Origin of the sequence: Streptomyces sp. NPDC003077 (assembly GCF_040611095.1) — a bacterium.
Lineage (GTDB): Bacteria > Actinomycetota > Actinomycetes > Streptomycetales > Streptomycetaceae > Streptomyces.
In genome coordinates, this window is record NZ_JBEXNM010000036.1 from 1 (window position 1) to 55,998 (window position 55,998).

Here is a 55,998-nt window from a genome sequence, read left to right on the forward strand (position 1 = left end):
GGCCCCCGCGCGGGCCCGGCCCCCCCCCCCCGCGCGCCCCCCCCGCCCCTCGGGCCGGTCGGAACACCGGGCCGCCTTCAGGGCGGCCGGAACACCGGCGCCCCCTCGGGCCGGTCAGTCAGCCCCCAACATCCCCCTCGGGCCGGTCAGAACTCGTCGTCGAAGGAGACCGACCCCTCCACCGCGACCTGGTACGCCGACGCCCGGCGCTCGAAGAAGTTGGTCAGCTCCTGGACGTTCTGCAGCTCCATGAAGGAGAACGGGTTCTCCGAGCCGTACACGGGCGGGAAGCCCAGGCGCTGGAGCCGCTGGTCGGCGACGCACTGGAGGTACTCGCGCATCGACTCGGTGTTCATGCCGGGCAGGCCGTCGCCGCACAGGTCGCGGGCGAACTGGAGCTCCGCCTCCACGGCCTCCTTGAGCATGTCGGTGACCTCCTGCTGAAGCGCGTCGTCGAAGAGGTCGGGCTCCTCCTGGCGGACGGTGTCCACCACGTCGAAGGCGAAGCTCATGTGCATCGTCTCGTCGCGGAAGACCCAGTTGGTGCCGGTGGCCAGGCCGTGCAGCAGGCCGCGGGAGCGGAACCAGTACACGTACGCGAAGGCGCCGTAGAAGAACAGGCCCTCGATGCAGGCCGCGAAGCAGATCAGGTTCAGCAGGAAGCGGCGGCGGTCCGCCTTGGTCTCCAACTGGTCCAACTGCTCGACGTGATCCATCCACTTGAAGCAGAACTGGGCCTTCTCGCGGATGGAGGGGATGTTCTCCACGGCCGCGAACGCCGCCGCGCGGTCGTCCGGATCGGGCAGGTAGGTGTCCAGCAGCGTCAGGTAGAACTGGACGTGCACCGCCTCCTCGAAGAGCTGACGGCTCAAGTAGAGCCGCGCCTCGGGGGAGTTGATGTGCTTGTAGAGCGTCAGCACCAGGTTGTTGGCGACGATGGAGTCACCGGTCGCGAAGAAGGCGACCAGGCGGCCGATCAGGTGCTGCTCGCCGGGCGAGAGCTTGGCGAGGTCCGCGACGTCGGAGTGCAGGTCCACCTCCTCCACGGTCCAGGTGTTCTTGATCGCGTCCCGGTAGCGGTCGTAGAAGTCCGGGTACCGCATGGGGCGCAGCGTCAGTTCGAACCCCGGGTCGAGCAGGTTCTTGGTCTTGGTGGTCTTCTCGGGTGCGGTGGTCATTACTGGCACGCCTCGCAGGACTCGGGGTTTTCCAGGGAACAGGCGACCGCTTCGGGGCCGGCCGCCGGGGCGGGAGCGGGGACGGCGCTCCCGGACGCGCCGCGCGCCGACTGGGCGATCCGGGTCGCCGGGCGCGAGCGCAGGTAGTAGGTGGTCTTGATGCCGCGCTTCCAGGCGTACGCGTACATGGAGCTGAGCTTGCCGATGGTCGGGGACGCCATGAACAGGTTCAGCGACTGGCTCTGGTCCAGGTAGGGCGTCCGGTCGGCGGCCATGTCGATCAGGGCGCGCTGCGGGATCTCCCACGCGGTGCGGTACAGGGCCCGCACGTCCTCGGGAATCCAGGCCAGCTCCTGCACCGAGCCGTTGGACTCGCGCAGCGCCTCGCGGGTGCGCGCGTCCCACAGGCCGTGCCGCTTGAGATCCTCCACCAGGTACGTGTTGACCTGGAGGAACTCGCCGGACAGCGTCTCGCGCTTGAACAGGTTGGAGACCTGCGGCTCGATGCACTCGTACACGCCCGCGATGGACGCGATGGTGGCGGTCGGCGCGATGGCCAGCAGCAGCGAGTTGCGCATGCCGGTCTTGGCGATGCGGGCGCGCAGCGCGGCCCAGCGGTCCGCCCAGTGCGGCTCGGCGTTCGGGTAGTGGTCCGGGTGCAGCACGCCGCGCGCCGTACGGGTCGCGGACCACGCCGGGTGCGGGCCGTGCCGCTCGGCGAGGTCGGCGGACGCCTCGTACGCGGCGAGCATGATCCGCTCGGAGATGCGGGTGGACAGCTCCCGGGCCTCGGGCGAGTCGAACGGGAGCCGCAGCCGGAAGAAGACGTCCTGGAGGCCCATCAGACCCAGACCCACCGGGCGCCAGCGGGAGTTGGAGGCGCCGGCCTGCTCGGTCGGGTAGTAGTTGATGTCCACGACGCGGTCCAGGAAGGTCACGGCGGTGCGGACGGTGGCGTCCAGCCGCTCCCAGTTCATGGTGCCGTCCTCGCCCAGGTGGGCGGCGAGGTTGACCGAACCGAGGTTGCACACCGCGGTCTCGCCGTCGTCGGTGACCTCCAGGATCTCCGTGCACAGGTTCGAGGAGTGCACGACGCGGCCGGGCTCGGCGGTCTGGTTGGCGGTGCGGTTGGCGGCGTCCTTGAAGGTCATCCAGCCGTTGCCGGTCTGCGCGAGGGTGCGCATCATCCGTGCGTACAGCACCCGGGCCGGGACGCGCTTGACGGCCTTGCCCGCCGCCTCGGCCGCCCGGTACGCGGCGTCGAAGTCCTCGCCCCACAGGTCCACCAGCTCCGGCACGTCCACCGGGGAGAACAGCGACCACTCCTGGTCGGCGTCCACCCGGCGCATGAACTCGTCCGGGATCCAGTGCGCGATGTTCAGGTTGTGGGTGCGGCGGGCCTCCTCGCCGGTGTTGTCCCGCAGCTCCAGGAACTCTTCGAGGTCGGCGTGCCAGGTCTCCAGGTAGACGCAGGCGGCGCCCTTGCGCCGGCCGCCCTGGTTCACGGCGGCCACCGAGGCGTCCAGGGTGCGCAGGAACGGCACGATGCCGTTGGAGTGCCCGTTGGTGCCGCGGATCAGCGAACCGCGGGCGCGCACCCGGGAGTAGGACAGGCCGATGCCGCCGGCGTGCTTGGAGAGCCGGGCGACCTGGTGGTAGCGCTCGTAGATCGAGTCCAGCTCGTCCAGCGGGGAGTCCAGCAGGTAGCAGGAGGACATCTGCGGGTGCCGGGTGCCGGAGTTGAACAGCGTGGGGGAGGACGGCAGGTAGGAAAGCGTGCTGGTCAGCCGGTACAGCTCGGCCACGTCTGCCAGCGCGCGCGCCGAGTCGTCCTCGGCCAGGCCGCAGGCCACCCGCAGCAGGAAGTGCTGCGGGGTCTCGATGACCCGGCGGGTGGTGGGGTGCCGCAGCAGGTAGCGCGAGTGCAGGGTGCGCAGCCCGAAGTAGCCGAACCGGTCGTCGGCGCCGTCCGCGAGCGCCGCCTCGACCAGCGCGTCCAGCTCGTCCGCGTGGGTGCGGACGAACGCGGCGGTGGTGTCCGCGATCAGGCCCTCCCGGTGCCCGGCCGCCACCGACGCGGAGAACCGCACGGCGCCCTCGGCCGCGGCCTCCTCGGCGACGGCGATGCTCAGCAGCCGCGCGGCGAGCCGCGAATACTGGGGCTCGTCGCCGATCAGCCCGGCCGCCGCCTCGATGGCCAGCGACCGCAGCTCGGCCTCGTCCGACCCGGGGTGCCGGCCGCGCAGCGCGGCGGCGGCCACCTTGCCGGGGTCGGCGGCGGGGAGGTCGGCGGTGAGGTCGGTCAGGGTGCGCAGCAGGGCGGCGCCCGGCGCGTCCTGGTTCCGGGGGACCTGGGCGGCCCGCTCGGCTGACGCGGGCTCCGTCGGCGCGATGGTCACGGGGGTGCTCTCCCTCACTCGGCGGGGGCCTGGAGGGACGGGCGCGATGGGCGCGTACGGGCACACCTCACCCCGGGAAGCGGGATGCGGGCACGGCTCCGCACGGCGTCCACCGGCTCAACCCTCGAAGCCCGGACGTGGGACGTCCACACCCTTGCGGTGGGGACGTACTGCCGGCAGGTCTTCGGACTTGCGGTGCGTAAATACGCACACATACACACGTTGCGGGACAGTTCCGGATTCACACCGGATTCCCCTGCATCGGCAGCGAGCACGAGCATACATCTTGTGCCGAGAGATGACGGCACCCCCACATGTAGTGCCGAGTCGTGGCGGGATGCCCGTGGATGGTCAGGGATGCCCGCAGATGCCGGAGGGAGATCCGGTGCGGAAGACGTACGCGGTGACCATTCGAGGCACGCGGTGTTGACGGGGCTGTCGGGAACACGGAGGCTCCAGTGTGCTCCGTCGGCCAGCGGGGCCGGGGGAGGACGGTGAGGGGGAAGCATGCGCAGAACCATCACGGCCGTGGCGCTCGTCGCGGGGGCGTGCGTGACGGCGGGCCTGTTACCCGCGGGGACGGCGGCGGCGCGCTCGGGCGGTGGGGTTGGGGGGCACTCGGACGGTGGGGTGGTGGCGCGTTCGGACGGTGGGGCGGTGGCGCGCTCCGACGGCCTGGCTGTGGCGCGCTCGGGCGGCGCGGTTGCGGGGCATTCGGACGGTGGGGTGGTGGCGCGCTCCGACGGCCCGGCTGTGGCGCGCTCGGGGCGGCCGGCGACCGAGCGGGTCAGCGTCGCGGCGGACGGCACGCAGGGGAACGGCTTCTCGGCCTCGCCCAGCATCAGCGCGAACGGCCGGTACGTCGCCTTCAGTTCGCAGGCGGACAACCTGGTCCCCGGGGACACCAACGGCGCGGAGGACGTGTTCGTCAAGGACCTGGTCACCGGCGCGGTCGACCGGGTCAGCGTCACGACCGACGGCATCGAGGGAACCGGGCGCTCCAGCGCTCCGATGATCAGCGGCGACGGACGGTACGTCGCCTTCCGCTCGGACGCCGCGAACCTCGTCCCGGGCGACACCAACGACGAGGCGGACGTCTTCGTCCACGACCGCCGCACCGGCCGCACCGAGAGCCCCACAGCGGGCACCGGCACCTCGCCGTACGGCTACGGCGTGCAGAGCTTCGTCCTCAGCGCCAACGGCCGGACACTGGCCTTCGGCTCCGGCCGGTCCGACCTGGTGCCCGGGGACACCAACGGTGCCGACGACATCTTCGCCTGGGACCTGCGCACCCGGAAGCTGCGCCGGGCGAGCGTGGCCGGCGACGGCACCCAGGCCGACGCCATCTCCCGCTTCCCGACCCTCAGCGCCGACGGCCGCACGGTCGGTTTCACCTCGGAGGCGAGCAACCTGACGGACGGCCGGGCCGGTTTCCGGCCGCCGCCGCTGTACCCGATGTACGTGCACGACCTGGACACCGGGCGCACCAGCGTGGCCAGCCGCGGCTCCACCGGCGAGGTCGTCGGCGTCACGCCGGAGACCCACCTGAGCCCGGACGGCCGCTACGCGATCTTCGACACCCCCGCCGACGACGTGGTCCCCGGCGACACCAACAACACCTACGACATCTTCGTCCGCGACCTGAAGACCGGCACCGTCCGCCTGGCCTCCCGCGCCCACGACGGCGCGCAGGGCAACGGCTGGGCCGCCGACGGCCGCCTGAGCGCGAACAACCGCTACCTGTTCTTCAACTCCGTCGCCACCAACCTCGTCCCCGGCGACACCAACGGCCGCGACGACGGCTTCGTCCGCGACCTGAAGACCGGCGCCGTCCAGCGGATCAACCTCGCCCACGACGGCGGCCAGTCCACTTCCTGGGTCAACGACGTCGTCCCGGACGCCTCGGGACGGCTCGCCGCCTTCGACTCGCGGGACGAGGGGCTGGTGCCCGGGGACACCAACGCGACCGGGGACGTGTTCGTGCGGCGGGTGACGTGGTGAAGGGGGAGCGGCCTCAGGCCGGCTTTCGCGCGAACGCCCACAGCCTGATCTCGGGTATCGGATCCCAGTCCCGCTCCGGGGCCCGCTCGAAGCCCAGGCGCCGGTAGAGCCGGTGCGCCGGCAGCAGGTGCTGCTGGCTGGACAGCACCATCCCGCGCAGCCCCAGCGCGCGGGCACGGTCGAGGCAGGCGACGACGAGCGCCTCGCCGACCCCGCGCCCGCGCGCCGCCGGATCGACGGCCAGCATCCGGAACTCGCCCTCCTCGGGCCCGGCTATCTCCGCGTACGGCGTACCCGGCGCGGCGAAGGTCACCGCCCCGAGCACCCGCTCACCCCCGGCCTCCACGGCGACCAGCACCTCGGCGTGCTCCACCCGGTGCGCCACCCGCCGCAGCACATCGGCGTACGGGTCCCGATCCCCGGAGGTCAGCAGCCCCTCGTCGGTGTAGACCGTCACCAGCAGCTCGCCGACTTCCGCGTACTCCTCCGGCCGCACCGGTCTGATCGTGATGTCCATGCGAGCCAGTGTGCCGGGAGGGTCTGACAATGGGCCGCCCGGGCCGGGGGTTCGGGCGGCCCGGGCCGATGCGTGGTCCAGGCAGCGGGCTTCACCGCCGGACAGGGACAAGCCCTCGTACGCGTACAACCGCCCCCGTACGCGCGCCCCACCCCTCCCGCACAGCAGAAATAGGAAGACCGGGCCCCAACGGAACCCAGCCCCCTCCTGTACGGAGGCCGAAACACGGCGAAGGCCGGGCCCCCAGCGGAACCCGGCCCCGAACCCGCGGAAGAATCAGCGCCCCGCCGGCACCTCCGCCTCCGCCGGGGCAGGAGGCAGATCGGCCTTCACGCCCGGATCACCCGCATCCGCCGTGTAGTCCTCCGGCCGCGTCTCGTCCACGCCCGCCGGAGCCTTCACAGCCCGCAGCACCACCGTCAGGACCACGGTGACGAGCACGTTCAGCACGAACGCCGTCAGGCCGATGTAGCCGATCTCGCCGATGCCGGGGATCTCGGCGCTGGAGCCGCCGAAGTGCTTCTGGGTGGGGCTGGCCACGCCGTACGCGGCGAGGGTGCCGTAGATCATGCCGGCGGCCCAGCCCGCGAGCAGGGCCCAGCGGTGGAACCAGCGGGTGAACAGGCCGCCGACCAGGGCGGGCATGGTCTGGAGGATCCAGATGCCGCCCAGGAGCTGGAAGTTGATGGCGACCGTCTTGTCCATGGTGAGGACGAAGGCCAGCGCGCCCACCTTCACCAGCAGGGACACCAGCTTGGCGACCTTGTGCTCCTGCGCGGGGGTGGCGCCGGGCTTGAGGAAGTCCTTGTAGATGTTGCGGGTGAAGAGGTTGGCGGCGGCGATGGACATGATGGCCGCGGGGACCAGCGCGCCGATGCCGATCGCGGCGAACGCGACGCCCGTGAACCAGTCCGGGAACATGTTCTCGAAGAGCTGCGGGATCGCGAGCTGTCCGTTGGTGACCTTGATGCCGGACGCGATGGCCATGAAGCCGAGCAGTGCGAGCAGGCCCAGCATCAGGGAGTACAGCGGCAGGATCGTGGTGTTGCGGCGGATGACGTTGCGGCTGCGGGAGGAGAGCGTGGCCGTGATGGAGTGCGGATACATGAACAGGGCCAGCGCCGATCCGAGCGCCAGCGTGGCGTAGGCCCACTGCGCGTTGGGGCCGCTGGCCAGTTCGCCGCGCGGTTTGCCGGTCGCCGGGTTGGGCTCGGCGAACGCCTTGCCCGCCGCGTCGAAGATGTGGTCGAAGCCGCCGAGCTTGATGGGGATGTAGATGATCGCCACCGCGATGACGATGTAGATCAGCGCGTCCTTGACGAACGCGATCAGCGCGGGCGCGCGCAGGCCGGACGAGTAGGTGTACGCGGCCAGCACGCCGAAGGCGATGAGCAGCGGCAGGTCCTTGACGAACCAGTTGGTGTCCTCGCCGCCGCCGACGCCCATCACGTCCAGCACCGCCTGGATGCCGACGAGTTGCAGGGCGATGTAGGGCATCGTCGCGAGGATGCCGGTCAGCGCCACGGCCAGGGACAGGCCCTTGGAGCCGAAGCGCCCGCGCACGAAGTCGGACGTGGTCACGTAACCGTGCTTGTGCGAGACGGACCACAGGCGCGGCAGGAAGGTGAAGATCAGCGGGTAGACGAGGATGGTGTACGGGACGGCGAAGAAGCCGGCCGCGCCCGCCGCGTAGATGGCGGCCGGGACGGCGACGAAGGTGTACGCGGTGTAGAGGTCGCCGCCCAGCAGGAACCACGTCACCCAGGTGCCGAAGCTGCGCCCGCCCAGGCCCCATTCGTCGAGGTTGTCGGACTCTGCGGCCTTGCGCCACTTGGCGGCCAGGAAGCCCATGACCGTCACGGCCAGGAAGAAGAAGATGAAGACGGCGAGGGCGACGCCGTTGACGCCGCCCGCCTCCGCCGCGAGGTGCATCGGCTGTGGTGGTGTGGTCATCGGGTGCCCTCCGCCTTACGGGCGCGCTGCTCCCGCTGGACCAGCTTGTACGCGATCATGGTCAGGCCCGTGGAGATCAGCACCCAGAGCATCTGGTACCAGTAGAAGAACGGGATGCCGATGAGGGTGGGCTCCACCTTGGCGTAGGAACTCACCCACAGCATCGCCACGAACGGAGCGAACAGGCACAGGCCGGCCACCACACGCGTGGGAGTCACCACCCGTCTGCGGTCCGGTGTTGGTGCGGGCTCTGTCATGGCCGTACTCCGTTCCCTGGCTGGTTCCTTACGATCATCTGTGCGGTGGGCAGGCAATCTAGGCCAGGGTTGTCATGCGCGTCACTACCTGTCCGCATATCGGTATGACAACGCCGATGGGCAGGTGACGCGCGGGCGAACGGAGGCGGCCACGTTCGGGGTGGGGGCCGCGCGGGCGATCGGAGACAGCCGGCACCTCGGGGGCGACGGCGGCTTTGAGGGCGACGGGCCCTCAGCAGCAGCGGAAGCCCGAGCGCGGGTCACCGTCCCGCGCGTCGGTGCGCCGCCGCTCGAACTCGCGGCGGCTGGGCACCGCGACGTGCGGATCGTGCCGCCGGACGTGGGCGACGTAGCGCTCGTACGCCGACTCGTCCGTCAACTCCCGCACGTACCAGCGGACCCAGCGCAAGCCCCGGCGGACGGCGTTCACGGGCGGCCCCCCTCCTGCGGCTCGCGTTCGGCCGGTGGCTTGAGTTCGGCCCGTTCCGCCCTGGTGGCCACCAGCCCCGCCGGGGCCACGATCCGCGAGGGCACGTACGGGGCCTCGCGCAGCCGGGTCGCCCGCGGGTCGCGCAGGTGCCGTGCGCAGACCCGTACGGCGTCCGCGATCACCACCACGACCAGGAGGGCGAGGACGGCGCTGAGCACCCCGTCCACCGTGGAGTTGGTGACGACGGTGTGCATGTCGTCCATGGACTTGGCGGGTGGCAGGACCTTCCCCGCGTCGATGGCGTCCTGATAGACGGCGCGCTGGGTGAAGAAACCGACGCGCGGGTCGCCGGAGAAGACCTTCTGCCAGCTCGCGGTGAGTGTCACCGTGGCGTCCCAGGCCAGCGGGATTCCGGTGATCCAGGCCCATTTCAGGCGGCCGGACTTGATCAGGAGGGTGGTGCAGACGGTGAGGGCCACCGCGGCCAGGAGCTGGTTGGAGATGCCGAAGACCGGGAAGAGCTGGTTGACGCCGCCGAGGGGGTCGTGCACGCCGACCCACAGGAAGTAGCCCCACAGGGCCACCACGGCGGCGCTGGTGAGGACCATTCCGGGCCGCCAGCTCACCCGGCGGAACGGTGCGTAGACGTTGCCCAGCATGTCCTGGAGCATGAAGCGGCCCACGCGAGTGCCCGCGTCCAGCGCCGTCAGGATGAACAGCGCCTCGAACATGATGGCGAAGTGGTACCAGAACGCCTTGCTGCCCGAGCCGCCGAACACCTTGGAGAAGATGTCGGACACGCCGATGGCCAGGGTGGGCGCGCCGCCGGTCCGGGAGAGCAGGGTGTGCTCCTCGACGGCGCGGGCGGCGGCGGCGAGCTGGTCCGGCGAGATGGTGTAGCCGAGGTCCCGGACGGCCCGGGACGCCTCGCGCACGGTGTCACCGATGACTCCCGCGGGCGCGTTCATCGCGAAGTACAGGCCGGGGTCGATGATGGACGCGGCCACCAGCGCCATGACGGCGACGAACGACTCCATCAGCATGGAGCCGTAACCGATCATGCGGATCTGGGTCTCCTTCTGCACCATCTTGGGCGTGGTGCCGGAGGAGATCAGCGCGTGGAAGCCGGACAGCGCGCCGCAGGCGATGGTGATGAAGACGAACGGGAAGAGGGAGCCCGCGAAGACCGGGCCGTCCCCGCGCCCGGCGAAGTCCGTGACGGCGTCCATCTTGAGGTTCGGCAGCGTGACGAGCACGCCGATCGCCAGCAGGGCGATGGTGCCGATCTTCATGAAGGTGGAGAGGTAGTCGCGGGGCGCCAGCAGCGTCCACACCGGCAGTACCGAGGCGACGAACCCGTACCCGACCAGCCACAGCACCAGCGTGCGCGGCTCCAGCGTGAAGGCCTCCGCCCACGACGACTCGGCCACCCACCGGCCGGCCACCAGCGCGAGCAGCAGCAGCGCCACCCCGATCAGCGAGACCTCGGTGACCCGGCCGGGCCGCAGCACCCGCAGGTAGAAGCCCATCAGCAGGGCGATCGGCAGCGTCATCGCGATGGAGAACGTGCCCCAGGGCGACTCGGCCAGCGCGTTGACGATGACGAGCGCCAGCACCGCCAGCAGGATGATCATGATGGCGAACGTGGCGAGCAGCGCGGCGGCGCCACCGAACGGCCCTATCTCCTCGCGCGCCATCTGCCCCAGCGACCGGCCGTCGCGCCGGGTGGAGAAGAACAGCACCACCATGTCCTGCACGGCCCCCGCGAAGATCACCCCGGCGATGATCCAGATGGTGCCCGGCAGATAGCCCATCTGGGCGGCGAGCACCGGCCCGACCAGCGGCCCGGCCCCCGCGATGGCCGCGAAGTGGTGCCCGAGGAGGACGCGGCGGTCGGTGGGGTGGAAGTCGACACCGTTGTTCAGCCGCTCCGCCGGGGTCGCCCGGGTGCCGTCCACCTTGAGCACCCGGTAGGCGATGAACTTCGCGTAGAAGCGGTACCCGATGGCGTACGACCCCAGGGCCGCGGCCACCATCCAGGCCGCCGAGACCTCCTCGCCCCGCGAGAGCGCGAGCAGCGTCCAGCCGGCCGCGCCGACCAGGGCGACCAGCGTCCAGATGACGACGGACCGCGGGTCGCGCGGACCACGGAGGAGTCCGGGCGCATCGCCCGGGTTGCGGGGGTTTGTGGGGCGCACCGATCGTCCTCCCGTCGCGGAGATGACGGAAGGACGGTAAGGGCAGGGCGGGGCGCGGCGCCATATCGCGTATGCGGTGGGGTGGCGGGCGGCCTTCGGGTGTTGGCGGGTGCCGGGGTGGGCGGTCTTCGGGTGCCGGTGCCCCGCCGGGGGCGTTGTCCTCAGGCGCCGGACGGGGCTGATGCGCGGGGCCGCGAGTGCCTCGTGCGGCGAGGGCGGCGAGGGCGGCGGGCCCCGAAAGGGCCGGGGGTGGTCCGGCCGAACCACCCCCGGCCCCTTCGGAAGCCCTCAGGCGTCCGGAAGGCCTCAGACGTCCGAAAGCCCTCAGACGCCCGGAAGCCCTCAGACGCTCGGCCGCTTCAGCCGCGCCACGAACTTGTACCGGTCCCCCCGGTACACCGAGCGCACCCACTCCACCGGATGCCCGTCCCCGTCCAGGGAGTGCCGGGAGAGCATCAGCATCGGCAGGCCGACGTCCGTCCCGAGCAGCCCGGCCTCGCGCGGGCTGGCGAGCGAGGTCTCGATGGTCTCCTCGGCCTCCGCGAGGTGCACGTCGTACACCTCGGCCAGCGCCGTGTACAGGGACGTGTACTTGACCAGGTTGCGGCGCAGCGCGGGGAACCGCTTGGCCGCCAGGTGGGTGGTCTCGATCGCCATCGGCTCGCCGCTGGCCAGCCGGAGGCGTTCGATGCGCAGCACCCGGCCGCCCGGCGCGATGTCCAGCAGCCCGGCCAGCCGGTCGTCGGCGGTGATGTAGCCGACGTCCAGGAGCTGGGAGGTGGGCTCCAGGCCCTGGGCGCGCATGTCCTCGGTGTAGGAGGTGAGTTGGAGCGCCTGGGAGACCTTGGGCTTGGCGACGAAGGTGCCCTTGCCCTGGATGCGCTCCAGCCGCCCCTCGACGACGAGTTCCTGGAGTGCCTGGCGTACTGTCGTGCGCGAGGTGTCGAACTCCGCGGCCAGAGTGCGTTCCGGGGGAACAGGGGTGCCTGGGGGCAGTGTTTCGGTGATTTCGAGCAGATGGCGCTTGAGGCGGTAATACTTGGGCACACGCGCGGTCCGGGTGGCGCCGCCGTTGTCCGTACTGCTGCCCCCGTCGGTCTCCATGACCCGCCTCTCCGACTCCTGTCGCGCTGCCGTCACCGGCTCCTCCGTACGTTGCGGCCATCGTGGCACGGGTGGGGTCCCGATGCTCCCTTGCTGGTCCGCGCCCGGCAGATGTCGGTCCGATAACGGAGCCGACAGCGACTCTTATACACCCTTGACACCCCAAAAGGTCTAGGCCAAGCTGCGGGCACTGGTCTAAACCATTAAAGACCACCTCCGGCCTTCTAGGGGAGAGCGCGATGAAGCGTGGACTCATAGCAGCGACAGCGGTCGCTGGATTGCTGGTTAGTGTCGCTGCCTGTGGGTCCAGCGACGGCAAGACGGGCGCCGACGGCAAGGACAAGTCGCTCACCGTCTGGGTGATGTCGGGTTCGAATCCGGCGCAGTGGACCAAGCAGGTCTCGGACGAGTTCAAGAAGAAGACCGGCGCCACGGTCAAATTCGAGGTCCAGGAATGGAACGGCATTCAGCAGAAGCTGACCACCGCCCTCTCCGAGGACACCCCGCCGGACGTCGTGGAGATCGGTAACACGCAGACCGCCGCGTACGCCAAGGCCGGTGCGCTGCTGGACGTCGGTGATCTGAAGAAGGAGATCGGCGGCGACTGGAGCGAGGCCATCAACAGCGCGTCCATCGTGGACGGCAAGCAGTACGCGCTGCCCTGGTACGCCGGCAACCGCGTCGTGATGTACAACAAGAAGATCTGGAAAGAGGCGGGCATCACCGACCTGCCCAAGACGCGGAACGAACTCTTCAAGGCGTTCGAGACCATCGGCAAGAAGACCGACGCCGAACCGCTCTACCTGCCCGGCCAGAACTGGTACTTCTTCGACGGCCTGACCATCGGCACCGGCGCCGAGCTGGTGAAGAAGGACGGGAACAAGTGGGTCTCCAACATGGCCGACACCAAGGTGTCCAAGGCCATGGACATCTACAAGCAGTACCAGGCGTTCAGCAAGGCCCCCAAGAACAAGGACGAGGCCACCCCGCAGCAGGCCAACGTCTTCGCCAAGGGCAAGACCGGCGCCATTATCGCCATGGGTTACGAGGCGGCCACCGCCATTAAGGCGAACCCCGCCATCAAGAACGACATCGGCTTCTTCACCATCCCCGGTGAGACCGCCGACAAGCCCGAGGGCGTCTTCCTCGGCGGCTCCAACTTCGCCGTCGCCGGCGGCAGCGCCAAGCAGGACCTGGCCAAGGAATTCCTGAAGATCGCGCTGTCCAAGAAGAACGACGCGCAGATGGTCAAGGAGGTCGGCTGGACGCCCAAGTCGCCGGACCTGGCCTCCGCCGCCAAGGACAACCCGGCCGCGGCAGCCGCCGCCCCCGCCGCGCAGAAGTCCGGCGGCACCACCCCGCTGATCCCGCAGTGGGGCGCCGTGGAGAACGTGCCGAACCCGATCAAGGACTACATGACCGCCGTCCTGAACGGCAAGGCCCCCGCCGATGCCGCCAAGGACGTCGAAGGGGAGATCAACAAGCGGCTGGCGCAGCAGTAGGCGCCTCGCGGCAGTAAGCGGAAACGACCGCAGACGGGTTCCGTACGGGCCGGCGCCGCCCCGTACGGAACCCGCGCACACGCACTACCGGCTCGACGTGGTTGATGGGGAGAAGGCGGGACATGTCAGTGCAGATCGATGACGCGGTGAAAAGCACCGCGCCGCGGATCGGCAAGGGCGGCGCCCCGCCGTCCCGGCCCGGCCGCGGACCGGGACGAGCCGCCAAGAGCGCGCCCTACCTGATCCTGCTCCCGGCCCTGATCGCCACCGCGATCTTCCTGGGCTGGCCGGTGATCCGGAACGTCCTGCTGTCGTTCCAGTCGATGAACATGCGGGAGCTGATCCAGCACCTCACCGTCTGGAACGGGTTCGAGAACTTCTCGGAGACGCTGGGCAGCGAGCAGTTCTGGCGGGTCACCCTGCGCACCGTGATCTTCACGGCCGTCAACGTCGTGCTGATCATGGTGCTGGGCGTGCTGATCGGGCTCCTGCTGGCCCGCCTCGGCAAGAAGATGCGCCTGACGCTCTCGGTGGCGCTGGTGCTGACCTGGGCGATGCCGATCATCGCCGCCACCACCGTCTTCCAGTGGCTCTTCGACTCCCGGTACGGCGTGGTCAACTGGGTGCTGGACAAGCTCGGCTGGCACTCCATGGCGAACTACGACTGGGTCGGCACCCAGTTCTCCACCTTCTTCGTGGTCACGGTGCTGATCGTCTGGCAGTCGCTGCCCTTCGTGGCGCTCAACCTCTACGCCGCCACCACGACCATCCCCAAGGAGCTGTACGAGGCCGCCCGCATGGACGGCGCGGGCGCCTGGAAGTCCTTCACCTCGGTGACCTTCCCGTTCCTGAAGCCGTTCGTCCTGGCCACGACGTTCCTGGAGATCATCTGGGTCTTCAAGTCCTTCGCGCAGGTCTTCGCGATCAGCAAGGGCGGCCCGGACCGGCTCACCGAGACGCTGCCGGTCTTCGCCTTCACCGAGGGCATGTCGAACCAGCACTTCGGCATGGGTGCCGCGATCTCCCTGCTGACCATCCTGATCCTGCTGGCCCTGACCGCGTACTCGCTGCGCCTGACGCTCAAGCAAGAGGAGGACGAGCTGTGAAGCGCTCGGTGCTCGGCCGCATCTGGCCCAACGCGACGGCGATCGTGCTCGCCATCGGCTTCGTCTTCCCCGTGTACTGGATGTTCAGCACGGCCTTCAAGCCGACCGGGGACATCATCACCGAGGACCCGGTGTGGTTCCCCTTCCGTGCCACCTTCGAGCACTTCTCGACGGCGGTGGACGCCCCGCACTTCTGGACGCTGGCGCGCAACTCCGTCGTCGTCACCGTGCTGGCCGTGGCCATGGCGCTGGTGATCGCGCTGCTCGCGTCCTTCGTCCTGGTGCGGATGCGCTTCAAGGGACGCAAGAGCATGATCCTGACCTTCATGATCGCCCAGATGGCGCCCTGGGAGGTCATGGTCATCTCGATCTACCTGATCGTGCGGGACGCCGGGATGCTCAACAGCCTCGTGCCGCTGACGCTCTTCTACATGATGATGGTGCTGCCCTTCACGATCCTGACGCTGCGCGGCTACGTCGCCGCGGTGCCCAAGTCGCTGGAGGAATCCGCCCTGGTCGACGGCTGCAACCGCCGCCAGGCGTTCACGAAGATCATCTTCCCGCTGCTGGCACCCGGCCTGATGGCCACCTCGCTGTTCGGCTTCATCACCGCCTGGAACGAGTTCCCGCTCGTCCTGGTGCTCAACAAGGACCCGGAGATGGGCACGCTGCCCTTGTGGCTCTCCCAGTTCCAGTCGCAGTTCGGCAACGACTGGGGCGCCACCATGGCCGCCGCCTCCCTCTTCGCCCTCCCGATCCTGATCCTCTTCCTGTTCCTGCAACGCAAGGCGGTCAGCGGCCTGACCGACGGCGCGGTGAAGGGATAACGCAGCCCCATGACGACACTCGTACACTCCACCGACACCCTCACCCGGGACGCGCTCACCGTCCTGCAACCCGGCTTCACCGGCACCACGCCACCCGACTGGCTGCTGCGCCGGCTGGGTGAGGGACTCGCCGCGGTGGGCCTGTTCGGACGCAACATCGCCTCGCCGGAACAGCTCAGCGCGCTCACCGCGCGGCTGCGCGCCGAACGCGAGGACATCCTCGTCGCCATCGACGAGGAAGGCGGCGACGTCACCCGGCTGGAGGTGCGGGAAGGTTCCTCCTTCCCCGGGAACCTCGCGCTCGGCGCGGTCGACGACACCGACCTGACCCGCGCCGTCGCCCGCGAACTCGGCCGCCGCCTGGCCGAGTGCGGCGTCAACCTCAACTGGGCGCCCTCCGCCGACGTCAACTCCGACCCGCGCAATCCCGTCATCGGCGTCCGCTCCTTCGGCGCCGAGCCGGAACTCGTGGCCCGGCACACCGCCGCGTACGTGGAGGGGATGCAGGCCGCCGGCGTCGCCGCCTGCGCCAAGCACTTCCCCGGCCACGGCGACACCGCCGTGGACTCCCACCACGACATGCCGCGGATCGCCGCCGACCTGCGCACCCTCCAGGAACGGGAACTCGTTCCCTTCCACGCCGCCATCGCCGCCGGCACCAAGGCCGTCATGAGCGCGCACATTCTGCTCCCCGCGCTCGACGGCACGCTGCCCGCCACCCTGAGCCGGAACGTGCTCACCGGCCTGCTGCGGGCCCCCGCCTCCGAAGGCGGCCTCGGCTTCGACGGACTGATCGTCACCGACGGCATGGAGATGCGGGCCATCGCCGGGACCTACGGCATCGAGCGGGGCAGCGTCCTCGCCATCGCCGCCGGCGCCGACGCGGTGTGCGTCGGCGGCGGACTGGCGGACGAGGACACCGTGCTGCGGCTGCGCGACGCGCTGGTCACGGCGGTGCGCACGGGCGAGCTGCCGGAAGAGCGGCTGGCCGACGCGGCGGCACGGGTGCGCGCCCTGGCGCGCTGGGCCCGGGACGCGGGCGCGGCGGAGGGGACCGCGCCCGCACCCGAGGCCGGGCTCGTCGCCGCCCGCCGCGCGCTGCGTATCACCCGTGGCGCCCAGCCGTACGAGCCGCTGCGCGCCCCCGCGTACGTCGCGGCCCTGACCCCGGTCGCCAACATCGCCGTGGGTGACGAGACCCCGTGGGGCGTCGCCGCCGAACTGACCCGCCTGCTCCCGGGGACGGAGACGGGGAGCTTCGGGGCTGCTTCGGATGGGGCTGTTGCCGGGGGTGTCGCCGGTGCCGGGGATGTCGCTGGGGCCTCGGCCGCTGCCGGGGATGCCGGGCTGGTTGGTGAGGTGCTGCGAGCGGCGGGGGACCGGCGGATCGTGGCGGTGGTGCGCGACGCGCACCGGCACCCGTGGATGGCCGAGGCGCTGGACGCGCTGACCACCGCCCGCCCCGACACCATCGTGGTCGAGATGGGCCTGCCCCAGGCGCCCCCGACCGGGGCCCTGCACATCGCCACCCACGGCGCCGCCCGCGTCTGCGGCCGTGCCGCGGCGGAGGTCATCGCGGGACTGGCGGACTGAGGGAAGAGACGGGAGGGGGCTCCTGCGGGGGCCCCTTTTCCCGTACGCGAGAGATCCCTTCCCGCACGCAAGAGTTCCCCGCGCGCGGGGCTCCCCTCCCGCACGAACACCGACGGCTCGGCCGGGACACCCCACTGGGGCGCCCCGGCCGAGCCGTCGTCACGTGATCCGGGCCGGTTACAGGCCCTGCCACTCCGGCTTCGCCACGTACGTGGCGCGGAAGTAGTCCGCCAGCTTCAGCTTGGAGGCGGCGGCCTCGTCCACGACGACCGTGGCGTGCGGGTGGAGCTGGAGCGCCGAGGCGGGCACCACGGCGGCGACCGGGCCCTCCACGGCCTGGGCCACGGCGTCCGCCTTGCCCTCGCCGGTGGCCAGCAGCACCAGGTGGCGGGCCTCCAGGATGGTGCCGATGCCCTGCGTGATGACGTGGTGCGGGACCTCGTCGAGGCTGTCGAAGAACCGGGCGTTGTCCTCCCGGGTCTGCTGGGTCAGCGTCTTGATGCGGGTGCGGGACGCGAGCGAGGAGCAGGGCTCGTTGAACCCGATGTGCCCGTCGGTGCCGATCCCGAGCAGCTGGAGGTCCACGCCCCCGGCCTCGGCGAGCGCCCGGTCGTACGCCTCGCAGGCGCCCTGGACGTCGGCGGCGGTGCCGTCGGGACCCATGAAGGAGTCCTCGCTCAGGCCGAGCGGCTCGACGACCTCGCGCAGCACGACGGAACGGTAGGACTCCGGGTGCCCGGCGGGCAGGCCCACGTACTCGTCGAGCTGGCATATCCGCGCGTTGGAGGCGTCCACGGCACCGGAACGGACCTTGGCCGCGAGCGCTTCGTAGATGGGCAGCGGGGTGGAGCCGGTGGCCACACCGAGCAGGGCGTCGGGCTTGCGGCGCAGCAGGCCGGCCATGGCCTCCGCGATGAGCTCGCCGCCTGCCTTGGCGTCCGGGACGATGACAACTTCCACGCTGGGCCTGCCGATCTTCTAGTGGACTCGTCTGTGGTATAGACCAATCTAGCAGAGGCGGGGGACGGGCAGGCCGCCCCGCCACACCGGCCGGCGGGGGTGCCGCGGGCCCGCCGGCCAACGACGAGCACCGCCACAGGGGTGCCCGCGCCGGGCCCCGATATGCCTCGCCCCGGCCACGGCGCGCCCGAGGCGTTGGGGTCATCCGGGGTCACTCGGGGTCGTTCGGGGCCACCTTCGGTGTGCGGCATGCCCACGGTGTGCCCCGGGGTGCGCCTCGGGGCCGCGCGCCGCCCCAAGGCGCCGGCCGATGGCCACCCCTGGCCGTGGCCCTCCGGCTCACGGCTGCCGCCGACCCCCGATCACCACCGGAGCCCCCGCCGGCGGTGCCCCGCTCTTACCGGCGCCTGCCCCGCGCAAGCCCCCTTTCCTCCCCAGGGAACCACCGTCCGGTGGTCCCGTACCTCACGTGAACGCGGGTTCCGGTCGTCGGGTGGACGCGGGTCCGTCCTCACGCGAACGCGAGTCCTCGTCCATGTGTGAACGCGCCGACCGTGACCCTCCCGCCCGCACCGCCCGGTGTCAGAGCAACTGGCCGCCCGTGGCGTCTATCCACTGGCCGGTGACCCAGCGGCTGTCGTCCGAGGCCAGGAAGGCGATGATGTCGGCGACATCCCGGGGCTCGCCCACCCGCCCCGCGGCGTTCTGCTCGGCGACCGCCTTCCGGGCCTCGGCGTCGGCGCGCAGCCAGTCGGCGTTCATGTCGGTGTCGATCGCGCCGGGGGCCACCGCGTTCACCGTGATGCCGCGGGGGCCGAGGTCCTTGGCGAGCGTCGCGGTGAAGACGTCGATCGCGCCCTTGGTCATCCCGTACGCGATCAGCTCGGGCATGGCTCCGCCCCGGGTGAGCCCGGTGGAGACGTTGACGATCCGGCCGCCGTCGCGCAGCCGCGGAAGGGCGAGCCGCGTGACGAAGAACGGGGCCTTGGTGTTGATCGCGAAGACATGGTCGAAGTCTCGCTCCGTGATGTCCGCGATGGGGTGGCGGACGCCGGTCGTTCCGGCATTGTTCACCAGGATGTCCAGGCCGTCGGCCCGGGCGTCGAAAGCGGCCCACAGCGCCGCCGCGTCACCCGGCACGCCCAGCTCGGCCTGGAGGGCGAACGCCTCGCCGCCCGCCGCCTCGATCGCGGCGACCGTCTCCTTCGCGGCGGCCTCGTCGCGCCCGTAGTGCACGGCGACCCGCGCCCCGTCCCGCGCCAGCCGTTCCGAAACCGCCCGGCCGATCCCCCTGCTGCCGCCCGTGACCAGCGCCGTCTTACCCGTGAGCGTGCTCATGACGCGCCCCCTCCTTTGTGTAGTGGCTGCTACAGAAAACGCTAGCAGACTTTTCCTAGCGACCGCTATAAAATTCGTGGCATGGCGACGAAACAGCGCGGACGACCCCGGTCCTTCGACCGCGAGACGGCCCTGGAGCAGGCGATGCGCGCCTTCTGGGAGCACGGCTACGAGGCGGTGTCCATCTCCGACCTCACCGAGGCCATGGGCATCAAGGCCCCCAGCCTCTACGCCGCCTTCGGCGACAAGCGGACCTTGTTCGAGGAGGCGATCGAGGCGTACGTCCGGGATTTCGGCGGTTTCGTGCTGCGGGCGCTGGAAGAGGAGCCCACCGCGCGCGCCGCCGCGTCCCGGTTCCTGCACGAGGCCGCGACCAAGTACACCCTCCCCGGCCACCCCCACGGCTGCATGGTCATCACGGCCGCGGCGGGCACCGAGCGGTCCGGGGACGTGGCGCAGGGCATCAGGGCGCGCCGGGAGGAGCACGCGGAGCGGATCGAGCGCCGCATCCGCGCCGACATGGCGTCCGGCGAGCTGCCCGCCGACACCGACGCGCGGGCGCTCGCCGCGTACTGCGTGACCGTCCTCAACGGCATGTCCCAGCAGTCCCGGGAGGGCGCGGACCGCGCCACGCTGGAGAAGATCGCCGACCTCGCGATGGGCGCCTGGCCGGACGGCCGCTGAGGCGAATCGGCGCTTACTTACTGAGACGGACCGGCGCTCACTCGCCGAGGCGGACGGGCGCTCACTCACTGAGGCGGACCGGCGCTCACCGAGGGGCGCGGTGTCGGCGGGGGATCGATGGGGGCCTCGCCCGGCCTCAAACCGCCCGACCCGGCCCCGTAACCGGCCGCGACCGCCACCCGCCCCGAAAACACCCGCGGGCCGCGGCACCGGGACGGGACCCTCAGCCCGTCCGGCACCGCAGCCCGGAGCTTCTCGGCCGGCCATCCGGCGCGATGTGTCCCGCGTGCGGTGCGGGCCACGGTGCGTCATGGACCGGTCGATGCAAGGCCGTGAGCGCAGTCAGGGCAGAGAGCGCGTCGGGCCTCGTTCCGCTCTCCTGTGCGGGGGAGAACGGAGGTCTGTGTCCGCCATTGTGGACTAGACCATTCTCATCTGTCCATGGTTCCGGGCGAATCCGTCCGGCCTCGCGCGGGGAATCGTTCACCCCCGCGCGTCCGCTCGTGTCTCCGTACGAATCCGCCCGTGCCTCTTCGTCGGACCGTCCGTTCCCCTGTACGAAGAACTCGGCGCCACCCGCCGGTAGGCTCCATGCCGTGCCCTCCATGAACGACCTCGTACGCCAGCACACCGCCCTGAGCGACTCCGACCTGGAATGGCTCCACCTGCTGGTCTCGGAGTGGCAGCTGCTCTCCGACCTCTCCTTCGCCGACCTCGTCCTGTGGGTGCCCACCCTCGACGGCACGCGGTACGTCTCCGTCGCCCAGATGCGCCCGAACACCGGGCCCACCTCCTACCAGGACGACATGGTCGGCCACCTCGTCCCGCGCGGCCGGCGGCCGATGCTGGATTCCGCGCTGGACGAGGGCCGGATCGTGCGCGAGGGCGACCCCGAGTGGCGGGAGGAGGTGCCCGTACGGGTCGAGTCCATCCCGGTCCGCCGCGAGGGCCGCGTCCTCGGCGTGATCGCCCGGAACACCAACCTGCTGACCGTGCGGACCCCCAGCCGCCTGGAACTCACCTACCTCCAGAGCGCCTCCGACCTCGCCCAGATGATCGCTGCCGGAACGTTTCCGTTCCCCGGCCAGCAGGTCGACATGGACGCCTCCCCGCGCGCCGGCGACGGCCTCATCCGCCTCGACGCGGACGGCGTCGTCCAGTACGCCAGCCCGAACGCGCTCTCCGCCTACCACCGGCTGGGCCTGGCCGCCGACCTGGTGGGCCATCACCTGGGCCGCACCACCGCCGAACTGGCCCCCGCCCGCGGACCCGTGGACGAGGCGCTGGTCAAGCTGGCCAGCGGCTGGGCCCCCCGGGAGTTCGAGGTCGAGGGCGCGGACGGGGTGATCCAGCTGCGGGCCATCCCCCTCAAACCCAAGGGCACCCACATCGGCTCCCTCGTCCTGCTGCGCGACGTCACCGAGCTCCGCCGCCGCGAGCGCGAGCTGATCACGAAGGACGCCACCATCCGGGAGATCCACCACCGGGTGAAGAACAACCTCCAGACGGTGGCCGCGCTGCTGCGCCTCCAGGCCCGCCGGATGGACTCCGACCAGGGCCGCGAGGCGCTGAACGAGGCGGTCCGCCGGGTGGGCTCGATCGCCATAGTGCACGAGACGCTGTCGCAGAACCTCGACGAGCGGGTGGAGTTCGACGAGATCGCCGACCGGGTCCTGGCGATGGTGGCCGAGATCTCGCCCGGGACGGTCACCACGCGCCGCAACGGCCGCTTCGGCATCCTGGACGCGGAGGTCGCCACGCCGCTGTCGATGGTCCTCACCGAGGTCCTGCAGAACGCCCTGGAGCACGCCTTCGAGCCGGGGGAGCGGGGCGCGGTCGACGTCGGCGCGGTGCGCGGCGGCAGCCGCAAGGAGCCGCGCCTGCTGGTCACCATCAACGACAACGGCCGCGGGCTCCCCGAGGGCTTCGATCCGCACCGGGCCGGCAACCTGGGGCTGCAGATCGTACGCACCCTGGTCGAGGGAGAGTTGGGCGGAAAGTTCGACATGGTCCCGGGATCGGAACGCGGCACGCGAGTCGTCCTCGATATTCCCGTACGCGCCGAAAAGCACTGAACCGCGAGAAGTCGCCGCTCTCTCGAATGAGCCGCCGACGGGCTCGAATGAGCCACGGGAAAGCGGCCGGATGACGAACACGGGAGAGCGGTGAACGGATAGCCGCGGTAACGGACATCGCCACAAGTGCGCCACAAAAGAGCGCGTGCGTAGCGAAGTGAGCGGTAAAGGAAATCCGGGCGGTAAAGAACACCGGGTGCGGGAAAAGGCCCGGGGTTCCCGCCGATCGACTTCCGGCTCCGTCACGGAACGCATTCGTCACGGAACGCGTTCGGCATGACCGGATACGGAGATCACGAGCACGCCGTGGAACAGCTCGTGCCGGAAGCCGATCGCGCGTGATCCCCGGAACCGCCGGGCCGGCGCCGGAACGCGGGACGCTACGAAGAGCGCCGGCCGGCCCCGGACGGCACCCGGCGGCGAGCGACGGAAGAGCCCCGAACGGCAGTGGGTCCCGGAGAACAGCAGTGAGCCCCGGACCAGAAGGTCCGGGGCTCACTGCTCACGTTGCGTGGGTACCTCTCATGCCCCGCGTTCAGGACATGAGGGGGAGCATCGGGGGTACTGCGCGCTGCGGCTCGGGGGCCACGGGGCGTCTGCGTCAGGCGCTGGCGTTGCGCGCCCGGTTACGAGCGGCACGGCGCTTCATTGCGCGGCGCTCGTCCTCGCTGAGACCACCCCAGACGCCGGAGTCCTGGCCGGACTCCAGCGCCCACTGCAGGCACTGCTCCATGACGGGGCAGCGGCGGCAGACGGCCTTGGCTTCCTCGATCTGCAGCAGCGCAGGACCGGTGTTGCCGATGGGGAAGAAGAGCTCGGGGTCTTCCTCGCGGCAAACGGCGCGGTGACGCCAGTCCATGGCTGCTCCATCTCCTAGTGTGACGGGATCGTTGCTTGTGAATGTGAACGCTTTCACGAATCCTCCCACACGGGAAGGGCCGAACCCCAGCCAGGCTGGTGCGGTCCTGAAGAATGAGGAGGAGGAGTCGGGCTCTCAAGGGGGCCGAAGAGCGGCCGTCCCGATCGCCATGAAGAGACTCGCAAACCTCGGCGACGGATACAACCCCTTCCGGAAACTTTTTTTTGATTCCTTGGTGTCGCCTAGGTCACAGCCGTACTTCTAGGGGGTGGAACCCTGTCTAAACGTTCGACTGAAAGGACTTTAGCCCCTACTACTCACACAATCACACGCAGTGCACGGCGAACGCCTGTGAACGTCACGCTCGTACGGACCCCCAAGTGGTCCCCGTCCATCTGAAAGGGCAGCGGGGCTTCGGAATGCAGGGTGAAGTCCGTCAAGTCGTGAAGGGAAATGACGTGCTTTCCGTGCGGACCGCGCTCGGGCGTGGAGGTGAGCAACTGGGTTCCGTAACGGGTCACCGCCGGAGCGGAGAGCCGGGAGAGGGCGAACAGATCCAGGGCCGTGTCGAAGGATGCCTTGGGGGAGGGGTACAGGGGACGGTTCCCGAGATAGGTCCAGGGAGCGGTGTTGCCGATTATGGCCATCACGAGGTTTTCCGTACGGCTCTCGACGGCCGTCTCGGAGCCCGGGGCCGCGTCGGAGTCCGGGGCCGTGGGGCCGGGCCCGTCCGCGGTGGCCTCGGACGCCGGACCGGAGGCGGCATCGTCACCGGCCCCCGGCTCGGCCGGCCGCTCCAGGGTGATCGTGCCGTGCCGCCGGTTGGACTCACCCAGGAACTGCCGGAGCACCTGCCGCATGTACAGGCCGTGCGTGGAGCGTTTGCCGCGCCCGCGCTGCTGCTCCACCCGCCCCACCACCCCCGCGTCGAAACCGAACCCCGCGCAGAACGTGAACCAGCGCGACGGCACCCCCTCGTCCTCGGTGCCGGGCGTGCCGGAGGCCAGGCCCAGGCCGATGGTGCGCTCGCTGCCGTCGTGCAGCGCGGCCAGGAGGGCGCCGGTCGACTCGACGACGTCGTTGGGCAGCCCGAGCGCGCGGGCGAAGACGTTCGTGGAGCCCCCGGGGACGACGGCCAGCCGCGGCAGCGCCTCCGGGTCGGGCCCGTGCGTCAGGAGTCCGTTGACCACCTCGTTGACGGTCCCGTCGCCGCCGAGCGCGACGACCAGCTCGGTCTCACCGCTCTCGGCGGCCTGCCGGGCCAGGTCGCGGGCGTGTCCCCGGTACTGGGTCTCGGCCACGTCGAGCTTGAGGTCGCTGGCGAGCGCGTGGGCGAGGACGTCGCGCGTACGGGCACTGGTGGTGGTGGCTGCGGGATTGACCACGAGGAGTGCGCGCATGAGCAGCAGACTACCTACCTGCCGGTACCGCGCCGCTTCCTGTCCGCCCCTTGGTGTCGCCGGGCGGGGCTACCCTTCAAAGGTGAGCAGTAAGCAGAAGCGGCCCGCGGCCAAGGCGGCCCCGAAGGCCACGGAGCACAAGGACCGCACCGCACCGGCACCCGAGCCGACCGGGCCGCGCCCGGCCCGGCTGAGCGCCGCCGCGGTGCTGACCGCCGTCGAGGGAGTGGCGCTGGCGGCCCTCGGTATCTACATGCTGGTCGACGGCATCGCCGGGTCGCCGGACAGCCCGCGGCAGGCGTGGACGGGCGGGCTGACGGTGCTCGCGCTGGCGGTGCTGCCGCTGATAGCGGCGCGCGGGCTGTGGCTGCGCCGCCGCTGGAGCCGGGGCCCGTCCCTGATCACGCAGATCGTGGCGCTGCCGGTGGCGTGGACGCTGGTCAACGGCGGCGGGGCGCTGATCGCGGCCGGCGTCGGCGTGGCGGTGGCCGCCCTGGTGGTGCTCGTCCTGCTCGTCAATCCGACGTCCACCGAGGCGCTCGGCATCGGCCCGCGCACCTGAGTCCGGCGAGGCCGCCGCACGGCACGAGGGACGCCGCACATGGTGGAGGCCCGTGGGTGATCCCACGGGCCTCCACCATGCGTGCGGACGGGAAGCCGGTCCAGGGACGCGCGGGGCGCCGTGTCCCGGCCGGTGGCGGTGCCGCCGGCTCACTCCTCCGCGAGGAGCTTGTCGCGGAGCTGGGCGAGCGTGCGGGCCAGCAGCCGGGAGACGTGCATCTGGGAGATGCCGACCTCCTGCGCGATCTGCGACTGGGTCATGTTGCCGAAGAACCGCAGCAGCAGGATCTTCTTCTCGCGCGGCGGCAGGTCCTCCAGCAGCGGCTTGAGGGACTCGCGGTACTCGACGCCCTCCAGCGCCTCGTCCTCGGCGCCCAGGGTGTCGGCCACCGCGGGGGACTCGTCGTCGGTGTCCGGAACGTCCAGGGACAGCGTGCTGTACGCGTTCGCCGACTCCAGGCCCTCCAGCACCTCCTCCTCGGAGATCCCCAGGTGCTCGGCCAGCTCGTGGACGGTGGGAGCCCGTCCGTTGCGCTGGGAGAGCTCGGCGGTCGCCGTGGTCAGCGACAGCCGCAGCTCCTGGAGGCGGCGGGGAACGCGGACCGCCCACCCCTTGTCGCGGAAGTGCCGCTTGATCTCCCCGACCACCGTGGGCGTGGCGTACGTGGAGAACTCCACGCCCCGCTCGGGGTCGAACCGGTCCACGGACTTGATCAGGCCGATGGTGGCGACCTGGGTGAGGTCGTCCAGCGGCTCACCGCGGTTGCGGAACCGCCGGGCCAGGTGCTCGACCAGGGGGAGGTGCATGCGCACGAGCGTGTTGCGCAGCTCGGCGCGTTCCGCGGAGCCCTCGGGAAGGGCGCGCAGCTCGTAGAACATCGCCCGCGCGCCGCTCCGGTCGTGCGGGTCGTGCGGGGTGCGGGAGTGGTGCGGGGTGTACGGATCCTGTGGATCCCGCTTCTGCTCGCTCTGGTCCATGTGGTCCGCCCGCTCTGCCTGCTCCGCCACGTCCAGCCGGTCGTCGAGGTCGTCTGCGCCCACCGGATGCGGCCGGGCCTGCTGCTCGGGGATGGTCAGCCGGTGTGCCATCCGCGCGCCGCGTTCCAGATCCTTCACGGGGCCCCCTGTTCGGTCATGACGGTCCGGGACCGGCGCCGCGCTCCTTGTAAAGGCTGATGGTCACCGTACGGTCCTCGGCGACGGTGGAGTCGACCTTGCCGGCCAGCGCGGAGAGCACCGTCCAGGCGAAGGTGTCGCGCTCGGGGGCGCGCCCGTCGGTCGTGGGCGCCGATACGGTCACTTGCAACGCGTCGTCGATGAGACGGAAGACGCAACTCAGCACGCTGCCGGGCACGGCCTGTTGCAGCAGGATCGCGCACGCTTCGTCGACGGCGATGCGCAGATCCTCGATTTCGTCGAGGGTGAAGTCCAACCGGGCCGCGAGACCGGCCGTGGCCGTACGCAGCACCGACAGGTAGGCACCCGCGGCGGGCAGCCGGACTTCCACGAAGTCCTGGGTCCCGGGCTCGCCTGCGATCTGGGACACCCTCACCTCCAAGGTGGCACAAGCTGATTGAGCTGATATTCGCGCCGGTCGCGGAGCCTTCGAACGGGAAGACGCCGGGACCGGCACAGCACATGGTTCGCCTGCGACGCTATCGCGAATCTGCGGGGCGGTGTCGTCCGGCCGGAGCACGGCTGCCGACCGGGCACGACGATGGAGCTCGCAGTGTCCCGCAACCCCGCGACTGTCACTGATTGTAAGACTACGGGTACGGACAGTGGCTAGGGGTCTGCACCGCCAAATCGATTCCGGTTACGCTGCGTTGACGCGTGAGGAGTCCGCGAGGTCGCGCAGCGCACTTCCAGTGAGCCGGAAGACGGTCCATTCGTCCATGGGTTCCGCATTGATCGACTTGTAGAAGTTGATGCTCGGCTCGTTCCAATCCAGGACTGACCACTCGAAACGCTCGTAACCGCGCTCCACGCATATCTTGGCGAGCTCCGTCATCAGCGCCTTGCCGTGGCCGCCGCCGCGCGCCTCGGGGCGGACGTACAGGTCCTCCAGGTAGACACCGTGCGTGCCCGTCCACGTCGAGAAGTTGCGGAACCAGATGGCGAAGCCGACCGGGGTGCCCGCCTCCTCGGCTATGAGGGCGAAGGCCGCCGGGTGGGCGCCGAACAGCGCCTCGCGGAGCTGCTCCTGTGTGGCCTTCGCGGACTCCAGCGCGCGCTCGTACGCCGCCAGTTCGCGGATCATCGTGTGAATGGCGGGGACGTCGGCCGCCGTCGCGGTGCGGATCATGCCTGAAGGCTAGCGGCCACCACTGACAATCGGTCCCGTGGGACCGGCATCCCCCACGCATGGCGGAGCGCCGGAGCACGGGGGAGCGGGGCCCGTGAGCCCCCGGCACCTTGCGGTCAGACCACGCGCTGGTCCACGTAGCACCACCGCCAGCTCTCGCCCGGCTCGAAGGTGCGCATGACCGGATGGCCCGTCGTCTGGAAGTGCTCGGTGGCGTGCCGCCGCGGCGAGGAGTCGCAGCAGCCCACGTGGCCGCAGCTCAGGCACAGCCGGAGCTGGACGGGGTGGCTGCCGGCGGCCAGGCACTCGGGGCAGGTCTCGGTCAGGGGCGCCGGTTCGGGGTGGGGCAGCTCGGAAACGTGCGGGCACTCGCTCATGATTGCCAGGTTAGAAGGGGTGTCCGCCGGACACCTCATCGGAGCGCACGGGTGGCGCACGGAAGCGGAGACGGGGACGGCCGATGGACGCGATGCCACTGCTGGTACTGGTCGCGGGGAGCGCGGCGATCGCGGGGGTGGCACGGCGCACCCCGGTGCCGGCGCCCCTCCTGCTGGTGGCCGCGGGGCTGCTGGCCGGTGTGCTGCCCGGCGTGCCGGACTACACGCTCGACCCGCACATCGTGCTCCCTCTGGTGCTGCCGCCGCTGCTGCACACCGCCGCGCTGGAGAGCTCCTACCTGGACCTGCGGGCCAACGCGCGGCCGGTCCTCCTGCTGTCCGTCGGCTACGTGCTCTTCGCGACGCTCGCCGTCGGGTACGTGGCCTACCTGATCGTGCCCGGGCTGCCGCTGACGGCGGCGCTGGTGCTCGGCGCGGTGATCGCGCCGCCCGACGCGGTGGCCGCCACCGCCATTGCCCGCCGGCTCGGGCTGCCGCACCGCATCACGACGATTCTCCAGGGCGAGTCCCTGGTCAACGACGCCACCGCGATCACCGCGTACAAGGTGGCGCTGGCGGCGGCGGTGGGCGAGGGCGCCACGTGGGCGGGCGGCATCAAGGAGTTCGCGATCGCGGCCGTGGGCGGGATCGGCGTGGGCGTCGTCCTGATGGGGCCGCTGCACTGGCTGCGCCGCAAGCTGCGGGACTCCTCGCTGCTGGAGAACACGCTGTCGCTGCTCATCCCGTTCGTCGCGTACGCGGCGGCCGAGAAGCTCGGCGCGTCCGGCGTGCTGGCGGTCGTCGTGGTCGGCCTCTATCTGGGACACCGGTCCTGGCAGGTGGACTTCGACACCCGGCTCCAGGAGGCGGCCGTGTGGCGGATGGTGTCCTTCCTGCTGGAGTCGTCGGTCTTCGCGCTCATCGGGCTGCAACTCCCCGTCGTGCTGAGTGGGCTGGGGGAGGTCGGCGCGGCGCGGGCCGCCTGGTACGCGGGCGTGGTGTTCGCGGCGGTGGTGGTGGCACGGTTCGTGTGGGTCTTCCCCGCGACGTTCCTGCCGCGCGCCCTGTCCGCCCGCATTCGCACCCGCGAAACCGGGGTCGACTGGACGGCGCCGGTCATCGTCGGCTGGGCCGGGATGCGCGGCGTGGTCTCGCTGGCCATCGCCTTCTCCATCCCGTACACCGGGCTCGGCGGCGACTTCCCGGCCCGTGACCTCGTGCTCTTCCTGACGTTCACGACCGTGATCGGCACGCTCATCGTCCAGGGGCTGACGCTGCCCCCGCTGATCCGCGCGCTCAAGCTGCCCGGCCGCGACGAGCGGGCCGAGACGCTAGCCGAGGCGCAGGCCCAGAACGAGGCGTCGCAGGCCGCCGAGGCGCGGCTGACCGAACTGCTGGCGGACGAGCGCAACGCGCTCCCCGGCCCGCTGGCCGACCGGCTGCGCACCTTTATGGAGCGCCGCCGCAACGCCGTATGGGAGCGCCTGGGCACCGTCAACCAGGAGACGGGGGAGTCCGCGGACGAGACCTACCGGCGGCTGACGCGCGAGGTGATCGCCGTCGAGCGCCGCGAGTTCGTCCGGCTGCGGGACGAGCGGCGGATCGACGACGAGATGCTGCGGGCCCTCCTGCGGCGGCTGGACCTGGAGGAGGCGGCGGCGTACCGGGAGGGGGCGGGGTAGGGGAGCGCCCGCGCGGTCGTCCTCGCGGGCCGGCTCCGTACGCGTCCCATAGGGCTGAACGGGTGAATCGCGGGGCGCGGGGCGGGCGGCGGACGCGGTGGTCCCACAGGGTGTACGCGGGTCGGGTCGCGGTGGGAAAGTGCTGGTCAGCGGCCTGATTACGGGGTGCCGGTGATGACGGCGGCGACGGTCGTGCCGGGGGTGAAGGCGCCCTCGGCGGCCAGCGTGGTCAGCCCGAAGAGCATTTTGGCCACATAAAGCCGCTCAACGGGCAGACCGTGACGGTATTCAAAATCCTGTGCGAACGCGTCCAGTTCGGGCGTCCGGCGGCCGTATCCACCGCAGTGGAATCGGTCCTCCAGCCGCCAGTCGCCCCGGCGTTCCCCGAAGGCCGCCCGTTGCAGGCGCTCGACCTCCGCGTTGAGGAAGTGCGGTGCGCCGCCCTTGAGGACGGCGAAGCCCACAGCGCTCCGGCCGGGGCCCAGCCCGGCGGCGAGCCCGGCCAGCGTGCCGCCCGTCCCGCAGGCCACGGCCGCGACGTCGGCGGCGTCGCGCAGCTCCCGCCCCAGCTCGGCGCAGCCGCGCGCGGCCAGGGCGTTGCTGCCGCCCTCGGGTATGAGGTGGTGTGAGCCGAAACGGGCGGTCAGCTCGGCCAGCACCTCCGGGGCGTCCTTGCGCCGGTAGGTGGCGCGGTCCACGAAGTGCAGCCGCATCCCGTCCTCGGCGCAGCGCGCGAGGGACGGGTTCAGGGGCCGTCCGGCCAGCTCGTCCCCGCGGACCACCCCTATGGTGGCCAGGCCCAGGAGGCGGCCCGCGGCGGCGGTGGCCCGCAGGTGGTTGGAGTACGCGCCGCCGAAGGTCAGGAGCGTGCGGTCGCCGGCCTCGGCGGCGGCCCGCAGGTTGGGCGCCAGCTTGCGCCACTTGTTGCCGGGCAGGTCGGGGTGGATCAGGTCGTCCCGCTTGAGCAGCAGCCGCACGCCGTGCCGCGCGAACCGCTCGTCCGCGACCTCCTGGAGGGGGGAGGACAGGCGCGGCCGGAGGCCGTCGGGGGTGGGCGTGGTGTCGGTGCCGGTCACGGGTCCATTGTCGGGGGACGGGGTGGGCGGGGGACGGGTGAGGGGGCGCGGGGACCGTGGTCGGCGGCGTCCGGAGGAGCCCGCCGGTTCGCATGGGTACCGACGCACGCACGAAGCGATGCACGGACCGACGCGCGCGCGGATCGACAAACGCGCGGATCGACAAGCGCACCGACGCACGCACGGATCGACAAGCGCACCGACGCACGCACGGACGCGTCGGGGGCCGCGTCCGGGCGTCGTCGCCGGTGGCGGTTACTTCAGCCGGGCCTTGATGCGCTCCCGCATCTTGTCCATCGAGAAGCCCTTGGGATCGTCCTTGCCCTCCTGCCACTCGAAGTGGCCGATCACCGAGTGCTCGTTCCAGCCGTGCGCGCGGCACAGCGCCGCGCCGACCTTCTCGATGGCCTCCAGCTGGGCCTTGGGCCACGGGTCCTTGCCGTCGCCCTTGTTCTCGCACTCGAAGCCGTAGAAGTACTGGTTGCCGTCGGTGTTCGTCTCGTTGTGGCGGGGCAGCCGCTTGCCGGCGATCACGGCGCGCAGCACGTCGTCGTCGCCCATGCCCGCGTGGTTGACGCGGCCACCGCCGACCATGTGGACGGTGCCGTCCTTGGTGATCACGCCGTGGCAGAGCGGTCCCGGCAACTGCCGCGAGCCGTCGTAGCACAGCCGCACGGTCTGTTCGGACCCGGAGGTCGCGGTGTGGTGGATCACGACGCCGTGCACCGGGCCCCACGGGCCGTGGTGATCACGGTCGTGGTTGTGCCAGTCGCGGACTTCGACGACGTGCAGTCCCCCGTCCTTGAGCGTCTTGAGGATCTTCGCCGCGGACATGGGTGGGGCCATGACCGCCTCCGTTCGGTACGCGGCGGGCGCCGAACGCGCACCGCCTCCTGAGACGCCTTGTACTTGACCTTGGGGAGGACTGATCAACCGTTCGGAGAGGTGTGCGAGCGGTTTCGGCCATGGGGGAGTCGTTCGGACGCGGGATGACGAGGGCCGGTCACAGGACGACGCCAAGCGGGCGTCCTGCGGCATGAGCCGGTCGTCGGTTGTCGTCGCCCGTCGCCCGTCGCCCGTGGGTCGTGGGTCGGACGGGGGAGGCGTACGAGGGCCACCAGCCGACGGGCGCCCGCCACCAGCCGACAGGCGCCCGTCAGCGAGGACCGCTGAACGGACGCCTGTCGTCGAAGCCGAACGAACGCGTCGGATACCGGACGTCAGCCGCGCAGGAAGCCGTCCCCGTGCGTGGCGATGTGGGCCTCAAGGGCGGAGAGCGCGTTCTGCGTGGCCTCCGCCGAGCCGCTGCCGCGCCGCTCGGCGTAGTAGGCGGCGCCGAGCTTCTTCAGCAGGTCGTTGCCGGCCCGCTGCTGCTGCACCTCGTCGACCTTCTGCTTGCCCTGCGACAAAGCCTGTTGGGCCTGCTCCTTCGCGCGGTCCAGGAACCCTGCCATTGCTGCCTCCCAATAGAGGTCGGTGTCTCATCCCGGGGCGGTGTCGTCCCGGGGCGGCCAGTGACGCGCCGGACCGGCCGGCTCCGGCCGGGTCCGCCCGACCCGCCCGGTTCGTTGCCGGATCAGTCGATCACAACCCGCTCGTCCGTGGTCGTACCCGATCAGCCGGTGTCGTACGGATCAACGGCCGGGTGCGGTCGGTCGTTCCCGGCGGTACGGGAACACGCGGGGCGTACGGAAGGGCGGCACGCGCCCCCCATGCGGAGGCGGGGCTCCGTACGCCCGGCGGAGGCGCGAGCGGCGGACGGGGGGCCGTGGGGTGGACGCGGCGCGGGGACCCGTCACCCCGGCTCGTCCGCGTGCGCACGTTCCGCCCGCGCAACGTCCCTCGGCGAAGACGCCCGCGCGCAGTCCCGCCCCCGCCCACGGAAACGCCCCGGCCCCGACAGCGAGTGCTGCCGGGGCCGGGGCCGGGGGCGAAGCGGGGTTCGGGGATCAGCGCTGTCCGTCCGCCTGGGCCTTGAAGCGGCGCAGGCGGAGGCTGTTGCCGACCACGAAGACCGAGGAGAAGGCCATCGCGGCGCCCGCGATCATCGGGTTGAGCATCCCGGCCGCGGCGAGCGGCAGGGCGGCGACGTTGTAGCCAAAGGCCCAGAACAGGTTGCTCTTGATGGTGCCGAGCGTCTTGCGGGAGAGGCGGATGGCGTCCGCCGCGGCGCGCAGGTCGCCCCGGACGAGGGTGAGGTCACCGGCCTCGATGGCCGCGTCGGTGCCGGTGCCCATCGCGAGACCCAGGTCGGCCTGGGCGAGCGCCGCGGCGTCGTTGACGCCGTCGCCGACCATCGCGACCGAACGGCCCTCGGCCTGGAGCCGCTTGACGACGTCCACCTTGTCCTCGGGCATGACCTCCGCGATGACCTGGTCGATGCCGACCTCGGCGGCGACCGACTCGGCGACCGCCTTGTTGTCGCCGGTCAGCAGCACCGGGGTCAGGCCCAGCCCGCGCAGCCGGCGGATGGCCTCGGCGCTGGTCGGCTTGACCGCGTCGGACACCACCAGCACGGCGCGCGCCTCGCCGTCCCAGCCCACGGCGACCGCCGTGCGGCCCTCTGCCTCCGCCGCGGCCTTGGCCGCCGACAGCTCGGGCGTCAGGAACTGCGTCCAGTCGTTGAGCAGCTTTTCCCGGCCGACGAGGACGGCGTGGCCCTCGACGATGCCCTGGACGCCCAGGCCGGGGACGTTGGCGAAGTCCTCGGGGGTGGGCAGGGTGCCCGTGCGGGCCTCGGCGGCGCCCGCGATGGCGCGGGCGATGGGGTGCTCGGAGGAGTGCTCCAGCGCGCCGGCCAGGCGCAGCGCCTCGTCCTCGGTGACGCCGTCGGCGAGGTGGACGCCGGTGAGGGTCATGACGCCGGTGGTGACGGTGCCGGTCTTGTCCAGGACGATGGTGTCGACCTTGCGGGTGGACTCCAGGACCTCGGGGCCCTTGATGAGGATGCCGAGCTGGGCGCCGCGCCCGGTGCCGACCATCAGAGCGGTCGGCGTGGCCAGGCCCAGGGCGCACGGGCAGGCGATGATCAGTACGGCCACGGCGGCGGTGAAGGCGGCCACCGCCCCCTCGCCGGTGGCGAGCCAGTAGCCCAGCGTGCCGAGGGCGAGCGCGATGACGATCGGGACGAAGACCGCGGAGATCCTGTCGGCCAGCCGCTGGGCGGCGGCCTTGCCGTTCTGCGCGTCCTCCACCAGCTTCGCCATCCGGGCGAGCTGGGTGTCCGCGCCGATCCGGGTGGCCTCGACGACGATCCGGCCGCCGGCGTTGACGGTGGCGCCGGTGACGGAGTCCCCGGGGCCGACCTCGACCGGCACCGACTCACCGGTCAGCATGGACGCGTCCACGGCGGAGGAGCCCTCCACGACCGTGCCGTCCGTGGCGATCTTCTCGCCGGGCCGGACGACGAACCGGTCGCCGACCGCGAGCCGGTCGGTGGGGACGCGGACCTCGCGCCCGTCCCGCAGCACCGCCACGTCCTTGGCGCCGAGCTCCATCAGCGCCTTCAGGGCGGCGCCCGCCTTGCGCTTGGAACGGGCCTCGAAGTACCGCCCGGCCAGGATGAACGCGGTGACGCCGGCCGCCGCCTCCAGGTAGATGTTGCCGCTGCCGTCGCTGCGGGCGATGGTCAGCTCGAAGGGGTGGGTCATGCCGGGCATCCCGGCGTCCCCGAAGAACAGGGCCCACAGCGACCAGCCGAGTGCGGAGAGCGTGCCGATGGAGATCAGGGTGTCCATCGTGGCGGCGCCGTGCCGCAGGTTCGTCCACGCGGCCTTGTGGAACGGCCAGGCCGCGTACGCCACGACCGGCGCGGCCAGCGTCAGGGACAGCCACTGCCAGTTGCGGAACTGGAGCGCCGGGATCATCGCCATCAGGATGACCGGCACGGCGAGCACCACGGCGGTGATCAGCCGCTGCCGGAGGGCGGCGAGCGGGTCGGGGCCCGCCTCCCCGGCGTCCCCACCGGCCGGGGTGTCGTCCGTGGCCGGGGCGGGCGGCGGCGCGGGCAGCGCGGCCGTGTACCCGGTCTTCTCGACGGTGGCGATCAGGTCCGTGACCTCGACCTCGGCCCCGTCCGCCACCTCCACCTGGGCCTTCTCGGTGGCGTAGTTGACGGTGGCGGTGACGCCGTCCATCCGGTTGAGCTTCTTCTCGATGCGGGCCGCGCAGGAGGCGCAGGTCATCCCGCCGATCTCCAGCTCGACCCGACGCTCGCCGATCGCGGTGGTCATGGCTGCTCCTTCCGGTACGCGGGGGTGTTCACGTCCTCGACGTTATACCCCTAGGGGGTATCCGCACAACCTGATCGTGGGGTCTCCGTATTTCCGTAGGGGTGGGAGGGGGTGGTGGTCGGGTGCCGGGGGTGGCGTCCCCTTGCGGCTGTGGGACGGGTTCGTGCAGGTCAGAGGTGGGTGCACCGCAGCCGGCGGCGGCCCGTAAGGCGGACGGACGCGCCCGTGGGGGGCGGAAACGCCGACAGGTGCGCCCCGGTCCCCAGACCGGTGGACGCGCCCCCGCGACCCAGCCGCCCCCGGTACCCCCCGGGGGCACCCAGAGCCCGGGCCCGCGAAGGCACCCCTCAGCCCTAAAGCCACCCGTTCCGCCGGAAGCCCCGGTGCATCGCCCCGCACACCACCACGATCAGGATCATGACGAGCGGGTACCCGAAAACCCAGTGCTTCTCGGGCATGTACTGGAAATTCATGCCGTACACGCCGCACACCATCGTGGGCACGGCCAGGATCGCCACCCAGGCGCTGATCCGCCGCATCTGCTCGTTCTGCGCCACGGTCACCTGCGCCAGGTGGGCCTGGAGTATGGAGTTCAGCAGTTCGTCGAAGGCGGTGATCCGCTCGGTGACGCGCTCCAGGTGGTCGGCCACGTCCCGGAAGTACGTCTTGATGGCGGGGTCCACGAAGGCCAGGGACTGCGTGGAGAGGGTGCGCAGCGGACGCCCGAGCGGGGAGACCGCGCGCCGCAGCTCCAGCAGCTCCCGCTTGAGCTGGTAGATCCTGTTGGCGCCGGTGTCCCGGCCGGCCCCGCCGGCGAACACCTCGCTCTCGACGTCGTCGATGTCGTCCTGGACGGCGGCGATGACGTCCAGGTAGTCGTCCACCACCAGGTCCGCGATGGCGTGCAGGACGGCCGACGGGCCGAGCGCCAGTTGCTCGGGCACGGACTCCAGGTGCTCGCGGAGCGGACCGAGCGAGCCGTGCCCGCCGTGCCGGACGGTGATGACGAAGTCCGCGCCGGTGAAGACCATGATCTCGCCGGTGTCCACCACCTCGCTGGTCTCGGTCAGCCGGTCGTGCTCCACGTAGCGCACCGTCTTGAAGACGGTGAACAGCGAGTCGTCGTACCGTTCCAGCTTGGGCCGCTGATGGGCGTAGACAGCGTCTTCGACGGCGAGCGGGTGCAGGCCGAAGAGCTCGACGATCCCGGCGAACTCCTGCTCGGTGGGTTCGTGCAGCCCGATCCACACGAAGCCGCGCCCGCTCTCGCGCACCCGGCCGACGGCCTCCCGGGCGTCGTGGCCGCCGCCGCGCAGCACGCCGTCCTCGTACACGGCGCACCTGACGACCGCGGTGCCGAGCGGCGAGCGCGCCGGGTGACTGAGATCCACCGCGCGGTCGCGCTGCCGGGGCAGCCGCACCGCCTTGCGGAGGTTGCTGATCATCGACACGGGTGACTCCTCTGGACGGCTGCCTCGCCCAGTATGCCCGGGGGCCGTCCCGCGGCCTCGGCAGCCGCGCGCGCCTCTGGAGCCCCGGCCGCTCCGTGATGCTCGCGCTCCGGCCGCGTGGTGCCGCTCGGGCCCGTCCGCGCCCCCCGTCCCCGTCCGAGGCCCGGCCCGTCCCCGTCCGAGGCCCGGCCCGTCCCCGGTAAGGCGTCCTTCCCGCACCCGCCCGCGCGAGCCCGCGAAACGATCGCACAGGCAGGCGGACGCGTCGTAAACTGCTGCTCACCCAGCGTCCGTGATGAGCGAAGAACGAGAGACGAGACTCGGACCGTGGTCAGTGAGCCGATGGCCAGGCTGTTGCGCGCGCTGCATGCCGGGGGCGGCGGGGCGGAGCTGGCCACGCACTGCGCGGATGTCCTCGGTCTCGACGGCGTGGCGGTGTCCCTGGCGACGGAAGGGGGCAGCGCCGAGTTGGTGTTCAGCGTGGGGGAAGAGGCGTCGCGCTTCGAGGACCTCCAGTTCACCCTGGGCGAGGGGCCGGGGCCCGACGCGATGCGTTCGGGGCTGGCCGTCTTCGAGCCCGAGTGGGGGCGGCCGGGGATCTCGGCACGGTGGCCGCTGCTGGTGCCGGCGGCCGGGGACCTGCCCGTGCGGGCCGTGTTCTGCTTCCCCCTGAGCATCGGCGCGATCAAGGTGGGCGTTCTGACCGGTGTCCGGCTGCTCCCCGGCGGGCTGTCGGACACCGAGTGGAACGAAGGACGGCTGCTGGCGGAGACGCTGACCACTTTGCTGCTGAGCAGGGGCGCTCATGTCCCGTACTTCCCGAACGGCGGCAGCCCGGCCTCTTCGAAGGAACCCTGGGTGCTGCACCGCGCCGTGGTCCACCAGGCCACCGGCATGGTGAGCGTCCAGCTCGGGATCTCGCTGGCGGAGGCGCTGCTGCGGCTGAGGGCGTACGCGTACGGGGCCGACCGCCCCATCGGCGCCGTGGCGGAGGACGTGGTCGCCCGGCGCCTGCGTCTTGAGGACGACGGATACGGGCCGGGACTGGCCGATGGAGGAAAGGAATGAGCGACATGGCCCGAGAACAGCGTCTGGCCGCGGCCTTCGTGGAGGTGGCCGGCGGTCTCATCGACGACTTCGACGTCATCGAGTTCCTCCAGCGGTTGTCCGTGCGGTGCGCGGACCTGCTCGACGTCTCGGCGGTCGGCATCCTGCTGGCCGACGCGCACGGGCACCTCCAGACCATCGCCGCCTCCGACGAGAACACCCGGCTGCTGGAACTCTTCGCTCTCCAGAACGCCGAGGGCCCGTGCGCGGACTGCCACCACACCGGGCGGGCCAGGCTCGACATCGACCTGACCGACCCCGCCGTGACCGCCCAGTGGCCGGGCTTCGCCCGCCGGGCCCGGGACGCCGGCTTCGCGATGACGCACGCGATCCCGCTGCGGCTGCGCAGCACCGTCGTCGGCGCCATGAACCTGTTCACCGCCACCCCCTCGCCGCTGGACCGCGAGACGGCGGTGCTGGCCCAGGCGCTGGCGGACATCGCCACGGTGACGATCCTCCGTCAGCGCAGCATCGAGCAGAACCACATAGAGAAGATGCAACTGCAGAACGCGCTCACCTCGCGCATCATGATCGAACAGGCGAAGGGCGTGCTGGCCGAGCGGTGGCAGGTGTCGGTGGACGAGGCGTTCGGCATCCTGCGCGGGTACGCGCGCAGCCACCAGCTCCGGCTGGTGGACCTGGCGCGCCAGGTCATCGACGGCGAGGTCGACACCGATGCCGTGCTGCGGCACGCGCGTACCGGGCGCCGGCCGGGGGCGCCGAGGCGCTGAGCCGGGGGGAGGACCGGCGGGGGTGGTGGGCCGGGAGAGCGGCGGACGCGTCCCGGTCCGCCGCCTCCGGCTCGTCGGCCCCGGCCCACCGGACGGACCACGGACCACGGGCCGCGGACCACGGACCACGGGCCCCGGCGCCCCGTGAGCCTCACCCCTTCCACCCGAGCCGGACCACCCCACGCGTTCCGGCCGTTCGTCAGCCCGTGTTGCGGGGTCCGTGGGCCAGGGCCCCTCACCTCTGCGACTCTGTGATTCCTTGAGGCCCGTGTCCTCGCCCCGCGTCACCGCGAACCCGCGTTCCGCGTCTCCTTTTTCCTCGCTTTTTCTCGTTCCCGGGGAGGAACCGCATGGCAGAAGTGTTCCTACGGCGGCTGACCAGGTGGCAGGCCGAGGCCGAGCGCGAGGCCGTCGCCGACCTGTACGTCGAGGCGTACGGTGACCGCTCCGGCGAGTCCGGCGGCCGGGAGGGCTTCCTGTCACGGTTCGCCGAGCACATCCAGCGGCCCGGTTTCGAGATGGTCACCGCGGGCGATCCGGCGCTGGTCGGGTGCGGTTACGGGTTCCCCGCGGACCGCACCGACCCGTGGTGGCGGTCGCTGTGCGACGAGCCGCCCAGGGGCGCGGACCGGCTGTCGCCGTCCGGGCGGCTGTTCGTCGTCGCGGAGCTGATGGTGCGTCCCGCCTTCCGGCACGACCGGGTCGCCACCCGTCTCCAGCAGGCGCTGCTCGTCCGGGCGGGCAGCCCGACGGTGGTCACCGCGGTGGATTCGGCCAACGGGCCCGCGCGGGCGGCGTACCGCTCGTGGGGCTGGGCGCCGGTGGAACACGGCCACCAGGCCGACGGACTCCCCGTCTGGGAGGCCTGGAGCCGGACGCTTCCGCGCTGACGGAACCCCATGCTCTACGTGGCGTTTGCGAACGCTTACTGAGCGTGTCCATGTCATCCCGGTTGTCGCGTCCCGCAGGCGGAGGATGTGGTTCCGGATGCTTCCCGAGTCTGGTGTGACGTGCGGGGACGACTTATGCTCCGGCCCGTGGAGCTTGAGGTGAGGCACCTTCGGACGCTGTGCGCCATCGCTGACACCGGCAGCGTGCGCAAAGCGGCCCGGCAACTCGGCATGACCCAGCCGTCGCTGACGACGCAGCTCCGCCGCATCGAGAACGCCCTCGGGGGCCAGCTCTTCTTCCGGGGCCGCACCGGCAGCCGGCCCACCCCGCTGGGGCACGCGGTGCTGTGCCGGGCCCGGCCGATCGTGGCCGATATGCGTGCCCTGGTGGACGAGGTCTCCCTCGCGTCCGTACGGGCCCAGGGCGGCTCCCGGCTGCGCATCGGCAGCACCAGCAGCCGCGCCGTGCCCGGCTGGCTGCGCCGGCTGCGCGTCCGGTTACCGGACACGGACACCACCATCCGGATCGACGTGTCCGCCAACGCCCTGCTCCAGATGGTCGCCGTCGGACAGCTTGACGTGGCCTTCGTGCACGAGGTGGCGGGCGCGCCGCTGCGGGTGCCCGCCGGGCTCGTCGAACGGGAACTGCTCCCCGCGGAACCCCAGTTCGTCGCCCTGCCCGCGACCCACCCGGCCGCCGCGCGGCCCGTCGTGGACCTCGCCGACCTCGCCGCCGACCAGTGGATGGTGGACCCGTCCGTGGACGGCGAATGGTCCGGGCTGCGCCGGGTCTTCGCCGCCGCGGGCCTGGACCCGCGCGTGGTCCACGGCGACTACCTGACGGCCAGCGACCTGGTGGCCTCGGGCGAGGTCGTCACCCCCTGCCAGCCCACGTCCAGCCCCCGCCCCGGCATGGCCATCCGCCCCCTGCGCGGCGACCCGCTGACGGTGCGCCTGTTCCTCGCCCACCGTCCCGGCGGCCCCGACGCCGTCCCGGCGGACGTCCTCTTCGCCGACCTCACCACCTCGTACATGGAGGTGGCCTGGGCGAGCGCCGCCTACCGCCGCTGGCTCGTCCTCCACGAGAGCGCGCTGCCGGCACCGGCGGCGTAGGGGCGGGCGGGAGCTTTCGACGGCCTGGCGCCGGGACGGTGCTCGTCGAGCCGTACGAGCCCGGGGGCGGGGAGGGGACGAGCCCACCAGGAGGCACGAGCCCAGCCCCGGAAATGCCACCCCTCCCGGAATCCGCCCCTCCGGTCTGCGACGCGCACACCCCCCGCCAGAGCCGCCATCCCCCGAAACCACAAGAACCTGCCCCCCTTCCGCTTTCCCCCGGCGCGGACGACCCTGAAGGCAGGCGGACCGGCGCCCCTTTCCGCGCGTCCGCCCCATCCCCGTACGCCTCCATCGGGAGCTCCGTCATGGACGACCGCACGCCGAACGCCCCCACGACCACCGCCTCCCCCTCCGCGACCGCCCCGGCACACCCCCCGAAAGACGGCTGGTACGTCGACCGGCGCTGCACCAACTGCGACGTGGCCCGGCAATTCGCCCCCGAGCTGATCGCCGAGGTGGACGGCCGGTCCGAGATCGTGCGCGCTCCGCGCGACGCGGACGAGACCACGCGGCTGCACGCCGCCGCGTACGCCTGTCACACACGTTCCATCCGGCACACCGATCACCGGCTGGACCCCGCCCTCGACCCGTTCCCCCTCGCCCTGGACGAGACGGTTCTGCACTGCGGCCACAACTCCCCGCGCACCGCGGGCGCCAACTCCTACCTGCTGCGCCGCCCGTCCGGCCGCCTCATGATGATCGACACCCCGCGCTGGAGCGAGCACCTGGCCGCCCGGTACGAGGCGCTCGGCCCGGTGACCGACGTCCTGCTCACCCACCGGGACCACGCCGCGCACGGCCGGCGGTACGCCGACCGGTTCGGCGCCCGGCTGTGGATCCACGAAGGCGACCTGGAGGCCGCCCCCGAAGCGGACCGCGTGCTGCGCGGCACCGGGCCCGCCGAGATCGCCGAGGGGGTCGTGGCGCACCCGCTCCCCGGCCACACCCGGGGCAGCGTCCTGTACGTCGCCGACGAGCGGCACTGCTTCAGCGGCGACAGCTTCTACTGGTCCCGCACCACCGGGGACGTCGAGGTGGCCGAGAACGTCACCTGGTACTCCATCGAGGTACTGGCCGCCTCCCTGGCCCGCACCGTCCCCCGCCTGACCTTCTCCCGGCTCCTCCCGGGCCACGGCGACCGCGTCCACCTCCCGGCCCCCGAAATGGCCCGCCGCCTGCGCGCCCTGACGGACCGCACGGCCCGCCTGCGCCCCCGGCCGGTCGACTTCACGGCGCACCGCTGGTGACCCCCGCTCCCGCGCCCGTCCCCGCACACGACCGCGCCCGGCACCTGATGCGGTGCCGGGCGCGGGAAGCCTCGGTGCCCCGCCGCGGCGGCGGGAAACGGGGCCGGGGGCCGGGTCAGCCCTGCTTGGTCTCCCAGAAGATCTTGTCGATCTGGGCGATGTAGTCCAGGGCCTTCTGACCGGTGGCCGGGTCGTTGGACGCCTTGGCGGCGCTGAGCGCCTTCAGGGTGTCGTTGACCAGCTGGTGCAGCTCCGGGTACTTCTCGAAGTGCGGCGGCTTGAAGTAGTCGCTCCACAGCACCGAGACGTGGTGCTTGGCCAGCTCCGCACGCTGCTCCTTGATGACGACGGCGCGGGTGCGGTAGTCGGGGTCGTCGTTGCCCTGGTACTTCTCCTGGATGGCCTTGACCGACTCGGCCTCGATGCGGGCCTGGGCCGGGTCGTAGACACCGCAGGGAAGGTCGCAGTGAGCGCTGACCTTCACCTTGGGGGCGAACAGGCGGGAAAGCATGTTCAGTCCTTCCTCGTGATCGTCTTCTCACAGGCGAGATTACTCGGTGGACGCCGCCTTTTCGCGGGTGCCCCGGGGGTCTTAGGGCAAAAGTCCAGTGCCAGGCTGGGACTGGTGGAGGATGGGAACGGGGCCGGAACGACCCGGCGGACGGCCCGGGGCGTGGAGCGGGAGGTGTGCTGGATGCCGGAGCGGCTGGAGGAGCGCGGGCCGGAACAAGGGGAGGAGCACGAGCGGACGCGCGGCGGGCCGCTGCGCGCGTTCGGGCTCGCCGAGGTCTACAACCCGTCGATGGTGCCGACCCTGCGGCCCGGTGATCAGCTCGTGGTGCAGTACGGCGCGGTGGTCCGGCCGGGTGACGTGGTCGTCCTGCGGCACCCGTTCCGGCAGGACCTGCTGATCGTCAAGCGGGTGGTGGAGCGCCGTGACGGCGGCTGGTGGGTGCAGGGCGACAACCCGTACGTCGAGAACGACAGCCGGGAGTTCGGCACGGTGCCCGACGAGCTGGTGGTGGCCCGGGCGTGGGTGCGGCTGCGGTCGCCCCGGGGGGTTCAGCGCTCCCCGGCGGCGGTGCTGTCCTGGCTGGTCTCGGCGGTGCGGCCGGTGAGGGCCGACCGCTGGCTCTCCAGGCGCTTGCGCGCCCGGTAGGCGGCGACGTTGGCGCGGGTGGCGCAGCGGTCCGAGCAGTAGCGCCGGGAGCGGTTGGTCGAGGTGTCCAGGTAGGCGTTGCGGCACGGGCGGGCCTGGCAGATGCCGAGCCGGTCCACGCCGAGCTCCGTGAGGTGGAACGCCAGGCCCATGGAGGCGGTGGCGGCGTACCCGGCGGTGGCGCTGGCCGCGTGGTCGGCGATGTGCAGGTGCCACCGGGGGTTGCCGTGCTCGTCCCGGAACTCGTGCCCGGAGATCTGCGGGCTCACCGGGAACTCCGTCATCAGCGCGTTCAGGAGGTCCACGGCCCGCACCTCGTCCCCGGTGTCGGCCGCCTCGAAGACGGCGCGCAGCCGGGTGCGGACGGCCCGCAGCCGGGTGACGTCGCTGTCGGTGGCGCGCCGGGCGGCCTGCTGGGAGGGCCCGAACAGCTCGCGCACGGCCTCGACCGAGGTGAGCGTGTCGCCGCCGCGCTCGGGCTGCTCGGTGTTGACCAGCCGCACGGCATAGTCCGAGTAATAGGCCAGTTCCACTTGTAGTCCTTACGAGGGGCGGTCTAGGGTCGTAATGGTCGTTGTCGCTACGAGAGTATTACGGTCTGGAGGGGTCACGATGACCGAGTCCGTCGTGGGCACGGATTGGCAGGCGTGGCAGGACAGTTGGGACCGCCAGCAGGAGTGGTACCTGCCCGACCGCGAGGAGCGCTTCCGGGTGATGCTCGACATGGTCGAGGCGACCGTGGGCACCGCGCCCCGGGTGCTGGACCTGGCGTGCGGCACGGGCAGCATCACCGACCGGCTCTTCAAGCGGTTCCCCGGGGCCCGGAGCGTCGGCGTGGACCTCGATCCGGCGCTGCTGGCCATCGCGCAAGGGTACTTCGCGGACGACGACCGGGTGACCTTCGTCCGCGCGGACCTGAAGGACCCGGAGTGGACGAAGGCGCTGCCGCACACCTCCTACGACGCCGTGCTCACCGCCACCGCCCTCCACTGGCTGCACACCGACGACCTGCGCACGCTGTACGGGCAGGTCGCCGACCTGGTCCGGGACGGCGGCGTCTTCATGAACGCCGACCACATGCCGGACGAGACCACGCCCCGCATCAACGCCGCCGACCGGGCCCACCGGCACGCCCGCATGGACCGGGCCAAGGAGGCGGGCGCCCTCGACTGGGCGGCCTGGTGGGACCTGGCCGCCGCCGACCCGGTGCTGGCCGCCCCGACCGCCGAACGGTTCGCGATCTACGGCGAGCACGCGGACGGCGACACCCCCTCGGCCGCCTGGCACGCCGAGGCGCTGCGCACGGCCGGCTTCGGCGAGGCGCGCTCGGTGTGGCGGTCGCCGTCGGACGCGCTGGTGCTGGGCCTGAAGTAAGGGCGCGGGGGCGGGCCGGTGGGGCGGGAACGGGGTGCCGTTTCCGTGCCACCGGCCCGTTGCCGTGCGCGAGGGGACGGGCCCGAAGGGCAGGACCCGAAGGGCAGGGCCCGAAGGGGAGGACCGAAGGGGAGGACCGAAGGGGAAGGCTCCCCTCACAGCACCTTGGACAGGAACGCCTTCGTCCGCTCGTGCCGCGGCGTGGTGAGCACCTCGCGCGGGTGGCCGGACTCCACCACCACCCCGTCGTCCATGAAGACGACCGCGTCGCCGACCTCGCGGGCGAACCCCATCTCGTGCGTCACCACGATCATCGTCATGCCGTCGGCGGCCAGGTCCCGCATGACGTCCAGGACGTCGCCGACCAGCTCCGGGTCCAGGGCCGAGGTGGGCTCGTCGAAGAGCATCAGCTTCGGCTCCATGGCCAGCGCGCGGGCGATGGCCACCCGCTGCTGCTGGCCGCCGGAGAGCTGGGAGGGGTAGTTGCCGGACTTGCCGCCCAGCCCCACCCGGTCCAGCAGCTTCAGGGCGCGCTCCCGGGCGGCGGCCTTGGAGACGCCCTTGACCTGGACCGGCGCCTCCATGATGTTCTCCACCGCCGTCATGTGCGGGAAGAGGTTGAACCGCTGGAAGACCATGCCGATGTCCCGGCGCCGGGCCGCGACCTCGCGATCCCGCAGCTCGTACAGCCTGCCGTCCTTCTCGCGGTAGCCGACGAGGTCGCCGTCCACCGACAGCCGGCCCGCGTTGATCTTCTCCAGGTGGTTGATGCACCGCAGGAACGTCGACTTGCCGGAGCCGGACGGGCCGATCAGGCAGCAGACCTCCTTGGGTGCCACCTCCAGATCGATGCCCTTGAGGATGTGCGCGTTGCCGAAGGACTTGTGAACGGCCTCGGCCTTCACCATGGGGACGGCGGCGGTCATGCGGCACCTCCGGTCGTGGGACGGCCGGAGCCGGCGGACAGCTTCGCGCGCAGGCGCTGGAGCGGGGTGGTCGGCAACTGGCGGCTGGCGCCGCGCGCGTAGTACCGCTCCAGGTAGTACTGGCCGACGCTGAGCACGCTGGTGGCGATGAGGTACCAGGCGGCGGCCAGGATCAGCATCTCCACCACGACGCCGGAGTCCCGGCCCACGTTCTGCGCGGCTTGCAGCAGGTCGTAGTACTGGACGGCGATGACGAGGGAGGAGGTCTTGAGCATGTTGATGACCTCGTTGCCGGTCGGCGGCACGATCACCCGCATCGCCTGCGGCACCACGATCCGGCGCAGCGTCTTCCCGTGGCTCATGCCGAGCGCGTGCGCGGCCTCGGTCTGGCCCTCGTCCACGGCGTTCAGGCCCGCGCGGCAGATCTCCGCCATGTACGCGGCCTCGTTGAGCCCCAGGCCCAGCAGCGCGCACAGGAACGGGGTCATGAAGTCCGACCACTCGTCCTTGTAGATCGGCATGATGTCGATGTACTGGAAGACCAGCCCGAGGTTGAACCACAGGAAGAGCTGGACGTACACCGGCGTGCCCCGGAAGAACCAGATGTAGACCCACGCGATGGTCGAGGTCACCGGGTTCTTGGACTGCCGCATCACCGCCAGGACGACGCCCAGCACCACACCGATGATCATCGACAGCACGGTGATCAGCAGGGTGTTGCCCAGGCCCTTGAGGATGTCGGCGTTGAACAGGTAGTCCGGGATGGCGCCCCAGTTGACCTTGCCCGTGGCGAACGCCCGTATCAGCAGGGCCAGGACGCCGATGACGACGACCGCCGCGATCCAGCGCCCGTAGTGGCGTACGGGTATCGCCTTGATCGGCTCGGGCAGGGGTGGCGGGACGTCCTTGGGTGGGTCCGCCTGCTTGTCGATGTCCACTGACACGGTGTGGCCTTTCAGCGTTCGCGGAAGGTGGGTGGGGAGGGGCGGCGGGTGGCGGCTCCTCTGGGGTGGGGGTGCGGTGCGCGTTCGGAGCGAGGGGTGTGGTGCGCGTACACGGTGGTGCGGGCGGACGAGGGGCCGGCTGTGAGGGTGGCGGCCCGCCAGGAGCCCGCGCGGGCCCGGCACCGTCCGTCCGGGCCGGCGGATCACGCGCGGGATGAGAACGGACGGGATGAGAACGGGCGGGAACGAACGGGAGGAGGCTCGTTCGGGAACGGAACGATCGGGAACGGCCCCGGCGGGGGACGGCGAGGGATCCGATGCGGGTCCCCGGCCCCGGGTCCCCGGGCCGAATGACGCGGCTCAGCCGCCGCCGTTGAGCCGGGCCTCCGGTACCGCGGCGTCCTTGACGTCCCACTTCGCCAGGACCTTGGCGTACGCGCCGTTCTTGATCACGGCGTCCACGGCGGCCTTGATGGCGTCGCGCAACCGAGTGCGGTCCTTGGGGACGGCGATGCCGTACGGGGCGGCCTTGACGGGGGCTCCGCCGACCATCTCGAAGTCCTTGCCGCCGCCGGAGACCTTGACCGCGTACGCGGCGACCGGGTAGTCGCTGGAGACCGCGGCCACGCCGCCGGTCCGCAGCCGGGTCTGCGCCTCGGAGTCGTTGTCGAACGCCTCCATCGCGATCGGCTCCTCGCCGTTCTCCCGGCACTTCTTGTCCTGGTCCTTGGCCAGGTCGTGGGAGACGGTGCCGCGCTGCACGGCGATCTTCTTGCCGCACAGGGCTTCCCAGCCGTCGATGCCCTGGGTCTTGCCCTTCTGGGTGTAGAGGGAGACGCCGACGTCGAGGTAGTCGATGAAGTCGACGCCCTCGCCGATCTTCTTGCCGGTGGCGTCCAGGCCCTGCTGGCGTTCCTTGGTGTCCGTCATGGCCGACATGGCGAGGTCGTAGCGCTTGGACTTCAGGCCGCCCATGAGGGTGTCGAAGGTGGCGTTGTTGAAGTTCAGCTTGACGCCCAGTTCCTTGCCGAGCGCCTCGGCGAGGTCCGGGTCGATGCCCACGACCTTGCCGTCACTGCGGAATTCCACCGGCTTGTACGTGATGTCCGAGCCGACCTGGATCAGGCCCTTGTCCTGAATGTCCTTGGGGAGCAACTTGAACAGCGGGGCGCTGGTGTCGCGGTTCTTCTGCGCCTCGCGCCGCGCGATCGCCTCGTCCGTCTGGTCCCCGCACGCGCCGAGCAGCAGCGAGGCCACCACCACGGCCGCGGCGACCACGGCGGTCCGCGACCGGCCGCGTATCGGGGGGGTGCTAGCGGTCATGCTGATCCTCCTGCGGGTGTACGGAACGTTACGGGCAGGGGTCGGGCACACGCCTTCGGGCTCGCGACCTCGGTTGGTGACGGAATCTTGCCATCGGGGATCCGGTATCCGGACTGCTTGTCAGGTCAAAATCGCATAACGGACGAGAGGGCGGGGCAGCGATTCCTTATTCCCCCTGGGCGCACGGATTATCAGCCGTCTCACCGCGGCCGAAAACCCACGTTTGAGATCTCAGAATCCGGACAACCGGGGAGGACTCGTTGATCGTTATGGGTATTTCGCCGCACTTGTTGTCACTCGACACCGATGCGGGAGCCTCTTTGGTGACCTATCTGACTCGTCCAGGGGTGCGCCCGTCCGGTAGAAAGTTCGTTACACCCCTCATCCGGGGCTCAGGGCGCGCGTGCGGCACGCCCGGCGTCCGTACCTCCCCCCGCGCGACGGCCATCCGGCGCGCAGGGCGCGGACGCGGTGCCCGCCCACTCCCTCAACCAGGGAGTGGCCACCCTCAACTTGTCAGACGAAAAAGGGGTTGAACAACAAGTGGCAGCGGAGATCGTCAATCCTCGCAGCGACAGCAATACCGGCACGGACTCCGGCCAGGAAGCGGAATACTTCGATCCGGCCTTCGCCCTCCACCGTGGCGGCAAGATGGCCGTCCAGGCGACGGTGCCGGTGCGGGACAAGGACGACCTGTCCCTCGCCTACACGCCGGGCGTCGCGAAGGTGTGCAGCGCCATCGCCGAACAGCCCGAGCTGGTGCACGACTACACATGGAAGTCCCAGGTGGTCGCCGTCGTGACGGACGGCACCGCGGTGCTGGGCCTGGGCGACATCGGCCCGGAGGCCTCCCTCCCCGTGATGGAGGGCAAGGCCATCCTCTTCAAGCAGTTCGGCGGCGTGGACGCGGTGCCCATCGCGCTCGCCACCACGGACGCCGACGAGATCGTGGACACCGTCGTCCGGCTGGCGCCCTCCTTCGGCGGCGTCAACCTGGAGGACATCTCCGCGCCCCGGTGCTTCGAGATCGAGCGCAAGCTCCAGGAGCGGCTGGACATCCCGATCTTCCACGACGACCAGCACGGCACCGCCGTGGTCACCCTCGCCGCCCTGCGCAACGCGGCCAAACTCACCGACCGGTCGCTGGGCCAGCTCCGCGCGGTGATCTCCGGCGCGGGCGCCGCGGGTGTCGCCATCGCCAAGATCCTGGTCGAGGCGGGCATCGGTGACGTGGCGGTCTGCGACCGCAAGGGCGTGGTCTCCGCGGACCGCGAGGACCTCACCGACGTCAAGCGCGAACTGGCCGGTTACACCAACAAGGGCGGTCTCACCGGCTCGCTGGAGTCGGCGCTCTCCGGCGCCGACGTCTTCATCGGCGTCTCCGGCGGCACGGTGCCGGAGGAGGCGGTGGCCACCATGGCGAAGGACGCGATGATCTTCGCCATGGCCAACCCGAACCCGGAGATCCACCCGGACGTCGCCCACAAGTACGCGGCCGTCGTCGCCACCGGCCGCAGCGACTTCCCGAACCAGATCAACAACGTGCTGGCCTTCCCGGGCATCTTCGCCGGCGCCCTCCAGGTCCGCGCCTCCCGCATCACCGAGGGCATGAAGCTCGCCGCCGCCGAGGCGCTGGCGGCCGTCGTCGCCGACGAGCTCAGCGCCGACTGCGTCATCCCCTCGCCCTTCGACGAGCGCGTCGCCCCGGCGGTCACCGCCGCCGTCGCCGCCGCCGCCCGCGCGGAGGGCGTGGCCCGGCGCTGACCGCCTTGCCGACGAGAACGGGTCCGCACGTGGGGATGCGGGCCCGTTTTTCGTGGGCGGTGGGGCGGAGGCAGGTGAGGACCATGCACGGCCTGAGAAGGGGCGCGAGAGGATGCCGGCCATGAAGATGCGCGCTGTTCTCGTCTGCTCGATGACCGCCGCGGTCGTGGCGCTGGGCGCGACCGGCTGCGGGAAGCCGAGCGGCGACGAATCGTTCGAGAACGTCGACCCGAAGTCCGGCCCCACGGCTTCGGCGAAGGCGTCCGCGTCGGCGGAGGCATCCGTGACGGCGTCCGCGTCGGCGAAGGCATCTGTGAAGGCATCCCCGTCGGCGGACCCGGACCCCGTGGACCCGGAAGTCCCCAACTACTACGACAACAACCGGCACAAGTGGCCGCGGGACATGACCCCCGAGGACGGCGCGGCGGCGCAGCGGATCGCGGACGCGCTCAAGCCCCGGCTGGAACAGTTCCGCGCGCGAGGCAAGATCAGCCCCGAAGAGATACGGCCGGTCCTCGAACAGGCCGCCGGCGGGTACCGCGTGGTGGCCGGCGACCTCCTGGTCGGCGCGGCGAACAAGAAGGTCCGCGGCACGGATTACGGGATCTGGGTCGGCAAGACGGGCTGTGTGACCGGCGCGGTGAACCGGGACCGGGTGTGGGCCGAGGTGAACGGCCGCTATCCGGAGCATGGTTGCCTGACGCCGCCGGTGGGGCACTGAGACCGTAAGTGGCCTGTTCCACCCCCATGGGGCAGCAAGCGTCGCCGGAGGTCGTGGGCCTGCGGAAGTGGAGCCAGGTGGCCTGGGGCAGACCGGGAGCCTGGCTCGGCGCATGTCCGGGCGCGTGTCCGAACGGCAAAGGGGACGAGGGCGCCCGGCGGTGACGGCGCGGCGCGTGTCACACGCCCGCGTGGTACCGCCGGAGCGGGGCGCGGCCTACGTTGGGATCATGTTTGCTGCCTACGCCGCGCGCATCGACCGCGACCAGCCGCTGAACGGTCTCGAACTGGGGGAGCGGCCCGCCCCCGAGGCCCGCCCCGGATGGACCACCGTCAACGTCAAGGCCGCCTCCCTCAACCACCACGACCTGTGGTCGCTGCGCGGCGTCGGGCTGGGCGAGGAGGCGCTGCCGATGATCCTCGGCTGTGACGCCGCCGGGGTCGACCAGGACGGCAACGAGGTCGTCATCCACTCCGTCATCGGCCAGACCGGCCACGGGGTCGGCCCGAACGAGCAGCGCTCCCTGCTCACCGAGCGGTACCAGGGCACCTTCGCCGAGCAGGTCGCCGTGCCCACCTGGAACCTGCTGCCCAAGCCCGCCGGGCTGTCCTTCGAGGAGGCCGCCTGCCTGCCCACCGCGTGGCTGACGGCGTACCGGATGCTGTTCACCAACGCGAACGTGCGTCCCGGGGACAGCGTCCTGGTGCAGGGCGCGGGCGGCGGCGTGGCCACCGCCGCGATCGTGCTGGGCGCCGCCGCCGGGCTGCGGATCTTCGCCACCAGCCGGGACGAGGGCAAGCGCAAGCGGGCCGTGGAGCTGGGCGCCGAGGCGGCGGTGCCGACCGGCGAGCGGCTGCCCACGCGGGTGGACGCGGTGATCGAGACGGTCGGCGCCGCCACCTGGTCGCACTCGGTGAAATCCCTCAAGCCCGGCGGCACGCTCGTCATCTCGGGCGCCACCAGCGGCTACCACCCGGAGCGCACCGAGCTGAACCGCATCTTCTTCCTGGAGCTGAAGGTCGTCGGGTCGACGATGGGTTCCAAGGAGGAACTGGCCTCGCTGATGGACTTCTGCGTGGCCAAGGGCATTCGTCCGCTCATCGACTCGACGCTGCCGCTGGACCGGGCGCGCGAGGGGTTCGCGCGGATGGACGCGGGCGAGCTGTTCGGGAAGATCGTGCTGACGGTGTGAGGCCCCTTTCCGAGGGGTGTTACCCCTCGCCCTGTGGGACGCGTTCTCGCGACGTGGGGTGAGGGGAGCCCGGGTCCGGGCGGGGGTTCCGTCCGGGCCCGGTGCGTTGTCCGGGTGGGTGCGCGGCTGTTGGCTCGCGGCAGGTGTGGGCTCACCCCAGGTCGCCGCCCGGCGCCGGGACGTTGACCACCGCGCGGTACGGGACGTACCGCGGTATCTCCGCCCGGCCGTTCGGCGGCGCGGCGGGCGGGAGGGCGCCCCAGGTGGGCGTCACGTCCGGGCCGAGCGCCTCGATCTCCGCGGCGAGCCGCCGCGACACCGGGCCCGCGGCGAACGCCCGCCAGGCCTCGTGCCCCGTCCATTCCGCGTGGTTGAGCACGCTGCCGCCGTCCTTGGCGAGGTGGAAGTGCGCGCCGAGCAGGCCCGGCACCCGCTCCCGGGCCAAGGTCTCGACCACGGCGTCCGCCAGCGCGCGCTGGGCCGCCGGGCCGGTCGTCGCGAAGGTGGGCGTGACGAGCAGCCCGGGACGCGGTGCGCCGCCCCCGTCCGACGCGGCGTCGGCCACGTACGAGCGGTACACCGTGCCCCGCCACACCCCCGGCCGTTCGATCGGCGGGAGGTCCCGGTCGATGCGGTCGATAGCGGCGGGGCGGCGGGTGCGCACCCACTCCCGGTGCGCGTCGTCGTCCCTCCACTGGGCGTAGTTCAGGACGTGGGTGCCGTCCAGGCTCAGGAAGGCGGTGAGCGAGAGCATCGCGTCCGGCCGCTCCTGGGCCTCCCACTCGTCCTGCACGGCGTCGGCGGCCGGCCGCTGGAATTCCGGGGCGGGCACGATCCAGCGGCTGAGCAGGACCGTTCCGGCGTCGGGGCGCCGGACGTCGGGGAAGGGGGCCGTGGGGGAGAACGGGGCGGGCGGCATGGCGCACTCCTTGGTCCGGGAACCGGTGGTGAGCGCATCCTGCGACCTCAACAGAACTTGAGGTCAAGGCCGGCCGGCTTCGTGTGTCAACCATCATTGACAGCTTGCCGCCGTCAACCTAAATTGACAGACATGACTGAGGCAACGGATCTCGCCGAGCGGGCGGGCGACCGGGACCCCCGGATCGGGTTGCGTGCCGTCGCGGCGCTCCGCCGGTTGCTGGAGCAACTCGAAGCCGTGCAGGTGCGCAGCGCCCGCGCGAAGGGCTGGTCGTGGCAGGAGATCGCCGCCGAGCTGGGGGTCAGCAGGCAGGCGGTCCACAAGAAGTACGGGAGGCGTTGATGTTCGAGAGGTTCACGGTCAGTGCCCGGAACGTCGTGCGCGGTGCCGCCGAGTACGCGGAGAGGGGGGACCGGGCCACCGTCGGCCCGGAGGAACTGCTGCTCGCCCTCATGGACCTGACGGGCACGCCGGGCGCGCGGGCGCTCGCGGAGCTCGGGGTGATCGAGCGGCGCGCGTCGGTGGAGAGCGCCCTGGAACGGGCGCGCCGCCGCGGTGGCGTCTCGGAGGCGGACGCCGAGGCGCTGGCCGGGATGGGGATCGACGTGGAGGAGATCGTGGCCCGGGTGGAACGGGTGCACGGGGTGGGCGCGCTCGCCGCCCGGGAGCCCGTCCGGCGGAGGTTCTTCTCCCACCGGCCGTTCACGAAGGAGGCGAAGTCCGTCGTCGAGCGCTCGCTGCGCGTCGCGCTCGGCCGGGGCGACAAGCACATCGGGGACGAGCACCTGCTGCTCGCGCTGGTGACCGCCCCCGGACCGGTCGCCGTCGCACTGGCCGACCACGGCGCGACGCACGCGGACGTGGTGCGGGTGCTGGATGAAAGGGGCGAGAAGGCCGGGTGAGAGCGGGTGCGATGAGAGCGGCGGGCGGGGCCGGTGCCCGGCCCGCCGTGCTCATGGGCGGCGGCGTCGAGACGTAGGGAGTGCCGCCCGGCTCGCCGTCCATAGGGGCTCTCATGGAGTGCCGCCCCGGCTCGCCGTCCGAAAGGGCTCTCTGGGGGCGCGTCCCCGGCTCCCAGCGCGAAAGGGCGACGGGCTCAAGGAGCTTCACCTTGGCCCGCCGCTCGCAAGGCACTCAAGGCGCCCGGCCCCGCCCTCCCCGCACCCCTCACGGATAAGCGACCTTCACCGCCCCCATCCCCAGCGTGCTCTGCCGGGGCAGCAGTCCCGCCTCGATGATCGCGGCCCGCAGGGGGGCGATGAGCTGGGCGAGGCGTTCGGCGCGGGAGCGGCCCAGGGCGCGCCAGGGGCCGGCGGCCAGGCGGTCCGTCAGGCGCTCGACCTCCTCGCGGCCCTCGCGGGCGTGCTTGGTGGCCCGGCCGTCCGGGGCTATCCAGCCGCGGGCGGCGAGCCGGTCGCGGGCGTGGCTCCATTCCTGGGCGGTCCAGCCGCGGCCGGTGAAGTGGGCCTCGGGGGCGGCGCCGATGGCGGCGAACGAGACCAGGGCCTCGCACGGTTCGAGGTCGTGGGTCAGCAGGGCCGCGAGGTGGCCGTCGCCGCGGTGTTCGCGGAGGACGGTGATGGCGTGCCAGAGCTGGAGGTGGGGTTCGTCGGGCCACGGCAGGTCGCGGTTGGCGGCGGCCAGCGGGCGGGCGGCGGTGGTGGCGTTCTCGGCGGCCTGCCGGGCGAGCCGGGCCGCCTCGGCCACCTGGGCGGGCGTCATCCGGCCGTCGATGAGGCCGGTGAGCACCCGGTCCACCGCTTGGAGCCGGGACTCCAGCACCTTCTGCGGCAGCGCCGTCGACCACACCTCCGGTACGTACCGGGCGATCATCTTCGGGCTGAAGCTGTAGAACGTCGCGGCCACCAGCTCGGGGCCCGCGGTGCCCAGCGGCGCGGACCGCCAGGCGAAGTAGCTGGGCCAACGTGTCTCCACGTCGTAACCGAGCGCCGAGGCTTCCTCAAGTGCCTCGGGGGCGAAGTAGAGAACGGCGTGGATGGGCTCCAGCTGGTGCCACATCCGGCGGGCCACGGCGGGATATTCCGACATGCGTACCTCTTGGCCTTCAAGATCCGTTTGCGCGAGAGCAGTTGACTGTAGACGTGCACACGGCCGAAGGTCAGCGGATTGCGGCAGTTGGACCCTCTGTTGGGCGAAAAGCCGTGCGAGGAACTGAGTTCCCCGATTACGCGGGGTGAATCCAGCCCCTCGCGGATAACTGTCCGTAACTATTGCGCGGGGCGGTCGTTGCCGCGCAGCGCGGCGCCGATCCGCGAGGCCACATGGGCCAGTTGACGACGGGCGTCTCCCAACTGTGCCGACGTCACTCCGTGATCGCGGGCCGCGTCCCGGAGGTCGTCGCGGAACCGGTCCAGCAGCCGGTCGAAGTCCCGGGCGGGGTCGCCCGTTTCGGGCTCGTGGGCCCAGGAGGGCTCGGGGCGCTCGGCGGGCGCGTCCTTGGTGAGGTCGACGCGGTCGTCCGACGGCGCGCCGGGGGAATCGGCGGTGTCGGAGGAGGCTTCCCGCGAAGACGCCGTCGCGTCGGCGGTGTCGGAGGAGGCTCCCCGCGAAGTCCCCTCCGCGTCCGCCGTGTCGTCCGTCCGCCGGTCCGCGTCCTCGTCCGGATTCATCGCCCCCGCGTACGTGCCCGTGAAGCGGCCGAACTCGCGCGTGACCTCGGAGAGGGCGTCGCGCACCGCGCCCTGCCAGTCCCCGGTGCGCAGGTGCTGCTGCGCCTGGTCCTGGATGCGGCGGAGCGCCTGCTGCATCTCCTCGTGCGCGTACGTCTGGGCGTCCTTGGCCAGCTTGCGGGCGCGCTGGGCGTCCTGCTTGGCGCGCCGCGTCTCCTCCTTGGCGCGCCGGGCCTGTTCCTTCCACTCCTCCTTGGCGCGCCGGAACTCCTCCTTGGCCTGGCGCCACGCCTCGCGGTCGCCGAAGGCGGGGTCGAGGAAGTCGGCGGCGTCGGGGAAGCCCGGGGGCGTGCCCTTCTTGCCGCCCCGCGAGCCGGTGCCGTTGCCCGCGCGGGCCTGGCGGGCGGCCTCGCGCATCTCGCGGCGCAGGTCCTGCGCCGAACCTCGGACGTCCTCGCGGATGTCCGAGGCCAGCGCGGCCACCGACTCGCGGATCTCCAGCTCCAGCTCCGCCAGTTCGCCGCCCCGGTCGGCCAGTTCGGCGCGCCCGGCGTCGGTGATCGAGTAGACCTTGCGGCCCCCCTCGGTGGCGTGCGTGACCAGGCCCTCGGCCTGCAGCTTGGCCAGTCGGGGGTAGACGGTGCCGGCGGAGGGCGCGTACAGGCCCTGGAACCGTTCTTCGAGGAGGCGGATGATCTCGTAGCCGTGGCGCGGTGCCTCGTCCAGGAGCTTGAGGAGGTACAGGCGCAGGCGGCCGTGGGCGAAGACGGGGGGCATGGCTCAGAGCACCTTTTTGTCGGCGGGGGCGGCGGAGTCGGCGGGGTGGGGGGAGGCGGCCGGGTCGGCGTCCTCGTCGCGGTCCTCGACGGGCGGGCGGCGCAGGAGGGCCAGGCCGCCGGAGACGGTGGTGACCTTCAGCCGCCCGTTGCCGGCGCCGAGGCGGCCGGTGATCCGCTTGGCGCCCCACTGGCCGCTGACCCGCAGGTCGTCGAAGGCGTTGGCGACCGTGCCGCTGGTGGTGTCGGCCTCCACCCGCGTGTCGGCGGGGTCGGGCAGCCGGATCGCTATCTCGCCGGAGACGGTGGTGAGGTTGATGTCCGTGCCGCGAGCGCCGGGGTCGACGTCCAGCGCCATGTCGCCGCTGACGGTCTCGGCCCGGACGGCGGCGCCCGCGCCCTCCACGACGGTCAGCGAGCCGGAGACGGACTGGACGCGCAGGTCGCCGGTGACGGCCTGGGTCTCCACGTCGCCGGAGACCGTCTCGGCGCGCACCGTGCCGGTCAGCCCGACGAGCGTGAGGTGCCCCGTGACGCCGTGGACGTCCGCGCGGCCGGAGATCCCCGAGACCACCGTGGCGGCGCCGACCACGCCCACGTCGACGCGGGTGTCCGCGGGGACGGCGACGGAGACGACCGCCTCGCGCCGCCAGGTGCGGCGGTCGAGGTACTTCAGGAAGCCCTTCAGGGGCAGGTCGTCGTAGCCGACGGAGAGCGTGCCGTCCTTGACGGACACGGTGAGGGGCGTGCCCTCCACCTCGCCGATCTCGACGCGCGGCGGGCCGCCGTCCGTGGTGCCGACGACGTTGACGGTGCCGCCGGCCACGCGCACGGTGAGCGCGCGGACGGGCTCGTCGATCTCCAGCGTGCGCGGCTCGGAGACCGACCATTCGGAGCGGGCTGCCATTGCCTGGCCTCCTTCTGGTTCCACGGATGGTTCCACGGAGTGGTTCGCGGGCGACGCAACATATCGTGTCATCGCGCTAACACGATATATCGCGGTGGTGGCAAGTCAAGTGCCCTGGTGGCGGTCTCCCTGGAATGGCGTACGCGGCCGTCGGGTGGCACCACCGAGGCCGTCGGGGCGATCACTGCGCCCGAAGCGGTACGTCCG

At 71.6% G+C, this 55,998-nt stretch carries 51 protein-coding genes and 1 riboswitch; of the genes, 21 read left to right on the forward strand and 30 right to left on the reverse strand.

Translation table 11 applies throughout. The features are described 5' to 3' along the window. Window positions 1-146 precede the first annotated feature (146 nt). Entirely contained in the window at window positions 147-1,178 is a 1,032-nt protein-coding gene (locus ABZX96_RS22795) for a ribonucleotide-diphosphate reductase subunit beta (RefSeq protein WP_355547262.1), read from the reverse strand. Further along, window positions 1,178-3,577 (reverse strand): ribonucleoside-diphosphate reductase subunit alpha, encoded by a 2,400-nt coding sequence (locus tag ABZX96_RS22800; RefSeq protein WP_355547265.1) that lies wholly within the window; start codon window positions 3,575-3,577, stop codon window positions 1,178-1,180. The genes ABZX96_RS22795 and ABZX96_RS22800 overlap by 1 nt, the downstream gene beginning before the upstream one ends. A gap of 157 nt (window positions 3,578-3,734) precedes the next feature. Beyond that, a riboswitch (cobalamin riboswitch) is annotated at window positions 3,735-3,865 on the reverse strand. Window positions 3,866-4,084: 219 nt separating this feature from the next. On the opposite strand from ABZX96_RS22800, the gene ABZX96_RS22805 reads away from it, so the two are divergent. Next, window positions 4,085-5,578: a hypothetical protein gene (locus tag ABZX96_RS22805; RefSeq protein ID WP_355547268.1), complete on the forward strand. Its 1,494-nt coding sequence runs from the start codon at window positions 4,085-4,087 to the stop codon at window positions 5,576-5,578. A gap of 13 nt (window positions 5,579-5,591) precedes the next feature. Here ABZX96_RS22805 and ABZX96_RS22810 read toward each other — a convergent pair whose 3' ends face one another. The 6 genes from ABZX96_RS22810 to ABZX96_RS22835 form a co-directional block, all read right to left on the reverse strand. After that, a complete protein-coding gene (locus ABZX96_RS22810) occupies window positions 5,592-6,095 on the reverse strand; it encodes a GNAT family N-acetyltransferase (protein ID WP_355547271.1) in 504 nt (167 codons plus the stop codon). 276 nt (window positions 6,096-6,371) lie between these two features. Next, complete coding sequence (gene mctP / locus ABZX96_RS22815) at window positions 6,372-8,048, reverse strand: monocarboxylate uptake permease MctP (RefSeq protein WP_355547274.1); 1,677 nt, start codon at window positions 8,046-8,048, stop codon at window positions 6,372-6,374. After that, entirely contained in the window at window positions 8,045-8,305 is a 261-nt protein-coding gene (locus tag ABZX96_RS22820) for a DUF3311 domain-containing protein (RefSeq protein WP_355547277.1), read from the reverse strand. The genes mctP and ABZX96_RS22820 overlap by 4 nt, the downstream gene beginning before the upstream one ends. A 232-nt stretch (window positions 8,306-8,537) precedes the next feature. Then, window positions 8,538-8,735 (reverse strand): YbdD/YjiX family protein, encoded by a 198-nt coding sequence (locus tag ABZX96_RS22825; RefSeq protein WP_355547280.1) that lies wholly within the window; start codon window positions 8,733-8,735, stop codon window positions 8,538-8,540. Further along, entirely contained in the window at window positions 8,732-10,855 is a 2,124-nt protein-coding gene (locus tag ABZX96_RS22830) for a carbon starvation CstA family protein (RefSeq protein WP_355547444.1), read from the reverse strand. Before ABZX96_RS22830 ends, ABZX96_RS22825 begins: the two co-directional genes overlap by 4 nt. Before the next feature lie 420 nt (window positions 10,856-11,275). Next, window positions 11,276-12,037, reverse strand: a complete 762-nt coding sequence (locus tag ABZX96_RS22835) for a GntR family transcriptional regulator (RefSeq protein WP_355547447.1) — start codon at window positions 12,035-12,037, stop codon at window positions 11,276-11,278. A 239-nt stretch (window positions 12,038-12,276) separates the two neighbouring features. On the opposite strand from ABZX96_RS22835, the gene ABZX96_RS22840 reads away from it, so the two are divergent. From ABZX96_RS22840 to ABZX96_RS22855, 4 genes are all read left to right on the forward strand, one after another. Next, complete coding sequence (locus ABZX96_RS22840) at window positions 12,277-13,539, forward strand: extracellular solute-binding protein (protein WP_355547283.1); 1,263 nt, start codon at window positions 12,277-12,279, stop codon at window positions 13,537-13,539. Window positions 13,540-13,661: 122 nt separating this feature from the next. Then, entirely contained in the window at window positions 13,662-14,645 is a 984-nt protein-coding gene (locus ABZX96_RS22845; RefSeq protein WP_355547286.1) for a sugar ABC transporter permease, read from the forward strand. Continuing rightward, window positions 14,642-15,472 carry a carbohydrate ABC transporter permease gene (locus tag ABZX96_RS22850; RefSeq protein ID WP_355547289.1) on the forward strand — a complete coding sequence of 277 codons (831 nt, stop codon included), beginning with the start codon at window positions 14,642-14,644 and terminating at the stop codon, window positions 15,470-15,472. The genes ABZX96_RS22845 and ABZX96_RS22850 overlap by 4 nt, the downstream gene beginning before the upstream one ends. A gap of 9 nt (window positions 15,473-15,481) precedes the next feature. Then, complete coding sequence (locus ABZX96_RS22855; protein WP_355547292.1) at window positions 15,482-17,065, forward strand: glycoside hydrolase family 3 protein; 1,584 nt, start codon at window positions 15,482-15,484, stop codon at window positions 17,063-17,065. Window positions 17,066-17,242: 177 nt separating this feature from the next. On the opposite strand, the gene nagB is transcribed toward ABZX96_RS22855, so the two are convergent. Continuing rightward, entirely contained in the window at window positions 17,243-18,025 is a 783-nt protein-coding gene (nagB, locus tag ABZX96_RS22860) for a glucosamine-6-phosphate deaminase (RefSeq protein ID WP_355547295.1), read from the reverse strand. A gap of 582 nt (window positions 18,026-18,607) precedes the next feature. Further along, window positions 18,608-19,363: a glucose 1-dehydrogenase gene (locus ABZX96_RS22865; protein WP_355547298.1), complete on the reverse strand. Its 756-nt coding sequence runs from the start codon at window positions 19,361-19,363 to the stop codon at window positions 18,608-18,610. An 81-nt stretch (window positions 19,364-19,444) separates the two neighbouring features. Between ABZX96_RS22865 and ABZX96_RS22870 the strand changes: the two genes are divergently transcribed. Then, window positions 19,445-20,047, forward strand: a complete 603-nt coding sequence (locus ABZX96_RS22870; protein ID WP_355547301.1) for a TetR/AcrR family transcriptional regulator — start codon at window positions 19,445-19,447, stop codon at window positions 20,045-20,047. A gap of 605 nt (window positions 20,048-20,652) precedes the next feature. After that, complete coding sequence (locus ABZX96_RS22875) at window positions 20,653-22,122, forward strand: PAS domain-containing sensor histidine kinase (RefSeq protein WP_355547450.1); 1,470 nt, start codon at window positions 20,653-20,655, stop codon at window positions 22,120-22,122. Between the two features lie 601 nt (window positions 22,123-22,723). On the opposite strand, the gene ABZX96_RS22880 is transcribed toward ABZX96_RS22875, so the two are convergent. Further along, window positions 22,724-22,981 carry a WhiB family transcriptional regulator gene (locus ABZX96_RS22880; protein ID WP_003983230.1) on the reverse strand — a complete coding sequence of 86 codons (258 nt, stop codon included), beginning with the start codon at window positions 22,979-22,981 and terminating at the stop codon, window positions 22,724-22,726. A 317-nt stretch (window positions 22,982-23,298) separates the two neighbouring features. Further along, window positions 23,299-24,381, reverse strand: coding sequence for a diacylglycerol kinase family protein (locus ABZX96_RS22885; protein WP_355547309.1), 1,083 nt, complete (start codon window positions 24,379-24,381; stop codon window positions 23,299-23,301). Window positions 24,382-24,463: 82 nt separating this feature from the next. Between ABZX96_RS22885 and ABZX96_RS22890 the strand changes: the two genes are divergently transcribed. Next, entirely contained in the window at window positions 24,464-24,943 is a 480-nt protein-coding gene (locus ABZX96_RS22890) for a hypothetical protein (protein WP_355547312.1), read from the forward strand. Window positions 24,944-25,092: 149 nt separating this feature from the next. Here ABZX96_RS22890 and ABZX96_RS22895 read toward each other — a convergent pair whose 3' ends face one another. From ABZX96_RS22895 to ABZX96_RS22910, 4 genes are all read right to left on the reverse strand, one after another. Beyond that, the gene (locus tag ABZX96_RS22895; protein WP_355547453.1) at window positions 25,093-26,031 is read right to left on the reverse strand and encodes an RNA polymerase sigma factor SigF; all 939 of its coding nucleotides are present in this window, start codon (window positions 26,029-26,031) and stop codon (window positions 25,093-25,095) included. 43 nt (window positions 26,032-26,074) lie between these two features. Further along, window positions 26,075-26,488 (reverse strand): anti-sigma factor, encoded by a 414-nt coding sequence (locus tag ABZX96_RS22900; RefSeq protein ID WP_003985353.1) that lies wholly within the window; start codon window positions 26,486-26,488, stop codon window positions 26,075-26,077. 270 nt (window positions 26,489-26,758) lie between these two features. Next, entirely contained in the window at window positions 26,759-27,247 is a 489-nt protein-coding gene (locus ABZX96_RS22905) for a GNAT family N-acetyltransferase (RefSeq protein WP_355547316.1), read from the reverse strand. Between the two features lie 116 nt (window positions 27,248-27,363). Then, window positions 27,364-27,624, reverse strand: coding sequence for a UBP-type zinc finger domain-containing protein (locus ABZX96_RS22910; RefSeq protein WP_355547318.1), 261 nt, complete (start codon window positions 27,622-27,624; stop codon window positions 27,364-27,366). An 83-nt stretch (window positions 27,625-27,707) separates the two neighbouring features. Between ABZX96_RS22910 and ABZX96_RS22915 the strand changes: the two genes are divergently transcribed. Then, a complete protein-coding gene (locus ABZX96_RS22915) occupies window positions 27,708-29,306 on the forward strand; it encodes a Na+/H+ antiporter (RefSeq protein ID WP_355547321.1) in 1,599 nt (532 codons plus the stop codon). 158 nt (window positions 29,307-29,464) lie between these two features. Here ABZX96_RS22915 and ABZX96_RS22920 read toward each other — a convergent pair whose 3' ends face one another. The 5 genes from ABZX96_RS22920 to corA all read right to left on the reverse strand — a co-directional run bounded on the left by ABZX96_RS22920 (window position 29,465) and on the right by corA (window position 36,059). Continuing rightward, window positions 29,465-30,382, reverse strand: a complete 918-nt coding sequence (locus ABZX96_RS22920; RefSeq protein WP_355547324.1) for a pyridoxal-phosphate dependent enzyme — start codon at window positions 30,380-30,382, stop codon at window positions 29,465-29,467. Between the two features lie 255 nt (window positions 30,383-30,637). Then, window positions 30,638-31,228: an N-acetylmuramoyl-L-alanine amidase gene (locus ABZX96_RS22925; RefSeq protein ID WP_355547327.1), complete on the reverse strand. Its 591-nt coding sequence runs from the start codon at window positions 31,226-31,228 to the stop codon at window positions 30,638-30,640. A 374-nt stretch (window positions 31,229-31,602) separates the two neighbouring features. Continuing rightward, a complete protein-coding gene (locus ABZX96_RS22930; protein ID WP_355547330.1) occupies window positions 31,603-31,836 on the reverse strand; it encodes a hypothetical protein in 234 nt (77 codons plus the stop codon). Between the two features lie 495 nt (window positions 31,837-32,331). Beyond that, window positions 32,332-34,614: a heavy metal translocating P-type ATPase gene (locus tag ABZX96_RS22935; protein ID WP_355547333.1), complete on the reverse strand. Its 2,283-nt coding sequence runs from the start codon at window positions 34,612-34,614 to the stop codon at window positions 32,332-32,334. Window positions 34,615-34,967: 353 nt separating this feature from the next. Next, on the reverse strand, window positions 34,968-36,059 hold the full coding sequence (gene corA / locus ABZX96_RS22940) for a magnesium/cobalt transporter CorA (protein WP_355547456.1): 1,092 nt from the start codon (window positions 36,057-36,059) through the stop codon (window positions 34,968-34,970). 333 nt (window positions 36,060-36,392) lie between these two features. Between corA and ABZX96_RS22945 the strand changes: the two genes are divergently transcribed. The 5 genes from ABZX96_RS22945 (at window position 36,393) to ABZX96_RS22965 (ending at window position 41,156) form a co-directional block, all read left to right on the forward strand. Continuing rightward, the gene (locus ABZX96_RS22945) at window positions 36,393-37,133 is read left to right on the forward strand and encodes an ANTAR domain-containing protein (RefSeq protein ID WP_355547336.1); all 741 of its coding nucleotides are present in this window, start codon (window positions 36,393-36,395) and stop codon (window positions 37,131-37,133) included. A 5-nt stretch (window positions 37,134-37,138) separates the two neighbouring features. Next, entirely contained in the window at window positions 37,139-37,903 is a 765-nt protein-coding gene (locus ABZX96_RS22950) for a GAF and ANTAR domain-containing protein (RefSeq protein ID WP_355547338.1), read from the forward strand. Window positions 37,904-38,253: 350 nt separating this feature from the next. Next, window positions 38,254-38,793 carry a GNAT family N-acetyltransferase gene (locus ABZX96_RS22955; RefSeq protein WP_355547341.1) on the forward strand — a complete coding sequence of 180 codons (540 nt, stop codon included), beginning with the start codon at window positions 38,254-38,256 and terminating at the stop codon, window positions 38,791-38,793. A 135-nt stretch (window positions 38,794-38,928) separates the two neighbouring features. After that, window positions 38,929-39,906, forward strand: a complete 978-nt coding sequence (locus tag ABZX96_RS22960) for a LysR family transcriptional regulator (RefSeq protein ID WP_355547344.1) — start codon at window positions 38,929-38,931, stop codon at window positions 39,904-39,906. 308 nt (window positions 39,907-40,214) lie between these two features. Continuing rightward, window positions 40,215-41,156 carry an MBL fold metallo-hydrolase gene (locus ABZX96_RS22965; RefSeq protein WP_355547347.1) on the forward strand — a complete coding sequence of 314 codons (942 nt, stop codon included), beginning with the start codon at window positions 40,215-40,217 and terminating at the stop codon, window positions 41,154-41,156. 115 nt (window positions 41,157-41,271) lie between these two features. On the opposite strand, the gene sodN is transcribed toward ABZX96_RS22965, so the two are convergent. Continuing rightward, a complete protein-coding gene (gene sodN, locus ABZX96_RS22970) occupies window positions 41,272-41,667 on the reverse strand; it encodes a superoxide dismutase, Ni (protein WP_355547350.1) in 396 nt (131 codons plus the stop codon). Between the two features lie 183 nt (window positions 41,668-41,850). Here sodN and sodX point away from each other — a divergent pair, with 183 nt between their 5' ends. Further along, window positions 41,851-42,315, forward strand: a complete 465-nt coding sequence (gene sodX, locus ABZX96_RS22975; RefSeq protein ID WP_355547459.1) for a nickel-type superoxide dismutase maturation protease — start codon at window positions 41,851-41,853, stop codon at window positions 42,313-42,315. Here sodX and ABZX96_RS22980 read toward each other — a convergent pair. Continuing rightward, the gene (locus ABZX96_RS22980) at window positions 42,219-42,848 is read right to left on the reverse strand and encodes a CGNR zinc finger domain-containing protein (protein WP_355547353.1); all 630 of its coding nucleotides are present in this window, start codon (window positions 42,846-42,848) and stop codon (window positions 42,219-42,221) included. The two genes, sodX and ABZX96_RS22980, sit on opposite strands and share 97 nt — an antisense overlap. Window positions 42,849-42,927: 79 nt before the next feature. On the opposite strand from ABZX96_RS22980, the gene ABZX96_RS22985 reads away from it, so the two are divergent. Continuing rightward, window positions 42,928-43,689, forward strand: a complete 762-nt coding sequence (locus ABZX96_RS22985; protein ID WP_355547356.1) for a class I SAM-dependent methyltransferase — start codon at window positions 42,928-42,930, stop codon at window positions 43,687-43,689. 155 nt (window positions 43,690-43,844) lie between these two features. Here ABZX96_RS22985 and ABZX96_RS22990 read toward each other — a convergent pair whose 3' ends face one another. The 3 genes from ABZX96_RS22990 to ABZX96_RS23000 form a co-directional block, all read right to left on the reverse strand. Continuing rightward, entirely contained in the window at window positions 43,845-44,597 is a 753-nt protein-coding gene (locus ABZX96_RS22990) for an amino acid ABC transporter ATP-binding protein (protein WP_355547462.1), read from the reverse strand. A 14-nt stretch (window positions 44,598-44,611) separates the two neighbouring features. After that, window positions 44,612-45,559 (reverse strand): amino acid ABC transporter permease, encoded by a 948-nt coding sequence (locus ABZX96_RS22995; protein ID WP_355547359.1) that lies wholly within the window; start codon window positions 45,557-45,559, stop codon window positions 44,612-44,614. Between the two features lie 360 nt (window positions 45,560-45,919). After that, a complete protein-coding gene (locus tag ABZX96_RS23000) occupies window positions 45,920-46,882 on the reverse strand; it encodes an ABC transporter substrate-binding protein (protein WP_355547361.1) in 963 nt (320 codons plus the stop codon). 543 nt (window positions 46,883-47,425) lie between these two features. On the opposite strand from ABZX96_RS23000, the gene ABZX96_RS23005 reads away from it, so the two are divergent. The 3 genes from ABZX96_RS23005 to ABZX96_RS23015 all read left to right on the forward strand — a co-directional run bounded on the left by ABZX96_RS23005 (window position 47,426) and on the right by ABZX96_RS23015 (window position 50,559). After that, the gene (locus ABZX96_RS23005; protein ID WP_355547364.1) at window positions 47,426-48,646 is read left to right on the forward strand and encodes an NADP-dependent malic enzyme; all 1,221 of its coding nucleotides are present in this window, start codon (window positions 47,426-47,428) and stop codon (window positions 48,644-48,646) included. Between the two features lie 121 nt (window positions 48,647-48,767). After that, entirely contained in the window at window positions 48,768-49,367 is a 600-nt protein-coding gene (locus ABZX96_RS23010) for a hypothetical protein (protein ID WP_355547367.1), read from the forward strand. Between the two features lie 229 nt (window positions 49,368-49,596). Beyond that, window positions 49,597-50,559 carry a zinc-binding dehydrogenase gene (locus ABZX96_RS23015; RefSeq protein WP_355547370.1) on the forward strand — a complete coding sequence of 321 codons (963 nt, stop codon included), beginning with the start codon at window positions 49,597-49,599 and terminating at the stop codon, window positions 50,557-50,559. A gap of 151 nt (window positions 50,560-50,710) precedes the next feature. Here ABZX96_RS23015 and ABZX96_RS23020 read toward each other — a convergent pair whose 3' ends face one another. Then, window positions 50,711-51,478, reverse strand: a complete 768-nt coding sequence (locus tag ABZX96_RS23020; RefSeq protein ID WP_355547373.1) for an antibiotic biosynthesis monooxygenase — start codon at window positions 51,476-51,478, stop codon at window positions 50,711-50,713. Window positions 51,479-51,610: 132 nt separating this feature from the next. On the opposite strand from ABZX96_RS23020, the gene ABZX96_RS23025 reads away from it, so the two are divergent. Both ABZX96_RS23025 and ABZX96_RS23030 read left to right on the forward strand, forming a co-directional pair. Further along, window positions 51,611-51,820: a helix-turn-helix domain-containing protein gene (locus ABZX96_RS23025; protein ID WP_355547376.1), complete on the forward strand. Its 210-nt coding sequence runs from the start codon at window positions 51,611-51,613 to the stop codon at window positions 51,818-51,820. After that, a complete protein-coding gene (locus tag ABZX96_RS23030) occupies window positions 51,820-52,380 on the forward strand; it encodes a Clp protease N-terminal domain-containing protein (protein ID WP_355547379.1) in 561 nt (186 codons plus the stop codon). The genes ABZX96_RS23025 and ABZX96_RS23030 overlap by 1 nt, the downstream gene beginning before the upstream one ends. Before the next feature lie 265 nt (window positions 52,381-52,645). On the opposite strand, the gene ABZX96_RS23035 is transcribed toward ABZX96_RS23030, so the two are convergent. From ABZX96_RS23035 to ABZX96_RS23045, 3 genes are all read right to left on the reverse strand, one after another. Then, window positions 52,646-53,527 (reverse strand): hypothetical protein, encoded by an 882-nt coding sequence (locus tag ABZX96_RS23035; RefSeq protein WP_355547382.1) that lies wholly within the window; start codon window positions 53,525-53,527, stop codon window positions 52,646-52,648. A 179-nt stretch (window positions 53,528-53,706) separates the two neighbouring features. Beyond that, window positions 53,707-54,885 (reverse strand): helix-turn-helix transcriptional regulator, encoded by a 1,179-nt coding sequence (locus tag ABZX96_RS23040; protein ID WP_355547385.1) that lies wholly within the window; start codon window positions 54,883-54,885, stop codon window positions 53,707-53,709. Between the two features lie 3 nt (window positions 54,886-54,888). Beyond that, entirely contained in the window at window positions 54,889-55,791 is a 903-nt protein-coding gene (locus ABZX96_RS23045; RefSeq protein WP_355547388.1) for a DUF4097 family beta strand repeat-containing protein, read from the reverse strand. Window positions 55,792-55,998 lie beyond the last annotated feature (207 nt).

Bases quoted from the DNA above. Each gene is read 5' to 3' on its own strand.
- ABZX96_RS22955 (WP_355547341.1), top strand. From the start codon at position 38,254: ATGGCAGAAGTGTTCCTACGGCGGCTGACCAGGTGGCAGGCCGAGGCC.
- ABZX96_RS22880 (WP_003983230.1), bottom strand. From the start codon at position 22,981: ATGGACTGGCGTCACCGCGCCGTTTGCCGCGAGGAAGACCCCGAGCTC.
- ABZX96_RS22960 (WP_355547344.1), top strand. From the start codon at position 38,929: ATGCTCCGGCCCGTGGAGCTTGAGGTGAGGCACCTTCGGACGCTGTGC.
- ABZX96_RS23020 (WP_355547373.1), bottom strand. From the start codon at position 51,478: ATGCCGCCCGCCCCGTTCTCCCCCACGGCCCCCTTCCCCGACGTCCGG.
- ABZX96_RS22855 (WP_355547292.1), top strand. From the start codon at position 15,482: ATGACGACACTCGTACACTCCACCGACACCCTCACCCGGGACGCGCTC.
- ABZX96_RS22870 (WP_355547301.1), top strand. From the start codon at position 19,445: ATGGCGACGAAACAGCGCGGACGACCCCGGTCCTTCGACCGCGAGACG.
- ABZX96_RS22930 (WP_355547330.1), bottom strand. From the start codon at position 31,836: ATGGCAGGGTTCCTGGACCGCGCGAAGGAGCAGGCCCAACAGGCTTTG.
- ABZX96_RS23035 (WP_355547382.1), bottom strand. From the start codon at position 53,527: ATGTCGGAATATCCCGCCGTGGCCCGCCGGATGTGGCACCAGCTGGAG.
- mctP (WP_355547274.1), bottom strand. From the start codon at position 8,048: ATGACCACACCACCACAGCCGATGCACCTCGCGGCGGAGGCGGGCGGC.
- ABZX96_RS22795 (WP_355547262.1), bottom strand. From the start codon at position 1,178: ATGACCACCGCACCCGAGAAGACCACCAAGACCAAGAACCTGCTCGAC.
- sodX (WP_355547459.1), top strand. From the start codon at position 41,851: ATGCCGGAGCGGCTGGAGGAGCGCGGGCCGGAACAAGGGGAGGAGCAC.
- ABZX96_RS22885 (WP_355547309.1), bottom strand. From the start codon at position 24,381: ATGCGCGCACTCCTCGTGGTCAATCCCGCAGCCACCACCACCAGTGCC.
- ABZX96_RS22835 (WP_355547447.1), bottom strand. From the start codon at position 12,037: ATGGAGACCGACGGGGGCAGCAGTACGGACAACGGCGGCGCCACCCGG.
- ABZX96_RS22915 (WP_355547321.1), top strand. From the start codon at position 27,708: ATGGACGCGATGCCACTGCTGGTACTGGTCGCGGGGAGCGCGGCGATC.
- ABZX96_RS23015 (WP_355547370.1), top strand. From the start codon at position 49,597: ATGTTTGCTGCCTACGCCGCGCGCATCGACCGCGACCAGCCGCTGAAC.
- ABZX96_RS23045 (WP_355547388.1), bottom strand. From the start codon at position 55,791: ATGGCAGCCCGCTCCGAATGGTCGGTCTCCGAGCCGCGCACGCTGGAG.
- ABZX96_RS22875 (WP_355547450.1), top strand. From the start codon at position 20,653: ATGAACGACCTCGTACGCCAGCACACCGCCCTGAGCGACTCCGACCTG.
- ABZX96_RS22905 (WP_355547316.1), bottom strand. From the start codon at position 27,247: ATGATCCGCACCGCGACGGCGGCCGACGTCCCCGCCATTCACACGATG.
- ABZX96_RS22990 (WP_355547462.1), bottom strand. From the start codon at position 44,597: ATGGTGAAGGCCGAGGCCGTTCACAAGTCCTTCGGCAACGCGCACATC.
- ABZX96_RS22950 (WP_355547338.1), top strand. From the start codon at position 37,139: ATGGCCCGAGAACAGCGTCTGGCCGCGGCCTTCGTGGAGGTGGCCGGC.
- ABZX96_RS23025 (WP_355547376.1), top strand. From the start codon at position 51,611: ATGACTGAGGCAACGGATCTCGCCGAGCGGGCGGGCGACCGGGACCCC.
- ABZX96_RS22910 (WP_355547318.1), bottom strand. From the start codon at position 27,624: ATGAGCGAGTGCCCGCACGTTTCCGAGCTGCCCCACCCCGAACCGGCG.
- ABZX96_RS22925 (WP_355547327.1), bottom strand. From the start codon at position 31,228: ATGGCCCCACCCATGTCCGCGGCGAAGATCCTCAAGACGCTCAAGGAC.
- ABZX96_RS22805 (WP_355547268.1), top strand. From the start codon at position 4,085: ATGCGCAGAACCATCACGGCCGTGGCGCTCGTCGCGGGGGCGTGCGTG.
- ABZX96_RS23030 (WP_355547379.1), top strand. From the start codon at position 51,820: ATGTTCGAGAGGTTCACGGTCAGTGCCCGGAACGTCGTGCGCGGTGCC.
- ABZX96_RS23010 (WP_355547367.1), top strand. From the start codon at position 48,768: ATGAAGATGCGCGCTGTTCTCGTCTGCTCGATGACCGCCGCGGTCGTG.
- ABZX96_RS22895 (WP_355547453.1), bottom strand. From the start codon at position 26,031: ATGGCACACCGGCTGACCATCCCCGAGCAGCAGGCCCGGCCGCATCCG.
- ABZX96_RS22840 (WP_355547283.1), top strand. From the start codon at position 12,277: ATGAAGCGTGGACTCATAGCAGCGACAGCGGTCGCTGGATTGCTGGTT.
- ABZX96_RS23040 (WP_355547385.1), bottom strand. From the start codon at position 54,885: ATGCCCCCCGTCTTCGCCCACGGCCGCCTGCGCCTGTACCTCCTCAAG.
- ABZX96_RS23000 (WP_355547361.1), bottom strand. From the start codon at position 46,882: ATGACCGCTAGCACCCCCCCGATACGCGGCCGGTCGCGGACCGCCGTG.
- ABZX96_RS22935 (WP_355547333.1), bottom strand. From the start codon at position 34,614: ATGACCACCGCGATCGGCGAGCGTCGGGTCGAGCTGGAGATCGGCGGG.
- ABZX96_RS22820 (WP_355547277.1), bottom strand. From the start codon at position 8,305: ATGACAGAGCCCGCACCAACACCGGACCGCAGACGGGTGGTGACTCCC.
- corA (WP_355547456.1), bottom strand. From the start codon at position 36,059: ATGATCAGCAACCTCCGCAAGGCGGTGCGGCTGCCCCGGCAGCGCGAC.
- ABZX96_RS22985 (WP_355547356.1), top strand. From the start codon at position 42,928: ATGACCGAGTCCGTCGTGGGCACGGATTGGCAGGCGTGGCAGGACAGT.
- sodN (WP_355547350.1), bottom strand. From the start codon at position 41,667: ATGCTTTCCCGCCTGTTCGCCCCCAAGGTGAAGGTCAGCGCTCACTGC.
- ABZX96_RS22865 (WP_355547298.1), bottom strand. From the start codon at position 19,363: ATGAGCACGCTCACGGGTAAGACGGCGCTGGTCACGGGCGGCAGCAGG.
- ABZX96_RS22965 (WP_355547347.1), top strand. From the start codon at position 40,215: ATGGACGACCGCACGCCGAACGCCCCCACGACCACCGCCTCCCCCTCC.
- ABZX96_RS22845 (WP_355547286.1), top strand. From the start codon at position 13,662: ATGTCAGTGCAGATCGATGACGCGGTGAAAAGCACCGCGCCGCGGATC.
- ABZX96_RS22810 (WP_355547271.1), bottom strand. From the start codon at position 6,095: ATGGACATCACGATCAGACCGGTGCGGCCGGAGGAGTACGCGGAAGTC.